This is a genomic window from Hymenobacter aquaticus, from assembly GCF_004765605.1.
GTDB lineage: Bacteria > Bacteroidota > Bacteroidia > Cytophagales > Hymenobacteraceae > Hymenobacter > Hymenobacter aquaticus.
Genome location: NZ_SRLC01000001.1, coordinates 2,463,409 through 2,518,978 on the forward strand (window position 1 = coordinate 2,463,409; position 55,570 = coordinate 2,518,978).

The following is a 55,570-nucleotide window of genomic DNA, read 5'->3' on the forward strand; positions in this document are numbered from 1 at the left end:
AGACGAAACGATGGTTTCGCTGAAGCTGACGGCTTTCCGGGCCGAGCAAGAGCAGGCAAAACTGGAATCGGAGAAATACGAAGCCGTGCAGAAAGCCGCCCAGCCCCTGACAATTGCCCCGCTGGCCGTTGACATCCGGCAGTTGGGCTCCGATACGGTGGAGGTGAACCGCGCTGGCCGCTTCACCAAAAACCTAAAGAGCGACATCACGCTCCGCGAAGCTGTAGCAGTCATCAAAGATCAGCTGTAGCCCTTTCAAAGCCCATTCCATAAGCCTCCGTGTCGGTGACACGGAGGCTTATTTTTTGTCCAAACTTCTTAGCCAACTTAATTAGCAAATCGACTGTAATTCCTGGCTAACTCAAACACCCAAAAGAGTATTTAACAATGTTGATAAAATACTTACTATCAGCAATATAAAAATCATTATTAGTTTGCGAAAAATATTAGCAAATATGCAACTCAAACTAGCACGCTGCTGTTTAACAATCATGACGACGATAACTGAGAACAACATCCTTCCGCTCGTAACGGACGAGCAAAAGCAAGCCGAGGAAACCTGGCGCAAGTCTATTCCAGCGCAGGTGTTTCTCAACTACTTCTTTGCCATCAACTATCACATTCAGGAGAATGATGACGCAACGGGTGGCTTGCAGCACCTCCCCTTCTTCCGGGCTCATCAGGCTGAGCTGACGGAGGCTGACGTTCAGGCTATCAGCAAGCTACTACAGGCTTGCTGGAGCACGGAGTATGCCCTGCGCGCCACCGCCGAGCTGGGCGACGAAGAGTATCTGCGCAATGCTCTGCACTGGACGTTCCCGCAGGCCTACCACACCATTCTCTCCGGCCTGCAAGCCTTTCTTTACACGGCTGGGGTTCGGTCCAACAATCCTTCCTTGATCCGGCGGGAAGTGGGCCGCTTGGTGGTGCGCAATGCGTACCCGCGCCCGGTATCGTTCTACGCCGCCGGTGCTTACGGCGACTTTAGCATTCACCGCCTGCCGCTGGCTGGCTACAAGCCGGGCTTGCACATTGCGGGTAAGGAAATCGAGGCCCAGGCCCAGATCGGGCAGTTCCTGCGCACCACGCGTAAGATGAAGGCCCAGATTACCCGGCAGCAGGTGCAGGCCAACCCGAACACGGCCATCCGCAGCCAGAAAACCGGCAAGGTGCTCGACAAGTGGACGGCCTCGCATTGGCAGCAGATCACTTGGCGCCTGGGCTATACCACCATCTTCGACTTGCTGGGCCGCCTGCGCATTTCCCAGACCAGCCGCGAGATTGAGCGCTACGTGGAAGCCGAGATTGACTTCAAGCTCTTCCACCAGTCGCTGCTCAACATTGTGAGCTACCTCAACGGCGTCCACGAGAGCTACATTGCCAAGGCCGTGGGCTTGGAACGCTACCAGCAATTGGTGCAGGAATTGCCCAAGCACCTACAGAACAGCTTCATAGCCGAGCGCCTGCGCACCCGCATCGAGCCCCTGCTCACGGGTCAGGAGCCGCAGCAGCAGATGGGCATTGCAGCCTAAGCCGCCCCGCGCTTTTTACAGTGTGCCTTACTCCATATAGACCTAAGCGCCATTCCTTTGGGATGGCGCTTTTTGTTTGTGCCTACGGAAGTAGCGCTTCTGCTTTAGCCTGTGAGCTGCCCCGGCAAGTCCGGAATGACGTTCTTTTAGGCAAGCCGGTAGAACAGACTGTTATAATCTCGGTTTCAGACTACCTTTGCAGGCTTATAAACGACCATTCTCATGCAGCACCTCAGCGAACAGGAACAGATACGCCGCCAGAAGCTGGAGGAACTTCAGAAGCTCGGCATTGAGCCGTATCCGTCCGAGCTATTCGATGTCAACTTCTACGCCCAGGAAATCCTCGACAACTACCACCCCGAGCTTAACAACTTCCAAGAAGTAAGCCTGGCGGGCCGGCTGATGTCGATTCGGGTGAAGGGTAAGGCCTCGTTTGCCGAGCTGCAGGACGCCTCAGGTCGTATTCAGCTCTACATCAACCGGGACGAAATCTGCCCCGGCGAAGACAAGGAGCTGTACAACACCGTGTTCAAGAAGCTGCTCGACCTGGGCGACTTTATCGGGGTAAAAGGCCGCGTGTTCGTCACGATGGTAGGCGAAACCTCGATCCACGTAACGGGCCTGACGGTGCTCAGCAAGAGCCTGCGCCCTTTGCCCGTAGTAAAAGAGCGGGTAGACGAAGCTACCGGCGAGAAAATTACCTACGACGCCTTCACCGACCCCGAGGCCCGCTACCGTCAGCGCTATGTGGACCTGGTGGTAAACCCGCACGTGCGCGACGCTTTTATTAAGCGGACCCAGCTGGTGCAGGCCATGCGCAACTACCTCAACGACAAAGGCTACCTCGAAGTCGAAACCCCGATTCTGCAGCCGCTGTACGGGGGTGCGGCGGCCCGGCCCTTCAAGACCCACCACAACACGCTGGACATGACGCTCTACCTGCGCATTGCCAACGAGCTGTACCTCAAGCGCCTCATCGTGGGCGGCTTCGACGGGGTCTACGAATTTTCCAAAGACTTCCGCAACGAGGGCATGTCGCGGTTTCACAACCCGGAGTTCACCCAGATGGAGCTCTACGTGGCCTACAAGGACTACTACTGGATGATGGATCTGGTGGAGGAAATGGTGGAGCGCGTAGCCCTGGCCCTGCACGGCAAAACCGAAGTGCAGGTCGGCGACAACCTCATCAACTTCCAGCGTCCCTGGAAGCGCTTCACGATGGCCGAGTCCATTGAGCACTTCACCGGCTTCAACATCGACGGCAAGAGCGAAGACGAGCTGCGCGCCGCCGCCAAGGAGCTGAAAGTGGGCCTCGACCCAAGCATGGGCAAGGCCAAGATCATCGACGAAATCTTCGGGGAGCACGTGGAGCCCAAGCTAATTCAGCCCACATTCATCACCGACTACCCCGTGGAAATGTCGCCGCTGGCCAAGAAGCACCGCTCGAAGCCGGGTTTGGTGGAGCGCTTCGAGGCGATTTGCAACGGCAAGGAAATCTGCAACGCCTTCAGTGAGCTCAACGACCCCATCGACCAGCGCCAGCGCTTCGAGGACCAATTGGAGCTGGGCAAGCGCGGCGACACCGAGGCTATGGTGCTCGACGAAGACTTCCTACGGGCCCTGGAGTACGGCATGCCGCCCACGGCCGGCCTGGGCATCGGCATCGACCGCCTGAGTATGATTATGACCAACTCCAACTCGATTCAGGACGTGCTGTTCTTTCCGCAGATGAAGCCGGAATACAGCAAGTCGGAAAACGCGCCGCACCCGGAAGGAGGCGAATAACCCGCCGCACCCGCTGCGGGCGGCCCGGAAAACTCCGGATACCCCGCGACAAGTGTCCCGAACCACCCGAAAAACTTCGGGCGGTTCGGGACACTTGTTTTAGGCCACCCAAGAAACTTAGGATGCCCTGCGACAAGTGTCGTGGGCCAGTCGAGAAACTTCGGGTGCCCTACGACACTTGTCGCGGACCGGTCGAGAAACTTAGGGTGGTCTGGGACAAGTGTCGTGGGCCAGTCGAGAAACTTCGGGTGGTCTGGGACAAGTGTCGTGGACGGTCCCAGGTTTCTCGGGCCTCCCAATGCCGGGCACGCGGCACCACCAGAAGGCCCCGGCCTGGGGAATGCGGAGGGCCTAAACGTCGAAAAGCCTCCTGCGTAAGTCGCAGAAGGCTTTTCTTTTGATAACTAACCTATCGTCGTATCATGGGATTCCTGAAAGAAGCTTACCAAGTTGCCGTACGATTTTGCTACCGGAGGGCTTGAATTTCTGGTAGAAGCTCTACAGCGGGCAATTTTGCTTTCAAGACATCCCAACTTCTATAAGTTGGTTATGAGTACTTTAACGCAAGCAAAAAGAGAAGGTTACGGCCTGGCCGAAAAAAATGCAGCCAGCCTAAAAATCGAAAAGCCTCCCGCGTAAAAGTCGCGGGAGGCTTTTCTTTAGTACAACTAGCTTACCCTTCCAATCGGGTACTAGCAGAGAAGTGTGCGATGGACAAGTCTGATTTTGCTGGGGGAACAAAAAACCATTTCCCTCAGAAGCTCCTACCGTCGGCAATTTTACTCTCCTAGCTTCTCCGACCTTCTTTCAAGCTCGTTGTATAGTCTTTAACGCCGGCGTTTCCGAAAGGTTACGCTCCGGCGAAAAAAAATTATAACGACCGGCCGGGTTCGGCGTCGTTGGGGGCAGCGGCCGGGTTGTGGTCGGTGGCGCCCGGCGTGTTGGCGCTGGTTGTGGCGTGGGAGCTGGCGCCCGTGTCCTGGCTCATGGCCCGCAGCACTTCGTCGGCGGCGCTACGGCCTGCCGGGGTGGCATCGGTGGCCGCGTCACCCGTTTTGGGCGTGTTGATGCGGGCTACTGCTTCCTTGAGCAGCCGGCTCAGGTCGTCGCTCCACTTGGAGGCGGAGCTTTTCAGGCCGGCACGGGTTTCCTCGCCGGTTTCGGGGGCCAGCAACAGGCCCGCCACGGCGCCGGCCGTGGCACCGACCAGCAGGGACAGAATTACTTTACCGCTAGTGTCTTTCATCAGAAAAAGGATAAGCTGTGAATTCGTGGTTATAGGAGGGCTCCCGGGGCAGCGCTCCGGGAAAACTAACGCGAATCCGACGTGAAAGTTGTAGAAAAACGGCCTCGCCTCCGGGGGGAAGCGAGGCCGTTTGACAGCGTTGCAGGTCGTTGAGCAGGCCTACAGGTCGTTCAGCATTTTGGTGATTTCGCGCTTGCCTTTGCCCAGCTTGCCCTGCAAGCGGCCAACCAGCTCGTCGCCTTTGCCTTCGGTGTAGTCCAGGTCCTCGTCGGTCAACTGGGCGTACTGCTGCTTCAGCTTGCCTTTCAGCTCGTTCCAGTCGCCTTTTAGGTTCAGGCTGCTGCCTACGCCCGTGACGCCCATATCTTCGAGCTTCTCCACGTAGCCTTTGAACTTGGCGTCCAGCTCCTCGCCATATTTCGAGAGCTGCTCGCCCAAGGTGCCGCTGTATTTGGTAGCGGCGTTGCGCAGGTTTTCGCGGGTAGCTTTGCCCTTATCGGGGGCCATCAGCATACCGGCAATGATACCGGCGCCAGCGCCAGCCAGAGCAGCCAAAAGGATTTTACCGGAGTTGTCTTCTTCGTGATACGACATGGTGTTGAGGGAGAATAGATGAGAAATTGAACAGTGGTCGGTGGGACTCGTTCGGGTGGGTTCGGCCTTCGGCGGAGTTGCATTGCCGGGGGGCAAGCTCAGCCACTGTGGGGCCATTCTGCCTGCCTATACGAAGCCAGCCGGCCGGGGTTATGGCCGCAAGCTAAAAAATAGGCAAAGCAGAATATCTGCGCGGCCGTTACATATTTGCGCCAAGCCCGTTAGGGACTTATTCACCTCTTATTTCGTTTCTCATGTTCCGAACTGGTGCAGCCTTGCTGCTGCTTTCCTCGCTGCTGGCCTGCAACCGGGCCACCCCGCCCACTGCCGCCGGCCCGGCCTGCATCGACCCCACCAAGATCCGGCAGGACGCCATGTGCACCATGGACTACAACCCGGTATGCGGCTGCGACGGCAAAACCTACGGCAATGCCTGCGTGGCCACCAATGCCGGCGTCACGTCCTTCACCAAGGGGGAATGCCCGCCCGCTTCCACCACCAACTAATCCTCTTTGCTATGTCCGAAAAACGGTATTTCCGTCAGCAGAACCCCTTCCGCGTGCCCACCACCGACGGCAAGCTGATTGAAGAGCACATTGGCCTGGCCAGCACCCAGACGTGCGCCTACAGCGTGGCCCACATGGTGGCGCCGCCCCAGTGGAGTGAGCCCCACCAGAACCCGCAGTTCGATGAAATCACCATCGTGGTGCGGGGCCGTAAGCGGTTTGAAGTCGATAGCGACATCATTGAGCTGGGTGCCGGCGAATCGCTGCTGATTAAGGCCGGGGCCCGGGTGCGCTACTCCAACCCCTTCGATGCCGAGTGCGAGTACTGGTCGATCTGCGTGCCCGCCTTCTCGATGGACACGGTGCACCGCGAAGAGTAGCCGCCCCGGGATGCAACCGGCGGACGAAATATAGACTCTTACCGATATACGTTGTCTCACTTGTTGCCAACTCCCGATGAAACGCACGCTACTTCTCGCCGGGGCAGTTTTCGGCCTGCTGACCGCCTGCCAGGACTCCGACTGCTCCCCCACCTCCGACTGCATCGACCCGGCCAAGATCCGGCGGGACGCCATATGCACCGCGGACTACAACCCCGTATGCGGCTGCGATGGTAAAACCTACTCCAACGCGTGTGCGGCAGAAAGCGCGGGCGTGAAATCGTACGCGCAAGGCGGGTGCGCCACCAAGCCTAACTAGCGCCGGAAGCCGGCGCCCAGGAAAAGCTCAACCGCGGGTAGTGGTTGAGCTTTTCCCCTGGTAAATAGGCTCGGCCAGGGCTACCCCAACCGCCGGCTTCTGCCTATATTACCGGTACTTCCCCGGACCTAACGTTTCCTGCATGGACCAGCGCATTATCAACCTGTTTGACGAATACACCCACAAGCCGCTCACGCGCAAGGAGTTTATTGAGCGCCTGGTGAAGCTGACCGGCGGCATGGCGCTGGCTATGTCGGCGCTGTCGGTGCTGGACCCCGGCTACGCCCAGGCCGCTACCATCGAGGAAACCGACAAGGATCTGATAACGGAAGAAGTAAGCTGGCCCGGCGACGAGGCCACGATGAAAGGCTACCTGGCCCGCCCCAAAGGCCGCAAAAAGCGGGGCGCGGTGGTGGTCATTCACGAAAACCGGGGCCTGACGCCCCACATCAAGGACGTGACGCGCCGCGTGGCCAAGGCCGGCTACCTGGCCCTGGGCGTCGATGCCCTGAGCCCACTGGGCGGCACGCCGGCCAACGAAGACGAAGGCCGCACCCTGATTGGCAAGCTCGATGCCGAGCAAAACCTGGGCAACTACCTGCGGGCCCTGAACTACCTGCGCACCCGCCCGGACAGCAACGGCAAAACCGGCGGCGTGGGCTTTTGCTGGGGTGGAGCCCTGGCCAACCAGCTGGCCGTACACGATTCGCGGCTCAACGCGGCCGTGGCCTACTACGGCATGCAGCCCAAGCCCGAAGACGTGGCCATGATCAAAGCCCACGTGCTGCTGCACTACGGCGGGCTGGATGAGCGGGTGAATGCCGGGGCAGCGGCTTACGAAGCAGCCCTGAAGGCCGCGCACGTGCCGTACGAGCAGTTTATCTACCAGGGCGCCAACCACGCCTTCAACAACGACTCCTCCCCCGCCCGCTACAACGCCGAAGCGGCCAAGCTGGCCTGGGAACGAACCCTGCGCCTGTTCCAGGAACAGCTTTCGTAGCTCACAAAAAAGCCCGGCAGGTAATGGCCGGGCTTTTTTGTTGTTGAGCGAGTGGGTTGCTACTGAGGCTTGCCGGCCGGGGGCTGGGGCTTGCGTGGCAGCTTCTGGTCGCGCATGGCAGCGTGGTAGACAAACGTGGCCACTACCACGGAAGCCTGCTTGAGGTCGTCGGCGGGGAGACGCTCGTAGGTGTCCATGTTGGTGTGGTGGGTGCGCGTACCGTAGTCGAGCGGGTCTTGAATAAACTGGAAGCCGGGCAGGCCCACCGCGTCGAACGACAGGTGGTCGGTGCCGCCGGTGTTGCGCAGCGTGACGGTAGTGGCACCCAAGTCGGCCAGGGGTTTTAGCCAGTCCGTGAAAATCGGGGCTACGGCCGCGTTGCCCTGCGCGTAGATACCCCGGATTTTGCCGGCGCCGTTGTCGAGGTTAAAGTACGCGGCCAGCTTGGCGTGGTCGGGCAGCACCTGCATGGTGGCGGGGTCGGCAAAGTGGTTTTTAACGTAGTTTTTCGAGCCGTGCAGGCCCTGCTCCTCCTCCCCCCACAGCGCAATCCGGATGGTGCGGCGGGGCTGCACGCCGGCCGCTTTCAGGATGCGGACGGCTTCCATCATCACGGCACAGCCGGCGGCGTTATCGGTAGCCCCGGTGGCCGCGTGCCAGGAGTCGAGGTGGGCACCCAGCATGACTACTTCGTGCTTCAGCTTCCGGTCGGTGCCCGGAATTTCGGCCACCACGTTGTAGCCCTTCAGATCCTGGGTTTGGAAGAGGGTGCGGGTTTCCAGCTCAATTTCCACCGGAATGCCGGCTTCGGCCAGCCGAATCAGCCGCAGCTGGTCTTCGGGGGCCATTTCCATTTCCGGCAGTACCGGTTTGGCGTCGGCCGCGTAGGGGGCGCCGTTGCTGGTAAAGAACGTGCCGTCGGAGCCGCCCCGGGTGCTGAGCACCGCCGCGGCGCCTTCGCTCAGGTAGAAGTCGGCCATTTTGGCGCGCAGGGCTAGTTGGGCCCGACGGGCTGCCATCCGGTCGGTATCCGGGGCGGTAGTCGGCGCGGCGGGCGTTTCCGTGAGCTTTTTCAGCTCCTCGGCGGTGTAGCGCCGGGCATCGGGCTCGAAGGTAGTTTTGGGCGGATTGGCGACTTCCGTCAGCACGATTTTGTCGCGCAGCTGGCCTTTGTACTTGTCCAGATCCGCCTCGGTAGCGGCTTTTACCACTACCACGCTCTTTTTCAGCGGGCCGCTGGTAGAAGGCGTCCAGGCTTTGGGGGCTCCCAGCAGGGCGTGGTAATACGGGGCCGTCATGGCCACGTACGACTTCTCGATATCCCAGCCCCGGCCAAACGTGCCCCAGGGCTCGACGGCTGCATTGGTCAGGCCCCAGCCGGCCAGCTGGGTTTTGGTCCACTCGTTGGCGCGCTGCAAACCGGCCGAGCCCGCCAGGCGCGGCCCGCACACGTCGGTGAGGTAAAACGCGGTTTCCATTACCCGGGAGCGGTCCATGCCCTCGTCCCGGATTTTGGTGAGCATGAGCGGGTCGGCTTTTTCGGCCTGCTGGGCCACGGCGGCGGCAGGCAGCAGGGAGCAGCCAATAAGGAAGAGAAGAGCGAAAGGGCGCATAGCAAACGGGGCAGCCCATAGCGGCTGGTGCTGCTAAAGTAACGCTTCGCCCCGCTGACGTTGCAGCCGATGACGGTTGAGCCCCACGCCGAAGTGCGGGACGCTACGCGGGCAGCTCGCGGCCAAAGTGCTGCCGCAGGATTTCCTCGACCTTGTCCCGGGTCAGGGGCTTGTTCAGAAAGCCGGCAATGTTGAGCGTCGCCACCCGCTCCACGTCGCGCGGATGCAGGGAAGTCGTCAGCACGATGATGATGCTTTGCTGCTGTCCCACCCCCAGATCCTCGTAGGCCAGCAGGAAATCGAAGCCGTTCATCACGGGCATGTTCACGTCCAGCAGAATCAGGTCCGGGCAATCAGTGGGGCAATGCTCCTCAATCAGAGCAAGGGCTTCTTTGCCGTTGAGAGCTACCAGCAGCTTATCGGCCAGACTAAGCTCGGTGAGCAGACGCTGGTTTAGAAAGTTGGTAATAGGATCGTCGTCGACTAGCAGGATAGAGGAGAGTTTCGACATGCGCAAGGGAAGCTAAAAGCCGCAAGTGCTGCTTTTACGTTCTGTCAATCCCTTTGCTTACGTACGACAGGGCTCATAGTTGGAAAATAACTGGCTACGTGGCCGGGCCCACCAGCTTATCGGGGGTGATGGGCAGCTCCCGCACGCGCCGGCCGGTGGCGTGGTACACGGCATTGGCCACGGCGGCCGTGAAGCCGATCAGGCCGATTTCCCCCATGCCCTTGGCCCCCATCGGGTCGAGGTGCTGGTCGGGCTCGTCGATAAAGACCACGTCGATGGCGGGCACGTCGGCCGAAACCGGCACGTGGTATTCGGCCAGCTGGGGGTTCACGTAGCGGCCGTAGCGGTGGTCCATGCAGGCCTGCTCCTGCAAGGCCATGCCGATGCCCCACACCACCGAGCCGTACACCTGGCTGCGGGCCGTTTTGGCGTTCAGCACCCGGCCCACATCCAGCGCCGACACCACCCGGCTGACCCGCACCACTCCCGTGGCTTCGTGCACCCGCACTTCCACGAAATTGGCGCAGAACGACTTTCCGGAATACGCTTTCTGCTGCTCGCCCGGCTCTACTTCCCGCGTCAGGTCGAGGCCCATCAGGTTGTGCTGGCGCAGAATGTCGGAATAAAGAAGCTGCTTATCGGCGTGCCGCGTCAGGCGGACCGCCCCATTTTCGGCCGTTACTTCGGTGGGTTGCAGGCGGCGCTTCTGCCACTCGGGCGTGCTGCGGGCCAAGGTCAGCAGCTGCTCTTTCAGGGCGGTGCAGGCCGCGTGTACCGCCGTGCCCACCGAGGCCGCCGTGTGAGAGCCAAACTGCCCCGGCGCGGGCGGCAGCGCCGAGTTGCCCAGCTCGAAGCGGATACGCTCGACAGGTACGCCGCTGGCATCGGCCGCAATCTGGCTCATGATGGTGGCGGTGCCGGGGCCGGCGTCGGCGGTGGCGGCCTGCACCAGCAGGCGGCCGTCGGCAAACAGCTGGGCGCGGGCACTGGCTTTGGCCCGCTCGGCCTTGTAAATTCCCATGCTCATGCCCCAGCCCACCAGCCAGTCGCCGGCCCGGGTGGCGCGGGGCTGCGCCGGCCGCCGGCTCCAACCAAACTGCTCGGCCCCCCGCGCGTAGCACTGGCGCAGCTGGTTGCTCGACCACGGTTTACCATCCACCGGATCGGCGTCGGCAAAATTTTTCAGCCGTAAGGCCAGCGGGTCCATGTTCAGGGCGTAGGCCAGTTCATCCACCGCCGATTCGAGGGCAAACGAGCCGCTGGCTTCGCCGGGGCCGCGCGTCCAGGCGGGCGTGCTCAGGTCGAGGGGCACGAGGCGGTAGGTGGCCGTGAGGTTGGGGCACTGGTAGGCCGATTTGGTGGGGTCGAGGATGCGCTCGGCGAATTCCTCGTGGCGGGAAGTTTGCCCGAAGGCCTCGTGGGTGAGGCCCACCAGCTGCCCGTCGGCGGTAGCGCCCAGGCTTACCTGCTGGATGGAACAGGGTCGGTAGCCCACCAGATTGAACATCTGGTCGCGCCGCAGTACCACTTTCACCGGCCGGCCCACCAGCTTGGCCCCGAGGATGGCGGCCACTTCCTGGGGCCAGATGCGGGAGGAGCCGCCAAACGCGCCGCCCACGAACGGCGAATACACCTGCACGCTGGCCTCGGGCAGCTGGAACATGCGCATCAGGTCCTGCTGAGCTACTTTCGGCGCCTGGGTTTTGTTGTACACCGTCAGCTTGCTGCCTTCCCAGTAGGCAATAGCCGCGTGGGGCTCCATCGGGTTGTGCATCTGCACGGCGGTGCGGTATTCCTGCTCGATACGCACCGGAGCCTGCCGCTCAGCGGCGGGCTGGCCCCAGTGGTAGTCGTCGGCTTTCTGGGGCTTCACGGCCCGGCCGCGGTGCCGGGCCAAATCGGTTTCGGGCGGGGCGGCTTCGTACTGCACCCGCACCAGCGTGGCCGCGTGCTGGGCCCGCTCCAGCGTGTCGGCCAGGGCCAGGGCCACGGGCTGGTTGCTGAAGTGGATCTGCTCGTCGTGAAACACCCGGATTTCCTGCCCGGCCAGGCGCGGATTGTTGTTGAGTTTGGCGTCCTGGTAGGCGGGCACGCCGGGCGAGTTGCGGTAGGTGAGGACGGCCAGCACGCCGGGCGCCTTTTCGGCCGCCGTGGTATCCAGCGTCTTGATGCGGCCCCGGGTAATGGTGCTGGTCAGCAGCACGCCGTGTACCAGGCCCGGCACCGGGTGCTCGGCGGCGTAGCGGGCCTGGCCGGTTACTTTCAGCAGGCCGTCGGCGCGGCTCAGGGGCTGGCCAATGATGGGCGGGGTGGCGGGTTGGTTTTCCATAGGGCAGAAACGGGCCGCTAGTGGCAGCGGCGGCGGGAGTTTCTGTACGATACAATCCGCCCGGCGTTTTCTGGCCTATCTTACGGCTAGTTACCGCCCTTCGATATTACCAGCCGCCTATGCCAGACGTGAATGCCCAGTTGCAATCCTTATTCCAGCAGCACGACATTTCCACCATTGCGTTAGACGACAAGGTGCTGCTGTTAACCAAGCAGCCCGCGTTGCTGCAGAGCCGGGTGACGCCCCGGCAGTTTCCCAACGGTGCCACGTCACAGCTCGACGTGCGCCTGTTCATCAAAGACCAAGTGCTGGTGGAAAGCTTCGGCGACATAGGCGAAACCGCAGAGGCGGCCCTGACCAACAACCTGGCAAATTTTGCCCGCAACAGCCTGCACGTGCTCCTGGCCGCCCTGCAGAGCGCGGAGCAGGATGAGCAGGTCAGCGTGGAGGACTGGCACATCAATGGCTCCCGTTGGCAGGCTTACGTTGGAAACTACGGTATAAAAGCAGCTAAAGGGCAGCTCGTGCCCGTGCCGGCAGAACTATTCCCCCGGTTGGAAGGCATCATTCACGGGCTTCCGCTGACGCAGAACTATCATTGGTTTCGATTCTTTGTCTCTAGCAACGACGCGCAGATTTCTAACCTCGAAGTTCTCTTTGACAACCACCCTCTGCCTGCGGCCGAACAAGAGTTTGTTAATTTCAACTGGCCCCTTATTCCCGAATTTTATAGCATCCGGTTGTTCCTAGTGCTGCGAAAAGTCGCCTAGTTATGATTTACTGAAACCCGGGTATTCACCACTTTTCTCCCACCGCCATGACCGTCGAATACATCCGCTACCGGATTGCCGCCGAGCAGCAGCCGGCCTTCGTGCAAGCCATCCGCAGCGCCCACGAGCTGCTCGCCCAGGCCCCCGACTGCCTGCGCGACGAGCTCAGTCACTGCGACGAAGAACCCGAGCTGTTCATCTGGCGCATCGAGTGGACGTCGGTGGACCGCCACCTCAACGGCTTCCGCAAAAGCGCCCAGTTTGGTGCGTTCTTTCAGCTGGTGAAGCCGTTTTACCAGAGCATTCAGGAAATGAACCATTACGCAGTGGTATAAGAGCGGATATTCATTGTCTACTTTCGTATTGTGAAGACTTTCGTATTCATAAGTAGTTTACTTGCCTCGTGGTTTGGTGCACCAAGCGCACCAACTCAACAAGAGCTAACTCCAGAAGTATTAGTTCAGAGAAGAATAGCCGCTGACAAATATGCCTCGTCAAATAAATCTTCACTGACTTATTATGCAAAACAACCCACCAGACTACTGCCATTAGCCGGCAATTCAACCGTACCTGACGGCACTGAAACCGTTTTTACTATTGTCAGAAACAAGCAGAATAAGATACTCTTAATCACCGAAACTCCGACCAGCCAAAGCGGCGACTGGCACATTGAGTACAGTCAATATTTTGACGATAAAGGAAACCGTTTCGCTTTTAAGCGGTCCGCGTCTTTTTTCAATAGCGGCTGTACTCCCGGCGTAGCGCATGAAACCAGGGTAAGGTATTACGACCCGAGCTATAAATCAGTAAAAAGCACGTACACTTTAACTGACGAGCGGAATAAGCCATTAACTAAAGGTAAATGCACCTTTCCTTATAACTATTCTTACACTTTGAGCAACACAGTAAGCGACTATCTAAAGCGTAATAAGCTGCCTGCTACGCTGTAGAGTATTTTCCCCGCCCCCACCCCCAATAACCCCACTGCCCTCCCGCGCGTCTAACCGGACACTATCACCCCGTCCGCGCTGCCGCTGCTTATGAGTCTCTGGGAAATTATCCGCCGCCTCTACCCCTACGTGCTGCCCTACCGCCGCCTGGTTATCAGCACCCTGCTGCTGACGCTGGTGGGCTCGTTGGCGGCCCAGGTCAACCCGTTCGTGCTGCGCTACACCGTGGATACGGTGCAGGGGCTGCTCAACCGGAATCTGGGTTTGGCCCAGGGGCTGGACATGCTGATCTGGGTGAGCGTGCTGCTGCTGGGCAAGGAGGTCATTAACACCTTTATTCAGTTCGGGCAGAAGTTCTACGGGGAGAAAATCCGCATCAACGTGTCGAGCACCCTCTCGCAGGATGCCATTCACAAGCTCTTGAGCTACGAGCTGGGCTTTTACTCCGACAGCGGCAACCAGGCCGGCAAGCTCCAGACCCGCATCGACCGGGGCGTGGAAAGTTTGATGAAGCTGGTGCAAAACTTCTTTATCGACATCCTGCCCCTGTTTGCCAACTCCATCGTGGCCCTGGTGGTCATGTTTATGGCCAACGTGTACGTGGGGCTGGTGGCGGTGTGCATCCTGCCCATCTACTTCTGGATCAGCTACCGGCAGGCTGATAAGCTCAATGGCACCCGCCGGGCCCTGCGCGGCCTGCGGGAGGCCAAAAGCCAGGGTTTGGTGAATCTGATTGACTCGGCGGTGGTCATTAAGAGCTTCGTGCGCGAAGACTACGAGGAGCAGAAGCAGGCCCAGGTGCAGCAGAACCTGCAGGAAGCCCAGCTGGCCACGCGCAAAACCAACTTCCTCTACGACGGCCTCAAAACCTTTGTGGAACAAGTCGGCGTGGTGCTCATCATCATCCTGACCGCCTACCTCGTGCTCGACCGGCAGATCAGCATCGGGACCATTATGTTCCACATTCTGCTCTTCAACAACGTATCGGCCCCCATCCGGCAGCTGCACCGCATCTACGACGAGATGAACGAGGCCCTGACCTACTCCGAAGGCTTCTTCGACATCCTCGACGCCGACGACGCCCGCGAGAAAACCGGCCCCATCCAGCCCAATGAGGTGCGCGGCACCTTCGAGATTTGCAACGTGGACTTCACCTACCCCAGCGGCACCCAGGCCCTGCACGACGTGTGCCTGACCATCGAGGAAGGCAAAACCACCGCCCTGGTGGGCCTCTCGGGGGCCGGCAAAAGCACCATCATCAACCTGCTCTGCAAGTTCTACGAGCCGGACCGGGGCAACATGCTGCTCGACGGCCGCCCCCTCTCCGACTACGACACCCACGCCCTGCGCCAGCGCATCGGGCTGGTGCTCCAGAAAAACCACATTTTCAAGGGCACCATCGAGGAAAACATCCGCTACGGGGTGATGGACGCCACGCTGGAGCACATCCAGGCCGCCGCCAAGCAAGCCTACCTCCACGACCAGATTCTGGAGCTGCCCAAGGGCTACCAGAGCGACGCCCAGCAGCTCAGCGGGGGCCAGCAGCAGCGCATTGCCATTGCCCGGCTGTTCCTGAAAAATCCGCCCATCATCTTCCTCGACGAGCCCACCGCCTCCCTCGACGCCATTGCCACCGAGCAAATCAAAAACTCCCTCGACGCCATCAAAAAGGGCCGCACGGTGGTCATCATCTCCCACAGCCTGGCCCAAATCGTGGACTCCGACTGCATCTACGTCATGAAGCAGGGCCGCATGGTGGAAAGCGGCACCCACGAGCAGCTCTACGACCTAAAAGGCACCTACCGCGAGATTTTCGACGCCTCGGCCCGGAGCCTCAATATCGAGAAGCTGGCCCGGGTGATGGTCGATGATGAGGATGAGGTGGGGGATACGGCGGCGTAGTATTATAAACTTTTCACCTGACGACGTATGCTTTGTCTATTTTGCAAGGTAGGTGACCAATTCAACACCGTTGAACACATCATACCTGAGTCACTTGGTAACGACGACCTGATCTTACAGAATGAAGTATGTGATTCTTGTCAAAAGCATTTTAGCCACATTGAAAACTATATCCTTAATAAAACACCTATTGGGTTTTGGCGAACACTGTTAGGAATAAAATCGAAGCATCGCAAACTACCTAGAATAGACTTTACTAAGCCTAACAATAAGAAAGGCAGATTTACAGATAGCCATCCAGAACACGACAATTTTACACTCGAGGCACAAGATGACTTCACAGCAATAATTGAGATTCCAGAAAAAGAAAAACCTCTGGGTGGTAAGGATCAGCTTAAATATATCATGACTCCAAAAGTACTTAATGAGTTGGGTCGCTTCTTGGGAAAGGTAGGTTTAGAACTTATATGTTTACAAGACCGTGAATCTTCTCGCAAAGCATTATTTGACAAAATAAGAACATACAGTCGATATGGATCCTTAAATGAGCTTTGGCCTATCTTTCATTATTCACAAGGCAACATAGATGACTTGGTGAAATTCAAGAAGGACTCTAAAGATGTTCTAGCAACAGTGCAGTGTTACTCTTATTCTATAGATCAGATCGAAACCTATACTGTTTTTAGATTCAATGTAGGCACAGACAATTGGTGTATATGTCTAAATGATATGTTCCCAACGTCAGTAATCAAACAGTTATTCCTACCCCACGACATCAAGTTATTATGGTATACCCAGGATCAATGGAAGTCAAAATAGGTTTAGATGCAATTACAACCGCTATTGAGTACCCCGCACCGTCGCTCGGCTGTGCCGAGTGACGCCTACGCTTGAGCAGCTATGCTGCGAATTGGACCGCGCCAGCAGAACGACCTAACGGCGCGGGACACTCGCGGCACAGCCGCTCCACATAGTCGTCACTCGGCATAGCCGAGCGACTGCGCCATTAGCCCCGGGCACTTCTGCGTGCAGTTCTGCGTATCTTCCGTAGCTAACCGTTACTACTATGACCCAACTCACGCTCAATCTGCCCGACCAACTGGCCCAGCAGGCCGAAGACTATGCCAAGGCCCAGGGTAAGACTTTGGCGGCACTAGTAGAAGACACCTTGCGAAGTCTGACTACCAAGCCAAGGCTTACCGTGGAAGAGACAAAACCCGATGCAACTGTCGTATTCTTATCGAAGCAGGCTGTCACCACGCCGGCGCTGGAAATATCCCCCGAGATTCTGGCGCTGATGGGGTCGGTGACGCTGCCGGAGGGCATGACCGCCGACGAGGCCCGCGACGAATATCTGACCGCTAAGTATCTGCAATGAAACACTGGTTTCTGGATACGAACGTGCTGATTGATTTTCTGCTGGGTCGCCCTCCTTTCGCGCTCGATGCCGCTGCCCTGCTGGAGTTGGCCCGCCGCCAGCAGTTGCAGCTGTATGCGGCCAGTTTATCCTTCGCTACTGCTTACTACATCACTCGAAAAACAAAGACCCACGAGCAGACGCTAACTGCTTTGAGTAAGCTGACTCACTTGGTGCAAATACTTGCGGTAGATGCCACCACCGTGCAGCAGGCTCTGGCCGCCGGCTTCCCCGACTTCGAAGATGCCTTGCAATACTTCGCCGCTACGGCAGAGCCCTCTATTACGGCCATTGTCACCCGCGACCCGAAAGGCTTCCGCGACGCTACTCTGCCCGTTCTGACACCGGCGCAGGCCGTAGCCCAAGCCATAACAGCTAGCTAAAAAATAAACCCACCCTCCCCGCTTGCCCAATTCCTTGAACTCAATACCTTACGCCCGGTCCGGCCTCGCCGGGTCGGGCTATTTTATTTCCTTATTTACCTTCTTTCTATGTCCGCTTACCAAACGTATTTCGACAATTTCTTCGCGACCCTGCCCATGTCGCGCACCAACTTTAAGGCCCTGGGCGCGGCTACGCACCTGGCCGTGAAGCAGGCCGAGTTGGGCGCCGAGTTCACCCCCCACCTCACGGCCCTGCAAACCGCCCTCGACGGCTTCGACGAGAACCTGACCGAGGCCGACGAGTCGACGAGCGGGGGCACGGAGGCGTTCCGGACGGCCCGCAAGGCGTGGCTCACCTTCGTGGATGACGCCATGAAAGACCACGTGACGCCCAAGCTGCGCAAGCTGCCCGCCTACGCCGACTTTAAGAAGTACACCAAGAGCAAGCTCGGCGGCCTCGACCAGCCCGAGCTGCTCCAGGATTCCAAGCTGCTGCTGGCTCTCTACACTGAGCACGCCGCCGCCCTGGGCCAGCCGGGGTTGCCGGCCGCGGCCCAGGCCGCCTACCAGCAGCTGGCCGCCGCCCACGAAACCCGCGGCACCGCCGGGGCGGCCATTTCCCAGGCCCGCGTGGCCCTCTCCACCGACTGGCTCACGCTGGCCCGCAGCCTGCGCCGCCTCAAGGCCCAACTGGAGCTGCGCTTCGACGAGCCCCAGGAGGTGTACCGGTTCTTTAATTTTGGAAAAACCCGCGTAGCGAAGCGTCCGGCCAAAGCCAAGCAAGTCGCCGTAAAGTGAGTAGTGACCCGGGACTTGTCCCACGGCCCATATTGAGTTGAAGAAGGCCTTCGGGACAAGTCCCGGAGGCCTTTTCTATTTCCTGTAACGCATCGGGACTTGTCCCGGGGGCCTACACCAGTTGTGTACATGCCCCGGGACAAGTCCCGGTGGGGTTTCAGAACCCCAGAAGAGCCCCGGGACTTGTGCTGAGGTGCTTCCGGAGTTCCGAAACCCCATCGGGACTTGTGCTGACAACTTCTAGCTTTTTGCGGAGAAAACAGGATTACGTCCCCTGGCAGTCGCTTGGCTAGGGCCGAGTGACGCCTACGCGTGAGCCGCTGGGCTGCGAATTGGGCCGCGCCGCTCGGTGGGTGTAGGCCCGCAAGGCGCGGGACGCTCGGGGGTTCGTTCAACGATTGAGACGCAAGTATGCGTCTCTACGGCGGGCACGCGCCCCTGCTACTTCTCGTCCAGCAGGTTTTTGGCTTCGCCCTTGTCGTTGAGGGTTTCGATGCGGGGGTTGCCGGCGGCGTCGACGTAGAGCTTGAGCTTGGCCTTGCCGTCGGGGCCGGAGAGGAACAGGCCGGAGTTGTTGGAGCCGGTGCGGCCCAGGAAGACGCGGTTTTTGGAGCCTTCCCGGGCGAAAAGCTCCTCTATTTTCCGGTCCCGCTCGGCTTTGTCCTGGATTTTTTCCAGCTCCTGGAGCTTGCCGTTGCGCACGTCGATGTTGGAGCCCACGGGGTAGTCGTTGATGCTGATGCCGCGGCGGATGCTGGCCTTGCCCCCGGCGTAGGATTCGGCGTTCAGGATCTGGATGACCTGGTCGTCGTGGTACTGGTCCATGGTGAAGGACATGCCCGAGTTGGTTTCGCCCTTCTTGGTTTCGCCGGCGTACACCAGCCCGCCGCACTCGTCGCCCTCGTCGTTGAAGAAAATCAGGCCGGCCTGCCGCTCGCGCTTGGGGTAGTCCTTGCCGTTCATGCGGCCCGGGTGCTGCCGGTCCTTGTTGCTGACGACCAGGCGCAGGCTGCCGTCTTCGCCGATGACGTTGATGCGCTTGACGGTCAGTTCGTCGAGCGTCTGGGTTTTGCTCCCGCCGGTAAAGGAAGCCAGCACCAGCAGGCCCAGCGCGACGGTGCTGCCGATGGCGTAGGCCGTGAGGAAATTCACCCGTTTTTCGAGCGTCGTACTCATACTAATTTGCGTTTAGAAGAAAGGTTGTGGAAAGCTGGGCGTGAAAGTAGCGCCCGCGCCTGTCGCAGCCAAAAACCGCCTCGTCACCCCTACCCGCCCCCCCGCATGACCCTCGACCTGACCGGTATTCAGACCAAAGCCGCCCTGCACCAGCTGTTCAAACAGGCCCTGGGCTTCCCGGAGTGGTACGGCCCCAGCTGGGACGCCTTCTGGGATTCGGCCACGGCCATCGTGGAGATGCCCGCGCAGCTGACCCTGGTCAACTGGCAGGAATTTGCCGCCCACTGCCCCCACGACATGCAGATTCTGCGCCGGGTAGTGCAGGACTACGCCCAGGAAATGGCCCCCAAGCGGATTGTGCTGGCCTAGCGGACCGGCCGCCAAGCCGACATCAGAGTTGCTGGTCGTTGGTTGTTGATCGTTAGTCGTTGGTTGTTCATCGTCTGTCATCCTGAGCCTGCGAAGGACCTTATCGGCTAGGCACGACTGGCCTACCACCGAGCTGGTGCCAGCGGGGGCAGGCCCTGCACGAGCCTCGTGGGGTGGCGAATGAGGCCGGACGACGGCAGCGCTGAAATAAACAGCGGCCCCGCCACACGGCCGGGTTGGGAAGTGGCGTTGGGTATAGCGCATGCGCCCCGTGCGCAAGGTCGTGCTACTTTTCTTCCCATATCCGCTGTCAATGCCTATCCGTTATCCTCTCGCCGCGCTTTGCCTGCTGCTGGGCACGGGCACCTATGGTCAACGCCCAGTACCCGCCCCTGCTACCGACCGGCCTTTCTACCGACTTTACGCGGGGGCCGCTGCCGGTTTTCAGATGTACCAGACGGTGTCGGCCCCGGCTCCCATCCGCTACCTGAACCGGGTGAGCATCCTGCCCGCCTTTGTGTCGGTGGGCTACCAGCTGACGCCCCGCCTGGCCGTACAGGCCGAGTTCGGGCAGCGCGACCCGGCTGATACCAACACCGCCAGCAGCGGCTACACCCCGGATGGCCGCCGGGTAGAAGCCTTTGACCGGCGGCGCGCATATGATGCGGCCGTGCCGCTGCTGCTGCGCTACCGCCTGACGCGCCGGCTGAACCAGGCCTTCCACGCCGATGCGCTGCTGGGGATCAGCACCGTGTTTCACGTGTGGCGGCAGGAAGTATCGGTGACGGTGGACGGGCAGCAAACCAGCTATTATCTGGTTGATGAAACCCGCACCAACCGCTACCTCACCGCCGGGGCAGCACTGGGCGTACTGGTGCGCCGGCGCTATGATGTGGTACTGGGGACAGGCGTCAATCAGAACGTAGAGCTGCTGCGCAGTATCCGTAGGCACACCCTGATGCCAACCCTGACGCTGGGCCTGCGGTACTTCCTGGCGCCCGCCAAGCCAGCTTAGGCCGCCCGGACATGGAGGCGTGGTGGTCAGCATCAGCAGCTGATTTCTGCTATCTTCCTGTGTCACCTTGCTCCTTATCTCGATGAAAACAATCCTGACCCTGCTGTTCGGCTTGTACCTGCTGCCCGCCCGGGCCGCCGACCTGTACGCCAACACCGCCATTATCCGGGACCTGGACGGCTATACCAACGTGCGGGCTACCCCGACGCGGCAGGGCCAGATATTGCTGCGGCTGCGCGAAAACCAGGTGTTTTTCTTCGACCCGGAGGAGTATGAGCAGCACCAGGAATGGATTACAGTGTGGGTAGCTCCGGACCGGTTCAACACGCAGCCAGTGGGTGATGCCGCGGATGCCTCCTACCATACCCAGGGCTACGTGCACCGCAGCCGGCTGCAAACCCTGCTGAGCCTGCCGGCGTACCGGGGCCCCGAGTTTCGGATTCGCTACGAGCTGGTGCCCTTCCGGGCCGCGGCCCACACCGTGGACAGGTCGCAGGGCTGGGTGGAAATCAAGGACGTGCCCTACGCCTGGGGCGTGGATGGACACATGCCGCGCACCGAAATCCGGGCCGTGCGGGCCACCGTGCAGGGGCAGGCCGTGCCGGTGCCGCGCCGGCTGCTGGCGGGCTTGTTTGAAGCGCCCCAGCCCACGGACGTGTTTCGCCGGGGCAACACCTTTTTCGTGGTGCAGCAAAACGGCGACGGGGCCGGGGGCTACACCCTGGTGTGGGTGTTCACCAAAGCCGGGTTGCAGCAGCGCTTGGTGGGCAATTTTACCTAAGCCGCCAGCCGATTCCGGGTTTCGGCGGTTAGTATAGCTTCCGCCGCTTCGTCAGCGGCTTACCGTTGAACCCCCGAATCTAAACTCATGCAGAATATTGCCCTTATCGTAGGTGCCAGCGGCATCATCGGCAGCAACCTGGCCCAGGAGCTGCTGGCCCACGACTGGCCCACCTACGGCCTGGCCCGCTCCCCTCGTACCGACGTGCCCGGCCTGCACCCCGTCGCCGCCGACCTGCTCGACTCCGCCGGCCTGGCCGCCGCCCTCGACGGGCTGGCCCCCACCCACGTGTTTATTACCAGCTGGATGCGGCAGGACACGGAGGCCGAGAACATCCGCGTCAACAGCCTGATGGTGCGCAACCTGCTCGACGCCCTGGCCCCGAAGCAGTCGGTGCGGCACGTGGCCCTGGTGACGGGCCTGAAGCACTACCTCGGGCCGTTTGAGGCCTACGTGAGCGGGGGCGTGGCCCCCCCGACGCCCCTGCGCGAGGAGCAGCCCCGCCTGGCCCTCGACAACTTCTACTACGCCCAGGAAGACGAGGTGTATGCCGCCGCCGCCCGCGACGGGTTTACCTGGAGCATTCACCGGCCCCACACCATCATTGGCAAGGCCGTGGGCAACCTGATGAACCTGGGCACCACCCTGGCCGTGTACGCCAGCATCTGCCAAGCCACCGGCCGCCCCTTCCGCTGGCCCGGCTCGGCAGCGCAGTGGCACGGCCTCTCCGACGTCACCGACGCCCGCATCATTGCCAAGCAGCTGCACTGGGCCGCCACCACCGAGGCCGCCCGCAACGAGGCCTTCAACATCGTGAACGGGGACGTGTTTCGCTGGAGCTGGCTCTGGCCCCGGCTGGCGGCCTGGTTTGGGGTGGAAGCCGTGGGCTTCGACGGCACGATTCACCCGCTGGAAGCCGAGCTGAGCCAGGATGCCGCCGTGTGGCGCGACCTGGCCGGGCGGCACCAGCTGCAAGAGCCCGAGCTGAGCCGCCTGGCCTCGCCCTGGCACACCGACCTGGACCTGGGCCGCCCCATCGAGGTGATGACCGACATGGCCAAAAGCCGCAAGCTGGGCTTCCGGGAGTACCAGTCGACCGAGGACTCGTTCTTCGACCTGTTTGCCCAGCTGCGCCACGACCGGCTGATTCCGTAGGCGCTACCTCCCCTGCCGGTAGCGCCGGGCTACGGCCCACGCTACCGGCCACTGGGCCGGGTCGAAGGAGCAGAATGCCACCCTAAATCCGCAGAAAGTGCGCTGGTGGCCCCAAAAAGCAGTGGGGGCATTCGGCGGCGGTGCCTATCTTGCCGGCTTCACCCGTGTTTGCCGCTCGCGGCTTCTTTCGCTTATGAAGTTTTCTGCTACCCTCCTGCTGACGGGGCTGCTGGCCCTGCCGGCCGCTCCCGTACTGGCCCAAACCACCACGCCCGGCCTCCAGGCCCTCGACGATTCCTACGGCTTCCGCGGGGCCCGCTTCGAGTCCGACACCAGTGCTTTCAAGGACCTGGTGCTGGCCGAAACGGCGGGCCAGACGCGCTACTACCGCCGCACCAGTGAGCCCAAGAAGCTGGGCGAGGCCGACGTGGCCGACATCACCTACGGCTTTTACCAGGGCAAGCTCAGCGTGGTGCTGCTCAAAACCCGGGGTGCGGCCAATAGCCGGGCGGCCCTGCAGGCGTTGCAGCAGAAAGCTGGTCCCGGCCGGCAAAACAGCCCGTTCAGCCAGCGCTACGCCTGGAACGGCAAGCGCGTGCACCTGAGCTACGACGAAAATGCGCTCAGCAACGACGCCGTCATCATCCTGACCTGCAAGAAAATCAAGCAGCAGGAAATCAAGCGCGACCTGCGCACCCGCCCGACCACGCCCCCGCCCACGGGCGCGTAGCCACAAGGAGCACGCGATACGCGCGGCACCGGCTCCGCAGGGCCTTTCCAGCAGCTGCTTCCTGAGGCTGGGAACAGGTAGCGCCGGCGCTGGGGCGGCCTGAACATCGGGCGGGCAAAGGAAACATTCTCTTAACACGACGTTCACATTCAGGCAATATGTAATGCCGCACTTTGTGCCAGCATTATCATTCCATGAACAAACTGTTAACGCTGCTCCTGTTCCTGGCCGCCGGGGCTGCCCACGCCCAGGGCCCCGACTCGGTGAAACAGGCCTCGCCGGCCGCCCGCAAGTGGTCTGAAGCCGTCAGTATCCGGGGCTATGTGCAGGGCCGCTACAACCGCCTGCTCGAAACCAACCCCGATCTGCAGTGCGAGCAGTGCGACAAGTCGTGGGGCGACAAGGGCGGCTTCTCGCTGCGCCGGATCCGGCTCATCTTCTACGGGCAGCTGCACGAGCGGATCTACTTCTACATTCAGCCCGACTTTGCCAGTACGCTCAGCGGCAGCACGTCGCAGCACATTGCCCAGCTCCGGGATGCGTACCTGGATGTGGGCCTGGACAAAGCCAGTCAGTTTCGGGTGCGGATCGGGCAGAGCAAGATTCCCTACGGCTTCGAGAATATGCAGTCGAGCCAGAACCGGCTGGCCCTGGACCGCAACGACGCGCTCAACAGCGCCCTTTCCAACGAGCGGGACCTGGGCGCCATGCTGTACTGGGCCCCCACGGCCCTGCGCCAGCGCTTCACTAAGCTGGTGAAGGACGGGCTGAAAGGCTCAGGCGACTACGGCATCGTGGGCCTGGGCGTCTTCAACGGGCAGACCGCCAACCGCCCGGAGCTCAACAACCAGCGGCACGTAGTAGCCCGCCTCACCTATCCCCTGGCCCTGGGCCGGCAACTCATTGAGCCCTCGGTGCAGGCCTACAGCGGCAATTTCGTACTAGCCAAAGACCAGCTTTCGGCCGGCGTGAAGCACCGCCCCGACCTGAGCTACCCCGACCAGCGCATGGCTGCTTCCCTGGTGGTGTACCCGCAGCCCTTCGGCCTGCAGGCGGAGTACAACGTGGGCCGGGGACCGGAATTCAACCCCGGCACCGACAGTATCGAAACCAGGCGCCTGCACGGCGGCTACGTGCTGCTCAACTACCGCCTGCAACGGGGCGGCCAGCAGTTTTACCCCTTCGTGCGGGTGCAGTACTACGACGGCGGCAAAAAGCACGAGCGGGATGCCCGCAGCTACAGCGTCCGGGAAGCCGAATTCGGCCTGGAGTGGCAGCCTCTGCCCAGCTTCGAGCTCGTGACGATGTACACCCTGTCGGCGCGCCGCTTCGAAGACTTCCAGAAACCCGACAACCGCCAGCGGGGCAGGTTGCTGCGCTTGCAGGCTCAGCTTAATTTCTAGCGCTGCCTGAAAGCCAGTACATTGGAGCATGAAACGCTCCCGACTACTCATGCTCTGGCTGCTGGCGCTGGGCCGGCTGGCGCTGGGCCAGGCCGCGCCCTATGGCAATAACTCCCAGGCCGGCCACTACGCCACGGTGCGCGGCGTCAAGCTCTATTACGAAACCTATGGCAGCGGGCCACCCCTGCTGCTGCTGCACGGCAACGGGGGCAGCATCCGGGACTTCCTGCCCACGATTCCCTACTTCGCCAAGCGCTACCGCGTCATTGCCCTCGACAGCCGGGCCCACGGCAAGTCGGTGGATGCGGGCGACTCGCTGAGCTTCGAGATGCTGGCCGACGACTGCGCGGCCCTGCTCACGCAGCTGCGCCTGGACTCGGCCTACGTGCTGGGCTGGAGCGACGGGGGCATTACGGCCCTGGTGCTGGCGTTGCGCCACCCGGGCAAGGTGAAGCGCCTGGCCGCCACCGGGGCCAACCTCTGGCCCGACTCCACGGCCCTCGCGCCGGCCCTTTGGCAGCAAATGCGGCGCGGCTACCAGGAAGGCCGCTTCCAGACCTTTACCGACCCCAAGCGCCGCAACGACTGGAAAGTGTTTCTGCTCGACTGGCGGGAGCCCCACCTTGCCCTGGCCACGCTGGCGCGCATCAAGGCCCCGGCCTTTATTATTGCCGGCGACCAGGACGTGATTCGGGCCGAGCACACGGTGGCCATCTACCAGAGCCTGCCCCGCGCCTGGCTCTGGATTGTGCCCAACAGCGGCCACGCCACCCTGCTGGATCATGCCGAGGAGTTTAACCGCAAAACCGAGGCCTTCTTCCGGGCGCCCAGCATTCCGCTAACGTCGCTTCGCTAACTGGCAGCGCTTGAAAACGCGTTGTCTTAGCTCGCCCGACAGTAAACAGGCTACAAAAAACGGCGGCTGCGCCGAGGAAAGGGCTATTCAACCACCTCAGGCTGCCCGTCGGTGGCGGCAATGACGAGCAGGGCCACCAGCAGCAGGGCGCTGTACTCGATGCCACCGGTGCCATGCTCGCCCACAAACCAGCCGTTTTCGGCGTGAATCAGGACGATGCCGGTGCCGATAATCAGGCCGAAGACCAGGGCTACCCAGCGCGTGAGAATGCCCAGTGCCATGAGCACGCCACCCAGTAGCTCGGCCGCCGTAATCAGCCAGACCAGCGCCAGGCCGAAGGGCAGCCCTTTGGCCGTGAGGAAGTCGGCGAAGCGGGGCACGGTGCCGCCCACCACCCGCACCACGGCGTGGGCCAGCAGCAGCCCCGCCACCGTCACGCGGAGCAGCAGCAAGGACTGGGCAGGGCGCAAAAAGGGAAACCCGGGCATACAAGCGCTACATCAGATGGAAGGCCAAAATATAGATTATTGCATGTAAATACCGTAATCCGCGTGGCGGGCCGGAAAAACCCGTTTTCCCGCTACCTTGCTGTCATGCTCAGCCCCTTCACCCCGCCAGCCGCCCTGGCCACCCAGATTGATCCGCTGCTGACCTTCGTGCGCGCCATTGGCCTGGAGGTGCGCGAGGCCTCGCTCGAAGGCCAGAAAACCTTTCTGCCCGGTCTGCTCATCGACCGGGGCGCGCTGGTCGTGGACCGGCAGCGGCTGCTCTACCCCGGCGACATTCTGCACGAGGCCGGCCACATTGCCGTAACTCCCGCCGCCGAGCGGCCCCGGCTGCTGGACAACGTCACCGAAAACCACCCCGAAAAGGAAGGCGACGAAATGGCCGTGCTGTGCTGGTCGTATGCCGCCAGCCGGGCCCTGGACCTGCCGCCGGAGGTCGTGTTTCACCCCCACGGCTACAAAAACGAAAGCCAGTGGCTGATTGACAACTTCCAGAGCGGGCAGAATATCGGCCTGCCCCTGCTGGTTTGGATGGGCCTGACCACCACCGACGCCTTTCCGCGCATGACGCGTTGGCTGCGCCAGTAAGCACCGGCCGAACACGAAAAAGCCCGCTCCAACCTGGTTGGAGCGGGCTTTTGTAGTTACCTCGGAAGGCCGTTACAGCTGATCCTCGATGACGGATACGGCCTCGCGCAGGGTCAGGTCTTTGCGCAGGGGCTGCACGAAGCGGGCGGCGCGGCTGCCGGCGGTGCTGGTGCTGTCGGTGGGCGTGGTCGTGGCGGCGGCCAGCAGCGGGGCCACGTCCAGGGTCGGCGCGGCCTGCTGGGCCTGCTTGAACTTCTCGGCGGCGGCGCGGGCCTGCTGCTGCTCGGTGCGGTAAGCCGTCAGGTTCAACGAGACTTCCGTGATTTTCTGGCGCTTCTCCATCCCGGTCACGGCCTCCGTCAGGAGCTGGAACGAGGCGTTGGAGGCCACGCGCTGCTTGCTGGCCGCGGCGAGCTTATCCACGGCCGGGGCAGCGGCCCAGGGCTGGTACTTGGCCGAGGCAATTTCGTCCCAGGGCAGCGGGTAGTCGGTGTCCTGCTCGCCGTCGGCCAGGGTGCTGTAGGCGTCGGGCACCATGATGTCGGGCGTGACGCCCTTGAACTGCGTGGACGAGCCCGTGACGCGGTAGTATTTCTGAATGGTCATCTTTAGCGAGCCAAACGGCTTGAGGCTGGCCAGCTGCGGGTTCATAATGTCGTCGAACTCGAAGATGCGCTGCACCGTGCCTTTGCCGTAAGTGGTGTTGCCCACAATCACGCCGCGCTTGTAGTCCTGAATGGCGCCGGCCAGGATTTCGGAGGCCGAGGCGCTGTACTTGTTCACCAGCACGGCCAGGGGCCCGTCGTACTGCACCTGCGGGTCGGGGTCACCGACGAGCTGGGCGGCACCCTGCCGGCTTTTCACCTGCACCATCGGGCCGCTGGCCACAAACAGGCCGGCCATTTCGGCCGCGTCCTGCAACGAGCCGCCGCCGTTGAAGCGCAGATCCAGCACCACGCCCTGCACGTTCTGGGCCTTGAGCTTTTCCAGCTCCTTCTTCACGTCGTCGGACGAGTTGCGGCCCCCGTTGTGGTTGAAGTCGGCGTAGAAGCTGGGCAGCAGAATGTAGCCGATTTTCTTGCCCCCGTCGTTGATAATGGCCGACTGGGCGTAGGTTTCCTCCAGCACCACGATGTCGCGGATGATGGAAATGACCTTGGTGCTGGCGTCGGGCTTTTTCACCGTCAGGCGCACCTCCGTGCCTTTTTTACCCCGAATCATCTGCACCACCTTGTCCAGGCGCATGCCTTCCACCGACACGGGCTCGGCCGCGCCCTGGGCCACGCGCAGCACCACGTCGCCGGCCTTTAGCTCGCCCTGGCGGTAGGAGGCCGAGCCGGGCACGATGTAAGCCACCACGATCTGGCCGTCCTTCTCGCTCATCTGGGCGCCGGTGCCTTCGAGGCGGCCGGTGAGGGCAATGTCGAAGTTGGTTTTGTCCTTGGGCGCGAAGTACTCGGAGTGCGGGTCAAAGGTGTTGGCAATGGTATTGGCAAACTCGGCCAGCCGGTCGGCCTCGTCGGTCTGGCGCAGGTCGCTGAAGGCTTCGTCGTAGTACTTGAGCACCTGCTTGCGGGCCTCGGCTTCGAGCTGGGCCGGCGTGCGCACGGGGGCCGATAGGGTGGCCGCCGACGGCTTGGCCTTGGCGGCGGCCAACGACTTGGTTTGCTGCCGGCTCTGCTCATCCATCAGCTCGGAGAGGCGCACCATCGTCTGGTACTTGAGCAGGCGGCGCCACCGGTCGCGGCGGGCAGCGGCATCCGCCGGGAAGCTCAGCTTATCCACGTCGGTTTCGAAGGTTTCCGGGGCCGCAAACTCGAAGGGCTTCTGCAGCAGCTCGCGGTACAGGGCCTGGGCCTCCTGCACCCGCTGGGCAGTGAGCTTGGCGCTTAGGTCCAGAAATTCGTGCTTGCCCTGCTTGAGCTCATCGTCGATGCTGGTTTCGTAGCGTTGCAGCTGCTTCACATCGGGCTGGAGCAAAAACCGCTTGCTGGCGTCGAGGCGCTTGAGGTAGAGGGCAAACACCCGGCGCGAGAAGTCGTCGTCGAGCTGCTCGGGCTGCACGTGGGCCACACCCAGGCCCTGGGCGACGGTGGCCAGCAGCACCTGCTTTTTCTGGGCCGACACCTCCTTGGGCTGCTGGGCGAACCCGCCGAGCGGCAAGAGCAGAAACAAACCGGGCAGCAGGGCCGAAAAGCGGCGGGAAGCACGAAATGACGTCATACGATACAGGTAAAAAAGATAAAACGGCGTTGGTGTCGGCGCTGGCGCGGCGGGCCCTACCCTGGAGGTGGCAGGCCGTAGCCGACGGCACAGAATACGTAGCTAGTAAGACACTACTTTGCTACCCTAGTTGCACAACGAAGACTGGCCGGCCCGGAGTTCAGTAGTACGCTCGGCCTGCCCCTATTTGGGCATATTTCCCCCAGCAGCCAGTAATTACGCATCTTTGAACTGAACAAGACTCGTGCGGCCAAAGGGCCGGTAGCACAGCGGCATAACTATGATAACATCACTTTATCGGGGCGACGGTACAGTATACCTCCTCGTCGAGCGTAATCAGAAGGAAAACTGGATTCATGCCCGGTGGCAGGGCCGCCAAACGATGGGCACTATCATGGATGGCGGCCTGACGTACGTGGAGATGCTGCGCGCGCACCCCTGCCCAAAGCTGCTGAACGACCACCGGGAGCTAATCGGCACCTTCACGGAAGCCAACGACTGGATTCAGCAGGTCTGGACGCCGCTGATTATGGCCGCCGGGCTGCGCTACTTTGCCCAGGTCATTTCGCCCGACGTGTTTGGGCAGCTTTCCATCGAAGACTTGCAGCACCGCATCGGGGAAGTGCTGCACATCCAGCTGTTCGACCAGCTGGAAACGGCCCAACGCTGGCTGCGGGCCCAGCCGTAGCGGCCCGCCAACCGCCCGGCGGCCCTTCCCTTCCGGCCGTTGCTGAGCAATGATCTGGCCGGCACGCGCTACCGCCGATGCGTGCGCCGGGCAGTTCTGCGTATACGCCAGCGGTTCATTCCTTTGTTCTTATGCAGCTTTACGTTTATTCGGCCCTCAGCGCCGCGGCCCGCGCGCTGTTGCTTCAGCGCCTGCCCACCGATATTCAGCCCGTTTTCGCCTCCGACCTGGCCCCCGACCAGCAGCTGCCGGCCTTTCAGCAAGCCGCCGTGCTGCTGGGCAACGTGCCGCCGGCCTGGCTGACCGAGCACCAACCCGCCGGCCTGCGGTTCTGGCAAATCGACTCGGCCGGCTTCGACCAGTACGCGGGCCTGCGGGTGCCGTTTCCGGTGGCCAATATGGGCGACTATTTTGCCTGGCCCTGCGCCGAAACCATCGTGGCGGGCATTCTGAGCTTCTACCGCCGCATTCCGGAGCTGGCCGTGCTGCAACAGCGCCGCGAATGGGTGGGCCCGCCGGTCCGGACGCGGGTGGGGCTGCTGCGCGGCAAGCGGGTCATTATTCTGGGCGCCGGCGGCATCGGGCTGGCTGTGCGCGAGCAGCTGGCGGGCTTTCGGTGCCAGGTACGGCTGCTGGCCCGCACCAATCCCGAGGCCCAGCTGCACTCGGCCGCCGAGCTGGCCGCCGATCTGCCCACTACCGATCTGGTCATCAACTGCCTGCCCGGCAGCGCCGACGGCTTTTTCTCGGCCGAGCTGGTGGCCGCCATGGCCCCCGGCAGCCTCTACGCCAGCGTGGGCCGGGGCAATACCACCGACGAGCCGGCCCTGCTGGCCGCCTTGCAGGCCGGCAAAATCAGCGCGGTGCTCGACGTGACGGCCCAGGAGCCCCTGCCCGCCGACAGCCCGCTCTGGACCTTGCCCAACGTACTGCTGACCCAGCACAGCGGCGGCGGCCAGCCCCACGAAGACGAAGGCAAAGTAGAGCTGCTGCTGCGCAACCTGGGGCACCTGCGCCACGGCCAGCCCCTGGAGAATCTGGTGGAGCCGGGGCGCGGGTATTAGCCGAATTAGCGGCCTGTTATTGAGGCAGTGTGAGCTGTCAGCTGAACCGCATGCTGCACTTACCGAAGCAGAATTATTCGATCAAAGCTCAGTGACTTTAGCACCCGCTTCCCTTTTTTTTACTTTGCTCCATGGCATATCCCAGCACCGCTTTTCTGCAGCAAAACTTTCCGGGGCTACAGCGGCTCTGTGCCGGTTTGTTCTATCGGTGGCCCATTGGTATTCGCTTCGATTTGCAGGGTGAGCATCCTATTTATCTGGACGCTAACCATCATTCGTACGACGAGCGGTATTTCCAGGAAGTTATTCAGCGGGCATCTGATTTATTTAAAGCGGCTTTTCAGCCTACCGATGAGGTGCTGGTAATTTATCAGAAACCAACTGCTAAACGGCAACGCATCAGGAACACAGAGTATCTGCTGCGCCAGCTGGGCATTGCGGCTTCTGCTATAGCTTTTCAACGGATCGACAGCCACTACCTGTATGGTAATTACGGCTCAAGCTGGATAAGAATGTACCATGCTACCACTGCCGCCGCTATTCCATATCCGAAGCTAGCCACCGCCATTGCCAACCAGGATTTTGGGCATAGAACTCCCCGAACTGACGGTGACGTGTTCTTCTTAAATCTAAGCCGGGACCTGATTTTCCATATGTACGACGACCGTGGGCTTGATATAGTAGCAGCGGATAAATCGATTCTCCGGCCGCTGTTCGAAACCTATAACAGCTGGATAATGACTTTCGACCGGGAGCAAGTAGAGGCAACTTTCTCCGAAGTTTGAATGCGAAACAAACTCGTTTCAGGCAGTGCTTGGCAATTAGCGGTTTTTCTTACGCTCCGAGTGTGGAATGGGCGGTGCGCGGGCATCACCTGAATGTCCCTTACGCCCCCACATGAAACTACCCTTACTACTCGGCTTATTATTGCTGGCTCCCTGGCTGGCTACGGCTCAAACCATTACGGTTTCGGGTCAGGTAATTGACGCCAAAAGCAATCAGGCGCTGCCGGGCGTGACCATTTTGCAGCTCAATACATCCAATGGAGCTAGCTCTAATCTGGACGGCAGCTTTTCGCTGATTGTGCCCGGCCAGTCAGACAGCGTCACCATTAGCGTAAGCGCCATTGGCTACGTGAAGCAGCAGCGCCGGGTAGCGGCCGGCAGCACTGCCATGCTCAAGATGGAGTCCGATCCGCGCACTATTGATTCGGATGATATGATAGTATACTACCGCTACAAAGTGGGCCTTACTTCCGGTCTGCGCTATGCTCCGTACGGGCTTTATGCCCAGGTATTTGGTCAGCGCTTCATTCACAAGCCCCTCAACATTTTGGGTAGCTACCACACCAACTTTAAACGCAACTACGCGGCCACAGCCTCGGTAAACCTGCCCGCGCTACCGAAGCTCGGCCGGCTCCACTTCTCCGAGCAGCTGGACTACCAGCACCTGCGGGCCGAAGCGGCCAATGCCCAGTTCAGCAGCTATTCCGCCACGCTGGGCCTGACACTCTACCCAAAGGCGACCAGCCAGTCTGAGCTACTACTCAGCGCTGGCTATGCCCGTTACCAACCGCTGCACCCCACCGAAACCACTACCTCCGCCGGTTACGGCTACGGACTGGGATTTCGCTACAGCCTCCCCTATCCGTTCGAGGTCAATCTGCAGGCCCAAGCCACCCGCTGGCCAACGTACTGGCAATATCAAGGCAGCCTTTCGCGCTTTATTGGTAATCAGCTGCAACTTGGCGTGGCGGCCAACCAGTTTCGCAATTACACGGAAGTCAGCGTAAGTCTGAGCCGGTCCTTTTTTTGATTTCCGCGCCAGCAACAAAAAAGCCCGACCAAGCGGCCGGGCTTTTCTGTTGAACTTGAGCCTGCTGAAACTACGCGCCGGCCTGGGTAATCACCTCCACGATTTCCTCGGAAATACCGGTGGTGCTGAAGCCGCCGTCGTGCATCAGGTTCTGCATGGTCACGTAGCGGGTCAAGTCCGAAAACAGCGAGATGCAGTAGTCGGCGCAGGCTTCGGCCGGGGCGTTGCCCAGGGGCGAGAGTTTGTCGGCGTAGTCGTAAAACGCGTTGAAGCCGCTGATGCCGGTGCCGGCCGTGGTCTTGGTCGGCGACTGGGAAATGGTGTTCACGCGCACTTTCTTGAGCTTGCCCAGGCGCTGGCCGTAGCTGCGGGCAATGCTTTCGAGCATGGCCTTGGCCTGCGACATGTCGGTGTAGTCGAGGAAGGCGCGCTGGGCGGCAATGTAGGAAAGGGCCACGGCCGAGCCCCACTCGTTGAAGGCGTCCTGCTTTTCGGCCACGGCCAGCATCTTGTGAAACGACAGCGCCGACACGTCCAGCGTTTTCTGGAACCACTCGTAGTTCAGCTCGCCGTAGTGCTTGCCCTTACGAATGTTGGCGCTCATCCCGATGCTGTGCAGCACGAAGTCGAGCTTGCCGCCCAAATGCTCCTGCGCGCCCGAAAACAGCTTTTCCAGGTCTTCCATCGACGTGGCATCGGCCGGAATGATGGGCGCGTTGCACTGTTCCGAGAGCTTGTTGATTTCGCCCATGCGCATGGCCAGCGGGGCGTTGGTCAGCACGAAGCGCGCCCCCTGCTCGTGGGCTTTCAAAGCTACTTTCCAGGCAATGGATTCTTCGTTGAGCGCCCCGGAGATGATGCCGACCTTGCCGGCGAGGAGGTTATTGGACATGCTGTCTGTGAGTTAGTGATTCAGTGATTTAGTGAGTGTGGTTAGCTCAGCTCTTCCGGCAGCACGCGCCAGAGGCGGCAAGTTAAATAATCAATACCTCACTCAGTCACTCATTCACTAAATCACTGCTTCGGCCCCCCGCATGGCCAGCAGCTCGCGGGCACTCTGGAAGGCATTTTCGCTGGGCTTGGCCCCGGCAATCATGTGGGCAATTTCGCGCACCCGCTCCTCGGGCGTCAACTCCCGGATGCGGCTCACGGTGCGGTCGGCGCGGTCTTCCTTGTAGACGAAGTAGTGCGCGTCGCCGGCGGCGGCCATCTGGGGCAAATGGCTGATGGCTACCAGCTGGTGCTTTTTGGCCATCTGCTGCATCATCCGGCCCACTTTCACCGCAATTTCGCCCGAAATACCGGTGTCAATTTCGTCGAACACTATCGTCGGCAGGGCGGTTTTGTCGGCCAGCATGTATTTGATGCACAGCATCAGGCGGGAAAACTCCCCGCCCGAGGCAGCCTTGCTCAGCGTCTGGGGCTGGGCACCCTTGTTGGCCGTAAACAGGATGCTGATAATGTCGATGCCGCTGGCGGCGGGCTGCCCGGTGCTGTGCTGCACCACGATGCGGGAGTGCGGCATACCCAGTTCCGAGAGCAGGCCGGCCAGCTCCTTCTCGAACTTGGGAAAGCCCTTTTTCCGACTCTCCGAAAGCTTGCTGCCCTGCCGCGTCACGGTGGCCAGGGCGCCGTCGGTGTCTTTGCGCAGGCGGCTCAGCTCCTTGTCCAGGTTCAGCACCGAGCCTACTTTCTGGCGCAGGTCGTCACGCACGGCAATGAGCTCGGGCACGTCGCGCACCTGGTGTTTGCGCTGCAGGTTATAGAGCACGTTGAGGCGGCTTTGCAGCTCGTCGATGCGGGCCGGGTCGCCCTCGGTGCGCCGCTCGGTGGCTTCTACTTCGTCGGCAATGTCGTGGAGCTCAATCAGGCAGCTGTCGAGGCGCTCCTTGAGCACCCTGAACGAGTCGGCGTAGCTGGAAATCTGGCCCAGCAAAGTGGCCGCTTCCTTCATGGAGCCGGCGGCGCAGTACTCACTTTCGCTCAGGCTGTGCAGGGCCTGGGTCAGCTTGTACTTGATTTCCTCGGCGTGCTCCAGCTGCTTTATTTCCTGCTCCAGGGCTTCCTGATCCTCGTTATCGAGGTGGGCTTCCTCCAGTTCATGGAGCAGAAAGCTGTGGTAGTCGAGCTCCTTGTTGGCCTGGGCAATCTGGTCTTCCACCATTTTCAGGTCGGCCTCCAGCTTGCGGTACTGCCGGTAAGCGTTGCTGTACTGCCCGCGCGTGGGCACCAGGCCGGCGTACAGGTCGAGCAGGTTGAGCTGAAACACCGCGTCGCCGAGCAGCAGCGTGTCGTGCTGGGAATGAATGTCCATCAGGTTGGCCCCGATGTTGCGCAGCGTCTCCAGCGTCACGGGCGTGTCGTTCACGAAGGCCCGCGACTTACCCGACGGGCTGATTTCGCGCCGCAGAATGCACTGGGCGTCGTAGTCGAGGTCTTCGGAGTCGAAGATATCCTGGAGCTGGTAGCTGGAAATATTGAACTGCCCCTCAATCACGCACTTACGCTGCGTATCGAAGAGCATCTTGGAGTCGGCGCGGTTGCCGAGCAGCAGCCCGATGGCGCCCAGCATGATGGACTTGCCGGCCCCGGTTTCACCCGTAATGATGTTGAGCAAGGCCGAAGGCCGCAGCTCCAGCTGCTCAATCAGAGCGTAGTTCTGTATGCGAAGATCTACCAGCACGGTTGTACGATTAGTTGGCGGAAGGAAGTAGCAGGCTTTTCCAGCGGCTCGTATTCCCGGCAGCAGAGTTGGAATATCAAAAGCTTGAAACCAGCCTTAGAAGGCACTATTGCCTTGTTTCAACTAATAAAATTAGCCAATTTTAATTACACAACAAGTTAAGTCCAACTTATTTAGCAATATCAAAACCCTAATATTCGCCTTTCAGCATTAGCATTTGGCTGAATTGTAGCAAACTTTTGAAAGTATGGCAATAGAAAACAGAAAGATACTTATACCTGTCTAGACAGGCTAGGAATGTTCCTTATAATACTTACAGCTACTTGCTGATGACTATGTTATTCTGAAAAATAATAAATACAGAGCGTATATATTTTATTGTGCGGTAACTTCCCTTCAATTCCTCCACGTTCTCAAGATTATTTTTAGCATTATCAAAAATTATCTTCACCTCATTATATAAATGGGGACTTTGCTCCCAAATTGTTTTTGGCAATCCAAGCACACTTGTCAATAACCCTCCTGGATAATTAGCACTAACAAACGGGTTACTTTTTAATATACCTATTGCTAATGGGAGAACGTATTTAAGGCCCGATTCCTGAGTTATCATAAAGCCCAAGTCTTCCGGAGTGTACTCATTCACAGGCTTTTTATGAAGAACATAAAAATTATATTCTTCATACGAAGAGTTGTCCTCATCTGGAATAGGTTGATTCCATGACCATCCTTCCAGTTGACTGATGCTTTTATTATTCAACTACGTTTTCCAATTTAATCCCCGTATTTTTTACACTGTCCGTTAATATTGCAAGCTTTATCTACTATAGTAACTAATACATTATCTTAAGGTTACATATTAGGTTTTAAAGCCGAGCTACATTATACAGTCAGTACTATACTTTAGGGCTGGCGCATGATGGTCTGATACTTGGCCGAGTTCGTCGGGTCTACTTCCGAGAGCATGCTCACCACCTGCTGCTTCTGCTGCTGATCCTGGGCCGTGCGGAAAATGTTGGAAATTTCGTCCGACTTGGTGTCGAAAAACGCGCGGGCCAGCAGCGTGCCGGGCCGGCGAATGGCGGCGGCCTGCACCCCCTGCAAGGCCGTAAACAGGCTGCTGCGGGCCTCATCGGGCTTCTGAATAAAGATGTCGAGGCCCTGGCGGTAGTAGGCGTAGATGCCCGTGCGCATGGCTTCCAGCTGCGGGTCCTGCAGGTTGTTGAGCAGCCAGTAGCGGTTCCGCGTTTCCCCATCCTGCCAAGCCGGGTCGGTTTCGTTGGTCACCGACTGGTTGGCCGCGTTGTTGAGGATGTTGCGGGCCCGGTCGTAGTAGGGCGAGCCGCCGAGCTTGGCGAAGCTGTCCTGGTCCATGCCGATGATGATGTAGGCGTAAAAGCTCAGCAGCGACGACAGGTTGGAAACGAAGGTGTTTTCCGAATAGTCAATCGGGTTCTGGGGCGAGTAGTTGAACACCCAGGCCTTGTCGGCAAACGACAGCAGGTTGGTTTCGTAGCTGGTGCCGTACACCGGCCGCGACGATACGATGCGGGCCGTAGCCTGATAGGTACCGGCCTGCGGTACGGCCGTAATGCCCACGAAGATGCGGCACCGGATGCGCTCCTCGGGCCGGTACGTCTGGTTGGTCCAGGCCCGCGTATTCAAAAACGACTGCATGTCGTTTTTCATCTGCTGAATCAGCTGCCGGTCCGAAATGTTGACGTTTTCCGCCGTAATCTGCACTTCGGCCAACAGTTCCTGGGCCTGCCCGGCCGAGGGAGCCAGCAGCGTGAGCACAAACAGCAGCGGAAGCAGGATTTTACGCATTGCGAAGGGAAAGGCAGGCAAAAACGGTTCGGACAATATCGTGGGCCACGGCAGACTTAGGCTTCAGCTCAAAGATAGTCTTTTGGCCGGCCGCGTCCAGCAGCGTCACTTTGTTGGTATCGTGGCGGAAGCCCGCGCCCGGGTCGCGCAGGGAGTTGAGCACAATCAGGTCGAAATTCTTGCGCCGCAGCTTGCCCTGGGCGTGGGCTTCCTCGTCATTGGTTTCTAACGCAAAACCCACCGAAAATTGTTCAGCGCGCTTGGTTTGTCCCAGCGCGGCGGCAATGTCCACGTTCTTGACCAGCTCCAGGGTCAGCGTGTCGCCATCCTTTTTGATCTTGTTCGGCGCCACGTCGCGCGGGCGGTAGTCGGCCACGGCGGCGGCAAACACCCACACGTCGGCCGTGGGGGCGGCGGCGGCGGCGGCGGCGTACATCTGGGCGGCCGTTTCCACCCGCGTCGTCCGGATCTGGGGGTTGGCCGGGTCGGGCAGGTTGGTGGGGCCGCTGATGAGCGTGACCTGGGCCCCGTTCTCGGCAAACACTTCGGCCAGAGCGTAGCCCATTTTGCCGGTGCTGTGGTTGCCGATAAACCGCACCGGGTCAATCGGCTCGTAAGTCGGCCCAGCCGTGATTAGAACGCGCATTATGTCGAATTGCTTGGCGGGTAAAAATAAAGCAGAACGTCATGCTGAGCGAAGCGCAGCATCTCTACCGCAATAGTATCTGATTACCATTGCCCGCGAGATGCTGCGCTTCGCTCAGCATGACGTTCCGGGGTTGTTCATGCGCTAAAAAACCGCTCCAGCTCCGCCACGATATCCTCAGGCTCGAGCATGCGGCCGGGGCCCGACAGCCCGCTGGCCAGCTCCCCCACCGGCGACTCCAGCACGTGGTTGCCGAAGCTGCGCAGCCGCTCGAAGTTCTGGATCACGGCCGGATGCACGTACATGTCCAGGTCCATAGCCGGGGCCAGAAACACCGGGCAGCGGGCCGACAAATACACGGCCGCCAGCAGGTTGGGGCAGTGCCCGTTGGCCAGCTGGGCCACGGTGTTGGCGCTGGCCGGGGCCACAACCAGCGCGTCGGCCCAGAGGCCCAGCTCCACGTGGTTGTGCCAAAGGCCGGCGGCTTCGTCGCGCAGAAAGCTGGTCAGCACCGGCTTTTTGGAGAGCGTGCCCAGGGTCAGGGGCGTGACAAAGGCCGAGGCCGAGGCAGTCAGAATGACTTGCACCTCAGCCCCGGCCTTGATCAGAAGCCGTACCAGCGTGGCAGCTTTGTAGGCGGCAATGCTGCCGCACACGCCCAGAATAATCTTACGGCCTTGCAGCGGCATTGCCCAGCGTCAGCTACTTATTCGGTAGGACGAGCAACGGGCAGCGCCTCTTCCTCGAGGGTGCGGAACGTTACTTTGCCTTCCAGGAACTCCTCAATGGCGAGGTTGGTGGGCTTGGGCAACCGCTCGTAGTGCTTCGAAATCTCGATTTGCTCGCGGTTTTCGAATACTTCCTCCAGGTTGTCGACCGTGGTAGCAAACTCGGCCAGCTTGCCGTTCAGCTCTTCCTTCAGCTTCACCGAAATCTGGTTGGCGCGCTTCGAGATGATGGCAATCGACTCGTACACGTTGCCGGTTTCGTGGGTGAAGTCCGACATGTTGCGGGTCACGATGGAAGCAGAGACGTTGTTCGGAGTTTTCATATGAGGCTTCTTATTAATGTGCTGATGTGAGGGTAATGTGCTGATGTGCTACTGTATGGTATGTGGAAAATAAATTGATTCATTTCTCACATTCAACCACATTAGCACATCAGCACATTATTTGGCTGCCGTGTCGGCGGGCTTGATTTTGGCAATTTCCTCGCGGGCCGTGGTGTACATGGTTTCCGCGGCTTTCAGGTTGCGGCTCTGCGGGTAGTTGTCGATGAACTGCTGATAGAACGACAGCACTTCCAGATACCGCTCCCGCTGCTTTTCCGGTACGCTTTCCTTGGCTAGGTCGTACTGGGCGTTCAGCTTCAGGAACGAGGCTTCCTCGTTGAAGGCTGAAGCCGGATACTGCTGCTGAAACGAGCTGAAGGCCGTAACGGCAGCCTGGTAGTAGCGCACGTTGTAGTAGAGCTTGGCGCTTTGGAAAGCTTTGTTTTCCAGCTTCTTCTGCAGCTCCTGCGACATATTCTCGGCTTCGGGCCGGAACTGGCTGCTGGGGTAGCGGTTCAGAAACTCCTGAATGGATTCGAGGGCGGAAAAGGTGTTGGTCTGGTCCAGCTCGAACTCCGGCGAGTCGCGAAACAGCGACTTGGCGTGCAGGAAGTTGGCTTCCTCGGCGTAGGTCGAGTTGGGGTAGGTGTCGGCAAACGACTTGAAGTAGTAGGCGCTCAGCACGTAGTTGCGCTGCCGGTAGTTGGTATTGGCGAAGTAGAACTGGGCTTTTTCAGCCTCCGGACGGCCTTTCAGCAGCGGAATCAGGTCTTCGAGCAGGGTACCGGCCTTGAAAAAGTCGCCTTTCTCGTAGTACTGCACTGCGGCCTCGTACTTCTTGTTGACGTCGCTGCTTTTGAGCAGCTTTTGGTAGCCGGTGCACGAGCCAAGCAGCAACGTACTCAGGAACAGAACAAAGAAGGCAGGGCGAAAAGACAGCATAAGGGGGACAAAGGTAGCGGATTACGGGGCCGAATCAAAGGTGGCTCCGGGAAGGTCTATTTACGGGCCCGCACGGGGGCTTTTAGCGTGGCAGCTGGTTTGGGCGCGGGCTTCGCGGCCGGCTTGGCCGGAGCGGCTTTCACTGGCGCGGCTTTAGTTTTAGCCGGCGCCGTTTTGGCCTTGGTTTTTACGGTTGTTTTGGGTTTGGCTTTTACCTTGGGCTTGGCCTTAGCCTTCACGGGCGCGGCGAAGTGCTTGCCCAACACCAGCTTGCGGGTGGGCCGTTCCGGGGCCCGCCAGATAAAGCCCTTGAGCTTTTCGTCTTCCGCTTTCAGCTCGTGGGGCGGAATAAAGCTGGCATCGGGGTTGGTCAGAAACGTAATGGTTTGGAGCTTGTTGTCGGCGAAGCGCAGGGCCATGTTGGCACTCACGGCCTTGTTGAGGCCCGTCACGGCCGTGTCGGCTTCAAGAGCGTAGTAGAGGCTCTCGGCGTTGCCAAGCACGTCCACTTTTTTTATTTTGTTGTCGACGAAGTAGGCCACCATGTTGCGCCCCTTCACCTGGTTGTAGTTCAGAATCGTGTCCTGCCCGATGATAAACGAGTTGGCGTACAGGCGCATCTGGTCAATTTTGCCCTTGCGCTGCCGGATTTCCATGCTGTCGGCCGTGAGCTGGTTCTGCTCCGACCACAGCACCGGCCGCTTGTTCAGGTAGATGATGGAGTCCTGCCGGTCGTAGGTCAGCGAGTCGCAGCGGCCCTGCAAGTCCTTGCGGAAAATCTTCACCCGGGGGTAGGCATACAGCACGCCGGCCGCGTTTTTGGGTGGGCGGCCCTCCACGCTCACCAGCGTGTCGGCGGCCAGGTAGAGCGTGTCGTTGTCGGAGATGTTGCGCATCACCGGGCTGCTGCCGTACACCTTGGCCCGGCCCTGGGCCCGCCAGTAGCGGCCCACGTCGCCGCGCAGCACGATGTTATCCTTCTTCGAAGTCATCGAGACGTGGCCGGTGGCCACGCCGTACTGCCGGGCTTCGTCGTACACCAGCTTGTCGCCGCCGAGCAGGTAGTTCGGGGTTTCGATCTTGGCGTTGCGCTGGAAGTTGGAAACCTTGGTGCGGGTGTTGTAGGTGCCATTTTCGGCGTAGAGGTTGCCCTGCTTGCCCGTGATGCGCGTGGGCCCGAAGAAGTAGGCAATCTTCGACACGGTATTGTACTGCAGCGTGTCGGTGTCGATGTTGTTTTCCTTGGTCACCAGCTTCACGTTGCGCTTGAAGCTGAACACCTTAGAGGTGGTGTTGTAGTAGCCAAACTGGCTGTCGAGCGTGTTTTCGGGGTCGACGAGGTGGCCGCCGGTGCTGTAGTAGGCCAGGTTTTTATTCAGGTCGTAGTCGAGCAGGCTGGTAGTCAGCGTCATGCGCGGGTCGCGCATCACCACGTTGCCGGTCATGCGGGCCTTGCGGGTGTCGCCGTCGTAGGTGGCATGGTCGCCGGTGATGGTCACGGTATCGTTCTGCACGATGCGCACGTTGCTGAAGGCTTCCAGCGCGTTTTTCTCCAGGTACTGGTAGGCCGAGTCGCAGTAGAGCAAGGTGGTGCCCTGCTTAAAGCTCACGTTGCCAATCAGCTTGCGGATTTCTACGCCGTTGAAGGTGCCGCCCACCAGCTTCTCGGTGCCGGGCAGCAGCTCGATGCGCTGCCCTTTCGGCGGCGTGGGCTGGGCCGCGGCCGGCCGGCCGGGGCGCTGCTGGGCCGGGCTGAGCAGGGGGAGCCCGGCGAGAAGAAACAGAAAAAGAAACTTTATAAACCGCATTTCGGGGGCAAAGGTACGGAAGGCCCGCTGGTAACGCCCATCTTTGCAGGCTAGTGCCCACCGTTGCCTTCCTTGAATCAGTTTTTCTATGCTTGAGCGTGTCCGTCAGTTTATTACAGAGCAGGAGCTTTTCGACCCCGCCACCGCCTACATTCTGGTAGCCGTCAGCGGCGGCATGGACTCGGTGGTGCTGGCCGACGTGCTGCACCGCCTGGAAATCAAGTTTGCCATTGCCCACTGCCACTTCGGCCTGCGCGGCGAAGAAGCCGACGCCGACGAGGAATTTGTGCGCAAGCTGGCTAAAAAGTACGACGTGCCCTACTTCGCCGAGTTCTTCCAGACCAAGGAGTTTGCCGCCCAGGAAGGAATTTCGACCCAGATGGCGGCCCGCACCCTGCGCTACGCCTGGTTTGAGCGGATCCGTGAGACCCAGCAGTTCGACTACGTGGCCACGGCCCACCACCAGCGCGACGCGGCCGAAACCATGCTGCTTAACCTGACCCACGGCACCGGCCTGGCGGGTTTGCACGGCATCCGGGCCAAAAATGGCCGCATCGTCCGGCCCCTGCTGGGCATGGGAAAGGAGGATCTGTACGACTACCTGGTGGAAAACCGGCTGATTTGGCGCGAGGATGCCTCCAACGACAGCACCCTCTACCAGCGCAACCGCCTGCGCCACGACGTGCTGCCCGTGCTGCGCGCCATCAACCCCAACCTCGATCAGACCCTGCAGATTACGGCCGAGCGGGTGGGCGGAGCCGAGGAAATCCTGCGCCGCTACGTGGAAGAAACCCAGGCCGCCACGCGCCGCGACGAAGCCGACGTGACCTACCTCAACATCCCGACCTTGCAGCGCACGGCCGCCACCACCCTGGTGCTGCACGAGCTGCTCAAGCCCTTCGGCTTCTCCTACCTGGTCGTGAAAGACATCGTGGCGGCCTTCGGGGCTGAGTCGGGCCGCCGGTTCGAGTCGCCGACGCACCTGCTGGTGAAAGACCGGGAGCAGCTGGTCATCAAGCCCCGTAGCCTGACCAAGTTCGGCACCTACCAGCTACAGGCCGGCCAGACTGAGCTGAAAGCTGAGGGCCTGAACCTGCGGGCCGAGCTGAGCGAAGCGGCGGGCCTGGGCGAGATTCCGCGCAGCAAACAGGTGGCCGCGCTGGATGCCGACAAGCTGAGCTTTCCGCTCACGGTGCGGCGCTGGCAGGAAGGCGACTGGTTTATGCCCATCGGCATGAAGGGCAAAAAGCTGCTGTCCGACTTCCTGATCGACCAGAAAGTGCCGCTCAACCTCAAGGACGACGTGCGCGTGCTCGTCACGGCCGACCAGAAGATTGCCTGGGTTATCGGCTTCCGGCCCGACGAGCGGTTTAAGCTCACGGAGGAAACCCAGCGCGTGCTGACCCTGCGGCGCATGTAACGGCCTTCCGGCAACGTTGCCGTAACTTGTTCTAGGCCGCTCCGGCTTTTCGCTTACTTTTACGGCCGCGAACTAAATTCTCAACACCCAACCCATTACCGATGAAAGTTACCGTAGTTGGAGCTGGCAACGTAGGCGCTACTTGCGCCGACGTTTTGGCCACCCGCGAAATCGCCAACGAAGTTGTTCTGGTTGATATTAAGGAAGGCTTCGCCGAAGGCAAAGCCCTGGATATCTGGCAAAAGGCCCCCATTATCGGTTACGACACCCGCACCGTTGGCGTAACGAACGACTACAGCCGCACCGCTGACTCGGACGTGGTGGTCATCACCTCGGGCCTGCCCCGCAAGCCCGGCATGACCCGCGACGACCTGATTTCGACCAACGCCGGCATCGTGAAATCGGTAACGGAGCAGGTGGTGAAATACTCGCCCAACGCTATTATCATCATCGTGTCGAACCCCCTCGACGTGATGACCTACCAGGCCCACCTCACCTCGGGCCTGCCCCGCGAGAAGGTGTTCGGCATGGCCGGCATCCTCGACACGGCCCGTTACCGTGCCTTCCTGGCCGAGGCCCTCAACGTTAGCCCCAAAGACATCCAGGCGGTGCTGATGGGTGGCCACGGCGACACGATGGTGCCCCTGCCCCGCTACACCACCGTGGGCGGCATTCCCGTAACCGAGCTGATCGGCAAGGAAGAACTCGACGCCATCGTGCAGCGCACCGCCGTGGGTGGTGGCGAGCTGGTGAAGCTGATGGGCACTTCGGCCTGGTATGCGCCCGGCGCCGCCGCGGCTCAGATGGTAGAAGCCATCCTGCGCGACCAGCGCCGCGTGTTCCCCGTCTGCATCAAGCTGGAAGGTGAGTACGGCATCGACGGCGTGTACTTGGGCGCTCCGGTTATCCTGGGCAAAAACGGCATCGAGAAAGTTATTGAGCTTCAGCTCAACGACGAGGAAAAAGCCCTGCTCGAAACCTCGCGTGGCCACGTGAAAGAAGTAATGGACGCGCTGGACAACATGAGCAAGGCTACCGCCTAACTCTGCCTGACCTCGCGCTTACCATAGAAGCGGCCGTTCTGCCAAGGCAGGGCGGCCGCTTTTTTTATCTTCGCTCCCGTCCACTCCTGCCCTCGCCGCCATGACTGCCGCTACGCTCGAAAAAACCCTGCACACTCTCTCCGACCCCGCCCGGGCCATACTGCTGCAACGCTTTTTCAAGACCGGCCCGGGCGAATACGGCGCCGGGGACCAGTTTCTGGGCCTGACCCTGCCCCAGCAGCGCGAAGTAGCCCGCCAGTTTCGGGAGCTGCCTTTGGCCGAGGCCGAGCAGCTGCTGGCCAGCCCCTGGCACGAGGTGCGCCAAACGGCGCTGATTATCTGGACGCTGCAGTTTCAGAAAGCCGGGCCGGCCGGGCGGCAGGCCATTCACGCGGCCTACCTGCGCAGCCGGGCGCGCGTCAACAACTGGGACCTGGTGGATATCACCTGTCCGCTGCTCATCGGCACCTACCTGCTCGATAAGGACCGTACGCTGCTCTACGAGTTAGCCGCTGAAAACCACCTTTGGAGCCAGCGCATGAGCATTGTCTCGACCTTGGCTCTGATTCGCAAGGGGCAGTTTCAGGATACGTTCGGCGTGGCTGAATTACTCCTCTCCCACCCCCACGACCTGATTCACAAAGCCACGGGCTGGATGCTGCGCGAAGTGGGCAAGCGCAACGAGCCGGCCCTGGAAGAGTTCCTGACCGACCACCACGGCCAGCTGCCGCGCACGGCCCTGCGCTACGCCATTGAGAAATTCACCCCGGCGCAGCGCCAGCACTACATGCGGAAATAGCACCGGTTTGAACAGTCAACTAACAGAACGTCATTCCGAACGCAGTGAGGAATCTCGCGTGCTGAGGTTGAATTACTAACTCAACTAAACACGCGAGATTCCTCGCGGGGCTCGGAATGACGTTCTGTTGGTTGACTGATTTCTCGGATGCTACTTCTGGCTGGCTTTAAACAGCTTCTGCTTTTCCTCCTTCGACAGGCTTTCGTAGCCGGAGCGGGAAATCTTGTCCAGAATCAGGTCTATTTCCTCCTGCTCGGGGCGGGCCAGGGTGCTTTTCTTGGCGGCCGGGGCCTCGGCTGCGCGGCTGCGGTGCGTCACGCTCATGCGCGGCCTGCCCGACACGATATTGGCCACGAAGTCGCCGACGGCCTGCACGGGGCGGCCCAGGTCGCGGCCGGCCTGTAGCTGCTTGATGAAGATGAAGCCCAGCAGCGCCCCGCCGATGTGGGCCAGCTCGCCGCCCGGGTTGCCCCCGTTGATGCCGGCAATAGAAACCAACACCACCACGGCCGCTATGTATTTGATTTTCACCGGCCCGACCAGAATCAGGTTGAAGGTGTAGTCGGGCAGCAGGGTGGCGGCGGCCACGATAATGGCCGTAACGGCGGCCGAGGCACCCACGATGGGAATGCCCAGCCGAACCTGAAACACGGGCAGCAGGTTGAAGCTCAGCAGGAAAAAGACGGCCCCGACCAGCGCGCCGAGAATGTAGAGGCTCACCAGCTTGCGGTTGCCCAGGTATTCCCGGATCAGCATGCCAAACCAGTAGAGGTTCAGCATGTTGAAGATAATGTGCAGGAAGCCTTCGTGGGTGAAGGCGTAGGTCAGGATGGTCCAGGGGTGGCGCAGCAGGCTGGGCAAATCGGAGGGCATGGCCAGCTGGCGCATCACCACGTCGTAGGCGCCGCTGGCTCCGCCGATGTAGAGAATGGCTTTCAGCACGATCAGGACGGCAAACACCAGCACGTTGAGCAGCAGCAACTGGTTCAACGCGTTGTCGCGCCGACTGAAGGCCGTGCGGATATCATTGACAATACTCATGGTTGAGCGGAGAGGCTAGTAGAAACGGGAGCGGCCCCGCTCCCAGAATTTTAACACAATAAACCCAATCAACAATCCGCCCAAGTGGGCAAAGTGCGCCACATTGTCGCCCGGCACCCGGTGCACGCCGCTGTAGAGCTCATACAGCGCGTAGAGGCCCACAAAGTACTTGGCCTTAATGGGAAAGGGAAAGAAGAGCAGCATGAGCTCCGTGTTCGGAAACAAGTAGGCAAAGGCGAACAGCAACCCAAACAAAGCCCCGGAAGCCCCCAGCATCGGCGAGTTCAGGCCGGCGGCAAACACTTCCCGCATCGAAGTCAGCGCGCCCTGAATCAGCTGCTGGTCGTCGGGAGTTCGGTGCAGCTGCTGCACCACGGGCTTAAAGGCGTCTTTGTAGTTGGGCAGGTTCTGATCCACGAAATCCTGCAGGTTCACGTCCGTGGGGTTTTGCTGGAACGCCTCGATTCCCTGCCGCATCTGGTTCAGCTCGTAATAGCGCACCCCGGAGTAGAGCACTCCCGCCCCGATGCCGCAGATCATCCAGAAGGTCAGAAACCGGTTGCCGCCCCAGCGCTGCTCCAGCAGCGGCCCGAAGGAAATCAAACCGAACATGTTGGAAAACAAGTGACCCAGGCCGCCATGCATAAACATGTAGGTCACGAACTGCCAGGGCTGGAAGAACTCGGAGGTAACCGGAAACAGGGCCAGCATATTCATCTGGTGCGGCAGCTGCGTCTGGAGCAGGTACACGCCGATGTTGATGAAAAGCAGGACGCGTACCGTCGGGGTAAGATTGAACATGCCGGGGGGGTCGGGGCGAAATCAGGGTTTACGGAAAAGGTCCTGGAGCTGGCTAAGCTCCATCAGCACCAGGGTCCGGCGGCCGTCGGGGGTGTAGCTGGGCACCGAGCAGGCAAAGAGCCGGTCGACCAGGGCCGTCATTTCCAGATCCGATAACCGCGCATTGTCGCTGTTGGTTGCCAGGCGGCGGGCCAGGGCCCGCACCAGCTGCTCGCGCCGGTCGAGGCGCACGGGCCCGGCGTGGGTCCGAAACTGCTCAATGAGCCCTTCCAGCAGCTCCCGCTCGTCGCGGTTGGCCACGTCGGCCGGAATGCCTTCCACGGCAATGGTGTTGGGCCCAAACTCCTGGAAGCGGAAGCCCAAATCGTGCAAGGGGGCCGACACCTCGCGCAGAATGGCGAAATCCTGGGGCGTGAAGGTGACGGTGCGCGGAAACAGCAGCGTCTGGGAGCTGCCGCTCTGCCTCTCCAGGGCCTGGGCGTACTGCTCGTAAAGGATTCGTTCCCGGGCCGCCACCTGGTCAATCAGCATCATACCCGACTTCACCGGCACCACCAGGTACTGCTGGTTGATCTGCACGACGCGGTTGCCGGGGCCGGTGGTTTGCTCGGGTAAGGGCAGTTCGGGCGCCGCCTCCCGGGCCGGCACGGGGTTCGAAACGACCAGCGGATTAGTCGCCTTTTCGAATTTCTCGACCGTTTCGGGCGCTTCCGCCTCCGGCAGATCTGGCACGATGGTTTGGCCCAGCGACTTGTAGAAAGCCTCCAGCTCGCGCTTGGCCTGCTCGGTGGGGCGCGGGGGCAGCACACGTTCCGAGCCGCCACCGCTCTTGCTGCCTTCCTTCGGGGCCGGGGCCGCCGCCCGGGCCGCCGCCGAGGCCAGGGCATCGGGCCGGTAGTCGTCGCCGAATGGGTTGGCGTTGGGCGACGCCCGCAGCGGCTGAATGGGCGCGAAGTTCACGTCGCCCTCGAAGTCCAGGGACGGGGCCATGTTGTGCAGGCCCAGGCTTTGCTTCACGGCGGCCCGCACAATGGCGTACACGGTTTTCTCGTCCTCGAACTTGATTTCCGTCTTGGTGGGGTGCACGTTGATGTCGATGGCCTTGGGGTCGAGCTCCAGAAACAGCACGTAGAAGGGGTGCGTGTCTTTGGGCAGCAGGCCTTCGTAGGCGGCCAGCACGGCGTGGTTGAGGTAGGCCGAGCGGATAAAGCGGTTGTTGACGAAGAAAAACTGGTCGCCCCGGCTTTTCTTGGCCGACTCGGGCTTGCCGATGTAGCCTTTCACCGAAATAAAGGGCGTCACTTCCTCGCACTGGGCTAGCTGCTCCTTGTAGCCGTTGCCGAGCAGGGCCACGATGCGCTGGCTGAGGCGGCCAGCCGGCAGGTTGAAGACTTCCAGATCGTTCTGGTAGAGCGAAAAGGCAATCTGGGGATTCGATAGGGCCACGTGCTGGAACTCATCCAGGATGTGACGCATCTCCACCGCGTTGGTTTTCAAGAAATTGCGCCGGGCCGGCACGTTGTAGAACAGGTTCTTGACGCTGATGCTGGTGCCGTCGGGGCAGGCCACGGGCTGCTGGCTCATCACCTGCGAGCCTTCGATGAGCAAGAGTGTGCCCGTGTCCTGGTCGCGCTGCTTGGTGCGCAACTCCACCTGGGCCACGGCCGCAATGGAGGCCAGGGCTTCCCCGCGGAAGCCCAGGGTCCGGATTTTAAACAAATCTTCGGTGGTGCGAATCTTACTGGTGGCGTGCCGCTCCAGGCTCATGCGCGCATCCGTAGGGCTCATGCCCGCGCCGTTGTCGACGACCTGCACGAGCTGCTTGCCGGCTTCTTTCACAATAAGCTGCACCTGGGTAGCCTTGGCGTCGACGGCGTTTTCGAGTAGCTCTTTCACTACCGACGCCGGACGCTGGACCACCTCCCCTGCCGCAATCTGGTTGGCAAGGTATTCGGGGAGCAACTGAATTACATCCGCCATCGACCGGGAACTGAAGGTGATACTGAACTGGTTAGCAACGCTACTTACGGAAGCCGCGGGTCGAAAAACGTCCGACCTCGGGATTTTCTCCGTAAGTTTGCGGCCAACTTTTGTGTGCGCCGCGCCATACGGTTCTCCGTTTTGGCGCGTTAGAAGAAAGGAAAACAGGGAGCAGAAAGCCACGCGTGGCGGCCAAATCCCTGGCACGGTTTTCCTTTCGGAAGAACACAAAAGTAGGGCTATTTCCGCTCAGATTCAACTTTACGACGCTACCACGGGAGTCAATGCTCAAGGAATTTCGGATCAGTCTCTTACTGGTACTACTGGCTGTTACGGGTCTGATCGTCTCGTCGTCGGCACCCAAGGATAAGGACGTGCGGCCGATTTCGGCCGCCGAGCAAACCTGGGTCGACAGCGTCTTTGCCACCCTTACTCCCGACCAGCGCCTGGGGCAGCTGTTCATGGTGGCCGCGTATTCCAACAAGGATAAAAAGCACGTGCAGCGCCTCGACGAGCTGGTCAAAGCCTATGGCATCGGCGGCGTGATGTTTCTGCAGGGCGGCCCCAAGCGGCAGGCCCTGCTGACCAACCGCTACCAGGCCGAGGCCAAAGTGCCGCTGCTGGTAGCCATGGACGCCGAGTGGGGCCTCGACATGCGCCTGGACTCCTCGATGCACTTTGCCAAGCAGATGACGCTGGGCGCCATGGACGACGACCAGTACGTGTACCAGATGGGCCGCGAAATTGCCCTCAAGCTCAAGACCCTGGGCGTGCACGTGAGCTTTTCGCCCGTTATCGACGTCAACTCCAACCCCGACAACCCGGTTATCGGCAACCGCTCGTTTGGCGAAAACAAGGAGCAGGTGGCCAAGCGCGGCGTGGCCTACATCCGGGGCCTGCAAGACCACGGCGTGATGGCCGTGGTGAAGCACTTCCCCGGCCACGGCGACACCGACGTGGACTCGCACGTGGCCCTGCCGGTTATCAACTCCGACCTGGCCCGGCTGACCAACGTAGACCTGTATCCGTTTCAGCAGGCGTTTCAGTCGGGGGTGATGGGCGTGATGGTGGGCCACCTCTACATGCCGCTGTTCGACACGGTGCAGTCGGTGTCGGCCACCATTTCCCGCAACCTGGTGACGGGCATGCTCAAGGAGAAAATGGGCTACAAGGGCCTGGTTTTCACCGATGCGCTCAACATGAAGAGCGTGGCTAACCTGTATAAGCCCGGCGAGCTGGACGCCCTGGCGCTGCTGGCCGGCAACGACGTACTGCTGTTTTCGGAAGACGTGCCGATGGCCCTGCAACGCATCCGCGAGGACGTAGCCGCCGGCAAAATCAAGCAGGAAGACATCGACCAGCGGGTTCGGAAGATTCTGCGGGCCAAGTACTGGGCCGGGCTGAACCGCTACCAGCCCATCGACGTGCCCAACCTGTCGGAAAACCTGAGCCGGCCCGCGAGCCGCACCGTGCAGCAGCAGATTTATGAGCATGCCGTGACGGTGGTAAAAAACGAGGACGACATCCTGCCCTTCCACCGCCTCGACACCCTGCGCATTGCCACCGTTACCATCGGCACCGGCGCGGGCAGCACCCTGGGCACCATCATGAACAAGTACCAGAACGGCACCGTGTACTCGGTGCCAAACCGGTACGCCGTCGACTCGACCTTCGCCCGGATTCAGACCCGCCTCGCGCCCTACAACGTGGTGGTGGTGAGCCTGCACGGCATGAACAATACGCCCGCCCACAACTACGGCATTGGCGAAGGGGCCCTGAAATTCCTGAAAGAGCTGCAGGCCAACCCCAAGCTGAAAACGGTGGTGGTGGTGATGGGCAACGCCTACGCGCTGAAATACGTGGAGGAGATGCGCAACGTGGTGTGCGGCTACGAAGACAACTACGCCTCCCAGTTGGTCGTGCCCCAGGTGCTGTTTGGGGCCCTGCCCGCCAAGGGCCGCCTGCCCGTCACGGTGTCGCCGACGCTGAAAGCCGGCCTGGGCCTTCCCACGCCTGATTTCCGCCGCCTGCGCTACGCTACGCCCGAAAGTGAAGGGCTCGACTCCAAAATCCTGAGCCAGATCGACAACATTGCCCTCGAATCGGTGGCGTACGCGGCGGCCCCGGGCTGCCAGGTGCTGGTGGCCAAGGATGGAGCCGTGGTATTTGACCGCAGCTACGGCTACTGCACCTACGACAAAACCCGGCCGGTGGAAAGCACCACGCTCTACGACCTGGCCTCGGTAACGAAAGTAGCCGGCACGCTACAGGCCGTGATGTACCTCAAGGACCAGGGCAAAATTGACCTCGACGCGAAAGTAGCCGACTACCTGCCCGAGCTGAAGAACTCGAACAAGAAGGACATGACGGTGCGCGACGTGCTGCTGCACCAGGCCGGCCTCAAGCCCGGCATCCCGACCTGGGAGCGGACCGTGGGGAAAAACGGCCTCAAGCCGACCTTCTACGCCAGCACCCGCTCCGACGACTTCCCCAACGAAGTAGCCCCCGGCACGTTCAGCACTAAGGCCGTCGACGACTCGGTCTGGACCTGGATTGTGCACAGCGGCATGCTGCCCAAAGTGAAAGGCAAGTACCCCATCGAGTACAGCGACCTGAGCTTCATGGTGCTGAAACGCTTAAGTGAGAAAGTCCTGAACGAGCCCATCGACGCTTTCCTGGAGCGGACGTTTTACAAGCCCCTAGGCCTGGCGTCGATGACGTACAACCCGCTGGAGCGCTTCCCCAAATCGTGCATCGCGCCCACCGAAAACGACACGTACTTCCGCAAAACCCAGCTCCAGGGCACCGTGCACGACCAGGCCGCGGCCCTGCTGGGCGGCGTAGCCGGGCACGCGGGCCTGTTTGCCAATGCTAACGACCTAGCCGTGCTCATGCAGATGGATTTGCAGAACGGCCGCTACGGCGGGCAGCGCTACTTCCAGACGCCGGTCGTGACCGAGTTTGCGCGGCCCCAGGTGGCGGGCAACAAGCGCGGCATGGGCTGGGACCACGGCAACCCCGAGAAGCCCGAAGGCCCCACCTCCAACCTGTCGCCGGCCAGCACCTTTGGCCACACCGGCTTCACGGGCACCTGCGTGTGGATGGACCCCGAAAACAAAATCCTCTACATTTTTCTTTCCAACAGAGTGTACCCCGACGGCGGCAACAACAAATTGCGCCAGTACAACATCCGCACGCGCATCCACGACGTTATTTACAAGTCTTTACAAAAGACATGATCTGTTGCCCAGCATTTCTGTTTCTTTGACTCCGCAATCGGCGGTGAGGCGCTTTCCTGAGCGACTTGCCGCCGATGTTGTTTTCCAGCTCTCCCCCCTGCCCCATGAATATCGGAATTGTCTGTTACCCTACTTTTGGCGGCTCCGGCGTAGTAGCCACGGAGCTGGGTAAAGCTCTGGCGTTGAAAGGCCACCGCGTGCACTTCATCACCTACAGCCAGCCCGTCCGGCTCGACTTCTTCAACGAGAACCTGTTTTACCACGAGGTCTACATTCCGCCCTACCCGCTGTTCCAGTTTCCGCCCTACGAGTTGGCCCTGGCTTCCAAGATGGTCGACATTGTGCAGAATGAGAAGCTCGACGTGCTGCACGTGCACTACGCCATTCCGCACGCCTCGGCGGCCTACATGGCCAAGCAGATTCTGCGCACCAAGGGCATTACCATCCCGGTCATCACCACCCTGCACGGCACCGACATTACCCTCGTGGGCAAGGATGCCAGCTACGAGCCGGTCGTCACGTTCAGCATCAACCAATCGGACGGGGTAACGGCCGTGTCGGCCGATCTGCGCAAGGAAACCTACGAGTACTTCGCCATCGAGAAGGACATCGAGGTGATTCCCAACTTCATTAACCTGGAGCGGTTTAAAAAGCAGAACAAGGGCCACTTCAAGGCCGCCATTGCCCCCGAGGGCGAAAAGCTGCTGGTGCACACCTCCAACTTCCGCTCCGTGAAGCGCGTCGACGACGTGGTGCACATCTTTGCCGGCGTCCGGAAGCAGATTCCGGCCAAGCTGCTGCTCGTGGGCGACGGGCCCGACCGGCCCCGCATTGAAAAGCTGTGCCGCGACATCGGCTACTGCAACGACATCCGCTTCCTGGGCAAGCTCGAAGCCGTGGAGGAGGTGCTCAGCATCGCCGACCTGTTCTTGATGCCTTCCGAAAAGGAAAGCTTCGGTCTGGCCGCCCTGGAAGCTATGGCCTGCGAAGTGCCGGTCATCAGCACCAATGCCGGCGGCATTCCCGAGTTGAACGTGCACGGCGTGACGGGCATGATCAGTGAAATCGGCGACGTGGAGGACATGGTCCAAAATGCCCTCTACGTGCTGGAAGACGAGAATCTACCGCGCTTCAAGCAAGCCGCCCGGGCCCGGGCCGAGGAGTTTGCCGTCGAAAACATCGTGCCTCTCTACGAAGCCTGCTACCAGCGCGCCATCGACGCCCAGCTAGCGGCGGTGTGATTTAGTTGTTAGTTGTTAGTTGTCAGTTGTTAGTTTTTTCTGATCCTGACAAACACAGAAAAAAGCCTGCTCGAAAAATCGAGCAGGCTTTTTTGTTAGGCCGATTATTCAAACGACCTAACAACTGACAACGAGCAACTAAACTCAGAACAACCCCGCGGCCTCGCGCTTCACGGCCAGCAGGGCCTGGGTGGTGGGGTCTACTTCGTCGGCAATGAGGGTTTCGAGGATGCGCTTGGCCAGCTCGGTACCGCGGGCCTGCTGGGGCGTGGCCAGGGCGTGGTAGGCCTTGTTGATCATCGTCAGGATGTTTTCCTTGGCCTGCTTCACCTGCTCCCAGGTTTCGGGGCTCATGTAAAGCTGCTGGCTGAGGTTGTGCTCAAACTCGGCCCGGATTTCGGTGAGCAGCACCCGATGGTACTCCGAGGCCGTCTGGCCCGAGCTGCTCAGGCGCACCAGCAGGTTGTTGGGCGTGATGCGCTCCAGCAGCAAGGTTACCCGCTCATAGGCTTGCAGGCGCAGGGGCAGCGTGGTTTTGGAGTTCTCCAGGCGCAACTCAATCAGGCGGCGCTGCTGCTCCTTTTCCAGGTAGTTCTGAATCAGGTAAAACAGGGAGCCAGCCACGATAAGAGCCGGCAGGATGATCTTGAGCAAATCGAAAATGTACGCGGTGGTGTCCATGCGGAAAGGAAAACTGCTATTTTAGAGGCAACAAGGTCGGGAAATATTCGGTGAACCGGATACGCGCCCTTGCTGTTCTATACGCGCCGGAGCCAATGGCGTCTGCCGAAGGCTTCGTATCTTTGCGCCTACTCTTCTAACAACGAATGCACTATGGCAACGGCCGTTTCAACTAAAACTGCTCCCATCACCCTCACTCCCGGGGCCTTGGTTGAGGTACGAAATATCATCGAGGACAAGAAAGTGCCGACCGAGTACGGGCTGCGCATCGGGGTGCAGGGCGGCGGCTGTTCGGGCATGAGCTACCTGCTCGGCTTCGACAAGCCCAAGGACAACGACGAGGTCTACGACCTCGACGGCCTGAAGCTCATCATGGATAAAAAGCACGCCATGTACGTGCTGGGCATGGAAGTCGACTTCCAGGACGGCCTCAACGCCCGGGGTTTCGTGTTCAACAACCCCCAGGCCAAAAGCACCTGCGGCTGCGGCTCGTCGTTTTCGGCGTAGCGGCACGGCTCTTCTTCGCCACAAAAAAAGCCCGGACTCCGTCGAGTCCGGGCTTTTTTTGTGGCTTATTGGTTTTTACCCGGCCAAAAAAGCCTCAATGGCGTTCAGGGTGTGGCCGGGGGCGCTCAGCTGCGGGCAGTGGCCGGCAATGGGCAGGGTAACCAGCGTCGCCCCCGGAATGGCGGCCTGCAGGTAAGCCCCGACCTCGGGCGGGGCAATCAGGTCCTGCTCGCACTGCACCAGCAGGCAGGGGTGGCGCACGCCGATTACGTCCTGCCGGTTGTCGGACAAAAACGTGACGCGGGCAAACTGCCGGGCAATGGCGGGGTTGGTCTGGCACAGGCTGTGGGTCAGTTCGGCGGCGAGGGACGGACGGTCGGGGGCACCCATGATAAACGGCCCGAAGGTATCGGCCCAGCCGACGTAATCGGTTTCCATGAAGGTGAGCATGGCTTCCAGGTCGGCGCGCTCGAAGCCCCCGTGGTAGTCCGGCTCATTCAGATAACAGGGCGACGGGCACAGCAACAGCAGCTGTTCGAACAGCTCGGGCTCGGCAATGGCTGCCAGCGCGGCTATCATACCGCCCACCGAGTGCCCAATGGCGGTTACCCGGCTTAGTTGCAGCTCGTGGCAGATGTCGAGCAGGTCCTGGGCGTAGCCCTGCAACGAGTTGTAGCGGCTGGGCTCGTAGGCCGCCGCTACCGACTGGCCCGCCCCGACGTGGTCGTAGAGCACGAGGGTGAAATGCCGGGAGTCGGAAAAGGCCGGAATAAGGTAGCGCCACATGTTCTGGTCGCACCCAAACCCATTGACAAACACGATGACCCGGGGCCCCTGACCGAGCAGCCGGACGTTGTTTCGTTGCTGGATAGTCATAGCGTAATCGGCTGACGAAATAGATAAGCTGAATTATTTACTAATTAAAGTGCAATAAAACAAATATATACATCTATAAATATCCTGTCGGAGCCGGCGGCGCCTACCCGCTACCGGCCTTTACCGTACTTTGCCGGCGCAAACAACAGGTTGGCCCTTCGCTTTTACGATTCGACTATGATACGGTTTCTGGTAGCGTTTTTTCTGCTCGGCTTCGGCGTTACGACCGGCTGGGCCCAGACTTTTACCCCGGCCGAAATTGCCCGCTGGCGGCAGCAGGCCCGGCAGGTCACCATCGTGCGCGACACCTGGGGCGTGCCGCACGTGACGGGCAAAACCGACGCCGACGCGGTATTTGGCCTGCTCTACGCCCAGTGCGAGGACGATTTTGCCCGCGTCGAGGAAAACTACATCGTCAATATTGGGCGACTGGCCGAGGTGGAGGGCGAGGCGGCCATCTACCAGGACTTGCGGGCCCGGCTGTTTCTGGACAGCACCCAGGCCATCAGCATCTACCAGAAAAGCCCGCTGTGGATGAAGCAGCTGCTCCAGGCCTTTGCCGACGGCACCAACTTCTACCT

Annotated in this window: 56 protein-coding genes (2 of these 56 running past the window's edge); 34 read left to right on the forward strand and 22 right to left on the reverse strand. The window is 60.6% G+C overall.

Translation table 11 applies throughout. The features are described from left to right. The 3 genes from E5K00_RS10195 to lysS form a co-directional block, all read left to right on the forward strand. Positions 1–250 carry the final stretch of a carboxy terminal-processing peptidase gene (locus tag E5K00_RS10195; RefSeq protein WP_135463111.1) on the forward strand. 1,895 nt of this gene lie to the left of the window's left edge, so the window shows 250 of its 2,145 coding nt (coding positions 1,896–2,145); its start codon lies beyond the left edge, outside the window; it ends in the stop codon at positions 248–250. Between the two features lie 241 nt (positions 251–491). Then, positions 492–1,532 (forward strand): hypothetical protein, encoded by a 1,041-nt coding sequence (locus E5K00_RS10200; protein ID WP_135463112.1) that lies wholly within the window; start codon positions 492–494, stop codon positions 1,530–1,532. Between the two features lie 222 nt (positions 1,533–1,754). Further along, positions 1,755–3,317 (forward strand): lysine--tRNA ligase, encoded by a 1,563-nt coding sequence (gene lysS / locus E5K00_RS10205; protein ID WP_135463113.1) that lies wholly within the window; start codon positions 1,755–1,757, stop codon positions 3,315–3,317. A gap of 871 nt (positions 3,318–4,188) precedes the next feature. Here lysS and E5K00_RS10215 read toward each other — a convergent pair. Next, on the reverse strand, positions 4,189–4,563 hold the full coding sequence (locus tag E5K00_RS10215) for a YtxH domain-containing protein (protein WP_135463115.1): 375 nt from the start codon (positions 4,561–4,563) through the stop codon (positions 4,189–4,191). A 159-nt stretch (positions 4,564–4,722) separates the two neighbouring features. Beyond that, positions 4,723–5,157, reverse strand: a complete 435-nt coding sequence (locus E5K00_RS23340; protein ID WP_135463116.1) for a YtxH domain-containing protein — start codon at positions 5,155–5,157, stop codon at positions 4,723–4,725. A gap of 254 nt (positions 5,158–5,411) precedes the next feature. On the opposite strand from E5K00_RS23340, the gene E5K00_RS10225 reads away from it, so the two are divergent. From E5K00_RS10225 to E5K00_RS10240, 4 genes are all read left to right on the forward strand, one after another. Further along, positions 5,412–5,663, forward strand: a complete 252-nt coding sequence (locus tag E5K00_RS10225) for a Kazal-type serine protease inhibitor family protein (RefSeq protein WP_135463117.1) — start codon at positions 5,412–5,414, stop codon at positions 5,661–5,663. Positions 5,664–5,674: 11 nt separating this feature from the next. Continuing rightward, entirely contained in the window at positions 5,675–6,043 is a 369-nt protein-coding gene (locus tag E5K00_RS10230) for a cupin domain-containing protein (RefSeq protein WP_135463118.1), read from the forward strand. Positions 6,044–6,119: 76 nt separating this feature from the next. Further along, complete coding sequence (locus E5K00_RS10235; protein ID WP_135463119.1) at positions 6,120–6,362, forward strand: Kazal-type serine protease inhibitor domain-containing protein; 243 nt, start codon at positions 6,120–6,122, stop codon at positions 6,360–6,362. 142 nt (positions 6,363–6,504) lie between these two features. Next, positions 6,505–7,362 (forward strand): dienelactone hydrolase family protein, encoded by an 858-nt coding sequence (locus tag E5K00_RS10240; RefSeq protein ID WP_135463120.1) that lies wholly within the window; start codon positions 6,505–6,507, stop codon positions 7,360–7,362. A 59-nt stretch (positions 7,363–7,421) separates the two neighbouring features. On the opposite strand, the gene E5K00_RS10245 is transcribed toward E5K00_RS10240, so the two are convergent. From E5K00_RS10245 to E5K00_RS10255, 3 genes are all read right to left on the reverse strand, one after another. Further along, positions 7,422–8,975 carry a M28 family metallopeptidase gene (locus tag E5K00_RS10245; RefSeq protein WP_135463121.1) on the reverse strand — a complete coding sequence of 518 codons (1,554 nt, stop codon included), beginning with the start codon at positions 8,973–8,975 and terminating at the stop codon, positions 7,422–7,424. Positions 8,976–9,078: 103 nt separating this feature from the next. Beyond that, positions 9,079–9,486, reverse strand: coding sequence for a response regulator (locus E5K00_RS10250; RefSeq protein WP_135463122.1), 408 nt, complete (start codon positions 9,484–9,486; stop codon positions 9,079–9,081). 94 nt (positions 9,487–9,580) lie between these two features. Next, on the reverse strand, positions 9,581–11,815 hold the full coding sequence (locus tag E5K00_RS10255; RefSeq protein WP_135463123.1) for a xanthine dehydrogenase family protein molybdopterin-binding subunit: 2,235 nt from the start codon (positions 11,813–11,815) through the stop codon (positions 9,581–9,583). Between the two features lie 119 nt (positions 11,816–11,934). On the opposite strand from E5K00_RS10255, the gene E5K00_RS10260 reads away from it, so the two are divergent. The 8 genes from E5K00_RS10260 (at position 11,935) to E5K00_RS10295 (ending at position 18,035) form a co-directional block, all read left to right on the forward strand. After that, positions 11,935–12,585: a DUF6348 family protein gene (locus tag E5K00_RS10260; RefSeq protein WP_135463124.1), complete on the forward strand. Its 651-nt coding sequence runs from the start codon at positions 11,935–11,937 to the stop codon at positions 12,583–12,585. 47 nt (positions 12,586–12,632) lie between these two features. Beyond that, positions 12,633–12,920 (forward strand): putative quinol monooxygenase, encoded by a 288-nt coding sequence (locus E5K00_RS10265; RefSeq protein WP_135463125.1) that lies wholly within the window; start codon positions 12,633–12,635, stop codon positions 12,918–12,920. A gap of 30 nt (positions 12,921–12,950) precedes the next feature. Further along, positions 12,951–13,535 carry a hypothetical protein gene (locus tag E5K00_RS10270; RefSeq protein ID WP_135463126.1) on the forward strand — a complete coding sequence of 195 codons (585 nt, stop codon included), beginning with the start codon at positions 12,951–12,953 and terminating at the stop codon, positions 13,533–13,535. Between the two features lie 90 nt (positions 13,536–13,625). Next, positions 13,626–15,437, forward strand: coding sequence for an ABC transporter ATP-binding protein (locus E5K00_RS10275; RefSeq protein WP_135463127.1), 1,812 nt, complete (start codon positions 13,626–13,628; stop codon positions 15,435–15,437). Positions 15,438–15,464: 27 nt separating this feature from the next. Further along, positions 15,465–16,256 carry a hypothetical protein gene (locus E5K00_RS10280; protein ID WP_135463128.1) on the forward strand — a complete coding sequence of 264 codons (792 nt, stop codon included), beginning with the start codon at positions 15,465–15,467 and terminating at the stop codon, positions 16,254–16,256. Between the two features lie 247 nt (positions 16,257–16,503). Further along, the gene (locus E5K00_RS10285; protein WP_135463129.1) at positions 16,504–16,815 is read left to right on the forward strand and encodes a DUF6364 family protein; all 312 of its coding nucleotides are present in this window, start codon (positions 16,504–16,506) and stop codon (positions 16,813–16,815) included. Further along, a complete protein-coding gene (locus tag E5K00_RS10290) occupies positions 16,812–17,237 on the forward strand; it encodes a type II toxin-antitoxin system VapC family toxin (protein WP_135463130.1) in 426 nt (141 codons plus the stop codon). The genes E5K00_RS10285 and E5K00_RS10290 overlap by 4 nt, the downstream gene beginning before the upstream one ends. Before the next feature lie 108 nt (positions 17,238–17,345). Further along, a complete protein-coding gene (locus tag E5K00_RS10295) occupies positions 17,346–18,035 on the forward strand; it encodes a hypothetical protein (protein ID WP_135463131.1) in 690 nt (229 codons plus the stop codon). 441 nt (positions 18,036–18,476) lie between these two features. Here E5K00_RS10295 and E5K00_RS10300 read toward each other — a convergent pair whose 3' ends face one another. Next, positions 18,477–19,211 carry a hypothetical protein gene (locus E5K00_RS10300; protein WP_135463132.1) on the reverse strand — a complete coding sequence of 245 codons (735 nt, stop codon included), beginning with the start codon at positions 19,209–19,211 and terminating at the stop codon, positions 18,477–18,479. A gap of 105 nt (positions 19,212–19,316) precedes the next feature. Between E5K00_RS10300 and E5K00_RS10305 the strand changes: the two genes are divergently transcribed. From E5K00_RS10305 to E5K00_RS10335, 7 genes are all read left to right on the forward strand, one after another. After that, entirely contained in the window at positions 19,317–19,580 is a 264-nt protein-coding gene (locus E5K00_RS10305; protein WP_135463133.1) for a barstar family protein, read from the forward strand. Between the two features lie 313 nt (positions 19,581–19,893). Continuing rightward, positions 19,894–20,595 (forward strand): hypothetical protein, encoded by a 702-nt coding sequence (locus E5K00_RS10310; RefSeq protein WP_135463134.1) that lies wholly within the window; start codon positions 19,894–19,896, stop codon positions 20,593–20,595. An 82-nt stretch (positions 20,596–20,677) separates the two neighbouring features. Then, complete coding sequence (locus E5K00_RS10315; protein ID WP_135463135.1) at positions 20,678–21,376, forward strand: hypothetical protein; 699 nt, start codon at positions 20,678–20,680, stop codon at positions 21,374–21,376. 87 nt (positions 21,377–21,463) lie between these two features. Next, the gene (locus E5K00_RS10320) at positions 21,464–22,531 is read left to right on the forward strand and encodes an SDR family oxidoreductase (RefSeq protein WP_135463136.1); all 1,068 of its coding nucleotides are present in this window, start codon (positions 21,464–21,466) and stop codon (positions 22,529–22,531) included. 193 nt (positions 22,532–22,724) lie between these two features. After that, entirely contained in the window at positions 22,725–23,261 is a 537-nt protein-coding gene (locus tag E5K00_RS10325) for a hypothetical protein (protein ID WP_135463137.1), read from the forward strand. 194 nt (positions 23,262–23,455) lie between these two features. Beyond that, the gene (locus E5K00_RS10330) at positions 23,456–24,664 is read left to right on the forward strand and encodes a porin (protein ID WP_135463138.1); all 1,209 of its coding nucleotides are present in this window, start codon (positions 23,456–23,458) and stop codon (positions 24,662–24,664) included. A gap of 28 nt (positions 24,665–24,692) precedes the next feature. Then, complete coding sequence (locus tag E5K00_RS10335; protein WP_135463139.1) at positions 24,693–25,520, forward strand: alpha/beta fold hydrolase; 828 nt, start codon at positions 24,693–24,695, stop codon at positions 25,518–25,520. A gap of 83 nt (positions 25,521–25,603) precedes the next feature. On the opposite strand, the gene E5K00_RS10340 is transcribed toward E5K00_RS10335, so the two are convergent. Next, positions 25,604–25,990, reverse strand: coding sequence for a DoxX family protein (locus tag E5K00_RS10340; protein WP_167856828.1), 387 nt, complete (start codon positions 25,988–25,990; stop codon positions 25,604–25,606). Between the two features lie 123 nt (positions 25,991–26,113). Here E5K00_RS10340 and E5K00_RS10345 point away from each other — a divergent pair, with 123 nt between their 5' ends. Continuing rightward, complete coding sequence (locus E5K00_RS10345) at positions 26,114–26,614, forward strand: hypothetical protein (RefSeq protein WP_135463141.1); 501 nt, start codon at positions 26,114–26,116, stop codon at positions 26,612–26,614. Positions 26,615–26,686: 72 nt separating this feature from the next. Here E5K00_RS10345 and E5K00_RS10350 read toward each other — a convergent pair whose 3' ends face one another. After that, on the reverse strand, positions 26,687–28,837 hold the full coding sequence (locus E5K00_RS10350; RefSeq protein WP_135463142.1) for a carboxy terminal-processing peptidase: 2,151 nt from the start codon (positions 28,835–28,837) through the stop codon (positions 26,687–26,689). A gap of 280 nt (positions 28,838–29,117) precedes the next feature. Here E5K00_RS10350 and E5K00_RS10355 point away from each other — a divergent pair, with 280 nt between their 5' ends. The 4 genes from E5K00_RS10355 (at position 29,118) to E5K00_RS10370 (ending at position 32,404) form a co-directional block, all read left to right on the forward strand. Then, positions 29,118–29,525 (forward strand): hypothetical protein, encoded by a 408-nt coding sequence (locus E5K00_RS10355; RefSeq protein WP_135463143.1) that lies wholly within the window; start codon positions 29,118–29,120, stop codon positions 29,523–29,525. A gap of 131 nt (positions 29,526–29,656) precedes the next feature. Continuing rightward, complete coding sequence (locus E5K00_RS10360) at positions 29,657–30,589, forward strand: D-2-hydroxyacid dehydrogenase (protein WP_135463144.1); 933 nt, start codon at positions 29,657–29,659, stop codon at positions 30,587–30,589. Positions 30,590–30,720: 131 nt separating this feature from the next. After that, positions 30,721–31,374, forward strand: coding sequence for a DUF3885 domain-containing protein (locus E5K00_RS10365; RefSeq protein WP_135463145.1), 654 nt, complete (start codon positions 30,721–30,723; stop codon positions 31,372–31,374). A gap of 112 nt (positions 31,375–31,486) precedes the next feature. Further along, positions 31,487–32,404, forward strand: coding sequence for a carboxypeptidase-like regulatory domain-containing protein (locus E5K00_RS10370; protein ID WP_167856829.1), 918 nt, complete (start codon positions 31,487–31,489; stop codon positions 32,402–32,404). A 70-nt stretch (positions 32,405–32,474) separates the two neighbouring features. On the opposite strand, the gene E5K00_RS10375 is transcribed toward E5K00_RS10370, so the two are convergent. The 9 genes from E5K00_RS10375 to E5K00_RS10415 form a co-directional block, all read right to left on the reverse strand. Then, positions 32,475–33,296, reverse strand: coding sequence for an enoyl-ACP reductase FabI (locus E5K00_RS10375; protein ID WP_135463147.1), 822 nt, complete (start codon positions 33,294–33,296; stop codon positions 32,475–32,477). Positions 33,297–33,413: 117 nt separating this feature from the next. After that, positions 33,414–35,087 (reverse strand): DNA repair protein RecN, encoded by a 1,674-nt coding sequence (gene recN / locus E5K00_RS10380; RefSeq protein WP_135463148.1) that lies wholly within the window; start codon positions 35,085–35,087, stop codon positions 33,414–33,416. Positions 35,088–35,406: 319 nt separating this feature from the next. Beyond that, positions 35,407–35,847 (reverse strand): contact-dependent growth inhibition system immunity protein, encoded by a 441-nt coding sequence (locus tag E5K00_RS10385; protein ID WP_135463149.1) that lies wholly within the window; start codon positions 35,845–35,847, stop codon positions 35,407–35,409. A 143-nt stretch (positions 35,848–35,990) separates the two neighbouring features. Beyond that, entirely contained in the window at positions 35,991–36,914 is a 924-nt protein-coding gene (gene porD, locus E5K00_RS10390) for a type IX secretion system protein PorD (RefSeq protein WP_135463150.1), read from the reverse strand. Continuing rightward, entirely contained in the window at positions 36,907–37,560 is a 654-nt protein-coding gene (locus tag E5K00_RS10395) for a phosphopantothenoylcysteine decarboxylase domain-containing protein (RefSeq protein ID WP_135463151.1), read from the reverse strand. The genes porD and E5K00_RS10395 overlap by 8 nt, the downstream gene beginning before the upstream one ends. Positions 37,561–37,697: 137 nt before the next feature. Next, entirely contained in the window at positions 37,698–38,249 is a 552-nt protein-coding gene (locus E5K00_RS10400) for a flavoprotein (RefSeq protein WP_135463152.1), read from the reverse strand. A gap of 17 nt (positions 38,250–38,266) precedes the next feature. Further along, positions 38,267–38,611, reverse strand: a complete 345-nt coding sequence (locus tag E5K00_RS10405) for a DNA-directed RNA polymerase subunit omega (RefSeq protein ID WP_135463153.1) — start codon at positions 38,609–38,611, stop codon at positions 38,267–38,269. A gap of 117 nt (positions 38,612–38,728) precedes the next feature. Then, positions 38,729–39,553, reverse strand: a complete 825-nt coding sequence (locus E5K00_RS10410; protein ID WP_135463154.1) for an outer membrane protein assembly factor BamD — start codon at positions 39,551–39,553, stop codon at positions 38,729–38,731. Positions 39,554–39,609: 56 nt separating this feature from the next. Then, positions 39,610–41,361 carry an OstA-like protein gene (locus E5K00_RS10415; RefSeq protein WP_135463155.1) on the reverse strand — a complete coding sequence of 584 codons (1,752 nt, stop codon included), beginning with the start codon at positions 41,359–41,361 and terminating at the stop codon, positions 39,610–39,612. An 88-nt stretch (positions 41,362–41,449) separates the two neighbouring features. Here E5K00_RS10415 and tilS point away from each other — a divergent pair, with 88 nt between their 5' ends. The 3 genes from tilS (at position 41,450) to E5K00_RS10430 (ending at position 44,623) form a co-directional block, all read left to right on the forward strand. Beyond that, a complete protein-coding gene (gene tilS, locus E5K00_RS10420) occupies positions 41,450–42,781 on the forward strand; it encodes a tRNA lysidine(34) synthetase TilS (RefSeq protein WP_135463156.1) in 1,332 nt (443 codons plus the stop codon). 101 nt (positions 42,782–42,882) lie between these two features. Next, positions 42,883–43,824 (forward strand): malate dehydrogenase, encoded by a 942-nt coding sequence (gene mdh, locus E5K00_RS10425; RefSeq protein ID WP_135463157.1) that lies wholly within the window; start codon positions 42,883–42,885, stop codon positions 43,822–43,824. A 100-nt stretch (positions 43,825–43,924) separates the two neighbouring features. Beyond that, positions 43,925–44,623: a DNA alkylation repair protein gene (locus E5K00_RS10430; RefSeq protein ID WP_135463158.1), complete on the forward strand. Its 699-nt coding sequence runs from the start codon at positions 43,925–43,927 to the stop codon at positions 44,621–44,623. 150 nt (positions 44,624–44,773) lie between these two features. Here the strand turns inward: E5K00_RS10430 and E5K00_RS10435 are convergent, their stop codons facing one another. From E5K00_RS10435 to mutL, 3 genes are read right to left on the reverse strand one after another with little or no spacing between them, the layout of a single operon-like run. After that, positions 44,774–45,664 carry a rhomboid family intramembrane serine protease gene (locus E5K00_RS10435; RefSeq protein WP_135463159.1) on the reverse strand — a complete coding sequence of 297 codons (891 nt, stop codon included), beginning with the start codon at positions 45,662–45,664 and terminating at the stop codon, positions 44,774–44,776. A gap of 15 nt (positions 45,665–45,679) precedes the next feature. Continuing rightward, positions 45,680–46,465 carry a rhomboid family intramembrane serine protease gene (locus tag E5K00_RS10440; protein WP_135463160.1) on the reverse strand — a complete coding sequence of 262 codons (786 nt, stop codon included), beginning with the start codon at positions 46,463–46,465 and terminating at the stop codon, positions 45,680–45,682. Positions 46,466–46,486: 21 nt separating this feature from the next. Continuing rightward, positions 46,487–48,445, reverse strand: a complete 1,959-nt coding sequence (mutL, locus tag E5K00_RS10445; RefSeq protein ID WP_135463161.1) for a DNA mismatch repair endonuclease MutL — start codon at positions 48,443–48,445, stop codon at positions 46,487–46,489. A 284-nt stretch (positions 48,446–48,729) separates the two neighbouring features. Between mutL and E5K00_RS10450 the strand changes: the two genes are divergently transcribed. Together E5K00_RS10450 and bshA are read left to right on the forward strand one after the other, a co-directional pair. Beyond that, positions 48,730–51,684 carry a glycoside hydrolase family 3 N-terminal domain-containing protein gene (locus E5K00_RS10450; RefSeq protein WP_135463162.1) on the forward strand — a complete coding sequence of 985 codons (2,955 nt, stop codon included), beginning with the start codon at positions 48,730–48,732 and terminating at the stop codon, positions 51,682–51,684. A 104-nt stretch (positions 51,685–51,788) separates the two neighbouring features. Beyond that, a complete protein-coding gene (bshA, locus tag E5K00_RS10455; RefSeq protein WP_210114293.1) occupies positions 51,789–52,925 on the forward strand; it encodes an N-acetyl-alpha-D-glucosaminyl L-malate synthase BshA in 1,137 nt (378 codons plus the stop codon). Between the two features lie 144 nt (positions 52,926–53,069). On the opposite strand, the gene E5K00_RS10460 is transcribed toward bshA, so the two are convergent. Beyond that, entirely contained in the window at positions 53,070–53,606 is a 537-nt protein-coding gene (locus E5K00_RS10460) for a DUF7935 family protein (protein WP_135463164.1), read from the reverse strand. A gap of 153 nt (positions 53,607–53,759) precedes the next feature. On the opposite strand from E5K00_RS10460, the gene E5K00_RS10465 reads away from it, so the two are divergent. Continuing rightward, positions 53,760–54,113, forward strand: a complete 354-nt coding sequence (locus E5K00_RS10465; protein ID WP_135463165.1) for a HesB/IscA family protein — start codon at positions 53,760–53,762, stop codon at positions 54,111–54,113. A gap of 75 nt (positions 54,114–54,188) precedes the next feature. On the opposite strand, the gene E5K00_RS10470 is transcribed toward E5K00_RS10465, so the two are convergent. After that, complete coding sequence (locus E5K00_RS10470; RefSeq protein ID WP_135463166.1) at positions 54,189–54,989, reverse strand: alpha/beta fold hydrolase; 801 nt, start codon at positions 54,987–54,989, stop codon at positions 54,189–54,191. A gap of 177 nt (positions 54,990–55,166) precedes the next feature. On the opposite strand from E5K00_RS10470, the gene E5K00_RS10475 reads away from it, so the two are divergent. Continuing rightward, positions 55,167–55,570 carry the beginning of a penicillin acylase family protein gene (locus E5K00_RS10475; protein WP_135463167.1) on the forward strand. 1,801 nt of this gene lie beyond the right edge of the window, so the window shows 404 of its 2,205 coding nt (coding positions 1–404); the start codon lies at positions 55,167–55,169; its stop codon lies off the right edge, out of view.

Excerpts from the sequence above, each read along its gene's own strand:
- E5K00_RS10200 (WP_135463112.1), top strand. The coding sequence starts at position 492 with ATGACGACGATAACTGAGAACAACATCCTTCCGCTCGTAACGGACGAG.
- lysS (WP_135463113.1), top strand. The coding sequence starts at position 1,755 with ATGCAGCACCTCAGCGAACAGGAACAGATACGCCGCCAGAAGCTGGAG.
- E5K00_RS10215 (WP_135463115.1), bottom strand. The coding sequence starts at position 4,563 with ATGAAAGACACTAGCGGTAAAGTAATTCTGTCCCTGCTGGTCGGTGCC.
- E5K00_RS23340 (WP_135463116.1), bottom strand. The coding sequence starts at position 5,157 with ATGTCGTATCACGAAGAAGACAACTCCGGTAAAATCCTTTTGGCTGCT.
- E5K00_RS10225 (WP_135463117.1), top strand. The coding sequence starts at position 5,412 with ATGTTCCGAACTGGTGCAGCCTTGCTGCTGCTTTCCTCGCTGCTGGCC.
- E5K00_RS10230 (WP_135463118.1), top strand. The coding sequence starts at position 5,675 with ATGTCCGAAAAACGGTATTTCCGTCAGCAGAACCCCTTCCGCGTGCCC.
- E5K00_RS10235 (WP_135463119.1), top strand. The coding sequence starts at position 6,120 with ATGAAACGCACGCTACTTCTCGCCGGGGCAGTTTTCGGCCTGCTGACC.
- E5K00_RS10240 (WP_135463120.1), top strand. The coding sequence starts at position 6,505 with ATGGACCAGCGCATTATCAACCTGTTTGACGAATACACCCACAAGCCG.
- E5K00_RS10245 (WP_135463121.1), bottom strand. The coding sequence starts at position 8,975 with ATGCGCCCTTTCGCTCTTCTCTTCCTTATTGGCTGCTCCCTGCTGCCT.
- E5K00_RS10250 (WP_135463122.1), bottom strand. The coding sequence starts at position 9,486 with ATGTCGAAACTCTCCTCTATCCTGCTAGTCGACGACGATCCTATTACC.
- E5K00_RS10255 (WP_135463123.1), bottom strand. The coding sequence starts at position 11,815 with ATGGAAAACCAACCCGCCACCCCGCCCATCATTGGCCAGCCCCTGAGC.
- E5K00_RS10260 (WP_135463124.1), top strand. The coding sequence starts at position 11,935 with ATGCCAGACGTGAATGCCCAGTTGCAATCCTTATTCCAGCAGCACGAC.
- E5K00_RS10265 (WP_135463125.1), top strand. The coding sequence starts at position 12,633 with ATGACCGTCGAATACATCCGCTACCGGATTGCCGCCGAGCAGCAGCCG.
- E5K00_RS10275 (WP_135463127.1), top strand. The coding sequence starts at position 13,626 with ATGAGTCTCTGGGAAATTATCCGCCGCCTCTACCCCTACGTGCTGCCC.
- E5K00_RS10280 (WP_135463128.1), top strand. The coding sequence starts at position 15,465 with ATGCTTTGTCTATTTTGCAAGGTAGGTGACCAATTCAACACCGTTGAA.
- E5K00_RS10285 (WP_135463129.1), top strand. The coding sequence starts at position 16,504 with ATGACCCAACTCACGCTCAATCTGCCCGACCAACTGGCCCAGCAGGCC.
- E5K00_RS10290 (WP_135463130.1), top strand. The coding sequence starts at position 16,812 with ATGAAACACTGGTTTCTGGATACGAACGTGCTGATTGATTTTCTGCTG.
- E5K00_RS10295 (WP_135463131.1), top strand. The coding sequence starts at position 17,346 with ATGTCCGCTTACCAAACGTATTTCGACAATTTCTTCGCGACCCTGCCC.
- E5K00_RS10300 (WP_135463132.1), bottom strand. The coding sequence starts at position 19,211 with ATGAGTACGACGCTCGAAAAACGGGTGAATTTCCTCACGGCCTACGCC.
- E5K00_RS10305 (WP_135463133.1), top strand. The coding sequence starts at position 19,317 with ATGACCCTCGACCTGACCGGTATTCAGACCAAAGCCGCCCTGCACCAG.
- E5K00_RS10310 (WP_135463134.1), top strand. The coding sequence starts at position 19,894 with ATGCCTATCCGTTATCCTCTCGCCGCGCTTTGCCTGCTGCTGGGCACG.
- E5K00_RS10315 (WP_135463135.1), top strand. The coding sequence starts at position 20,678 with ATGAAAACAATCCTGACCCTGCTGTTCGGCTTGTACCTGCTGCCCGCC.
- E5K00_RS10320 (WP_135463136.1), top strand. The coding sequence starts at position 21,464 with ATGCAGAATATTGCCCTTATCGTAGGTGCCAGCGGCATCATCGGCAGC.
- E5K00_RS10325 (WP_135463137.1), top strand. The coding sequence starts at position 22,725 with ATGAAGTTTTCTGCTACCCTCCTGCTGACGGGGCTGCTGGCCCTGCCG.
- E5K00_RS10330 (WP_135463138.1), top strand. The coding sequence starts at position 23,456 with ATGAACAAACTGTTAACGCTGCTCCTGTTCCTGGCCGCCGGGGCTGCC.
- E5K00_RS10335 (WP_135463139.1), top strand. The coding sequence starts at position 24,693 with ATGAAACGCTCCCGACTACTCATGCTCTGGCTGCTGGCGCTGGGCCGG.
- E5K00_RS10345 (WP_135463141.1), top strand. The coding sequence starts at position 26,114 with ATGCTCAGCCCCTTCACCCCGCCAGCCGCCCTGGCCACCCAGATTGAT.
- E5K00_RS10350 (WP_135463142.1), bottom strand. The coding sequence starts at position 28,837 with ATGACGTCATTTCGTGCTTCCCGCCGCTTTTCGGCCCTGCTGCCCGGT.
- E5K00_RS10355 (WP_135463143.1), top strand. The coding sequence starts at position 29,118 with ATGATAACATCACTTTATCGGGGCGACGGTACAGTATACCTCCTCGTC.
- E5K00_RS10360 (WP_135463144.1), top strand. The coding sequence starts at position 29,657 with ATGCAGCTTTACGTTTATTCGGCCCTCAGCGCCGCGGCCCGCGCGCTG.
- E5K00_RS10365 (WP_135463145.1), top strand. The coding sequence starts at position 30,721 with ATGGCATATCCCAGCACCGCTTTTCTGCAGCAAAACTTTCCGGGGCTA.
- E5K00_RS10370 (WP_167856829.1), top strand. The coding sequence starts at position 31,487 with ATGAAACTACCCTTACTACTCGGCTTATTATTGCTGGCTCCCTGGCTG.
- E5K00_RS10375 (WP_135463147.1), bottom strand. The coding sequence starts at position 33,296 with ATGTCCAATAACCTCCTCGCCGGCAAGGTCGGCATCATCTCCGGGGCG.
- porD (WP_135463150.1), bottom strand. The coding sequence starts at position 36,914 with ATGCGTAAAATCCTGCTTCCGCTGCTGTTTGTGCTCACGCTGCTGGCT.
- E5K00_RS10395 (WP_135463151.1), bottom strand. The coding sequence starts at position 37,560 with ATGCGCGTTCTAATCACGGCTGGGCCGACTTACGAGCCGATTGACCCG.
- E5K00_RS10400 (WP_135463152.1), bottom strand. The coding sequence starts at position 38,249 with ATGCCGCTGCAAGGCCGTAAGATTATTCTGGGCGTGTGCGGCAGCATT.
- E5K00_RS10405 (WP_135463153.1), bottom strand. The coding sequence starts at position 38,611 with ATGAAAACTCCGAACAACGTCTCTGCTTCCATCGTGACCCGCAACATG.
- E5K00_RS10410 (WP_135463154.1), bottom strand. The coding sequence starts at position 39,553 with ATGCTGTCTTTTCGCCCTGCCTTCTTTGTTCTGTTCCTGAGTACGTTG.
- E5K00_RS10415 (WP_135463155.1), bottom strand. The coding sequence starts at position 41,361 with ATGCGGTTTATAAAGTTTCTTTTTCTGTTTCTTCTCGCCGGGCTCCCC.
- tilS (WP_135463156.1), top strand. The coding sequence starts at position 41,450 with ATGCTTGAGCGTGTCCGTCAGTTTATTACAGAGCAGGAGCTTTTCGAC.
- mdh (WP_135463157.1), top strand. The coding sequence starts at position 42,883 with ATGAAAGTTACCGTAGTTGGAGCTGGCAACGTAGGCGCTACTTGCGCC.
- E5K00_RS10430 (WP_135463158.1), top strand. The coding sequence starts at position 43,925 with ATGACTGCCGCTACGCTCGAAAAAACCCTGCACACTCTCTCCGACCCC.
- E5K00_RS10435 (WP_135463159.1), bottom strand. The coding sequence starts at position 45,664 with ATGAGTATTGTCAATGATATCCGCACGGCCTTCAGTCGGCGCGACAAC.
- E5K00_RS10440 (WP_135463160.1), bottom strand. The coding sequence starts at position 46,465 with ATGTTCAATCTTACCCCGACGGTACGCGTCCTGCTTTTCATCAACATC.
- mutL (WP_135463161.1), bottom strand. The coding sequence starts at position 48,445 with ATGGCGGATGTAATTCAGTTGCTCCCCGAATACCTTGCCAACCAGATT.
- E5K00_RS10450 (WP_135463162.1), top strand. The coding sequence starts at position 48,730 with ATGCTCAAGGAATTTCGGATCAGTCTCTTACTGGTACTACTGGCTGTT.
- bshA (WP_210114293.1), top strand. The coding sequence starts at position 51,789 with ATGAATATCGGAATTGTCTGTTACCCTACTTTTGGCGGCTCCGGCGTA.
- E5K00_RS10460 (WP_135463164.1), bottom strand. The coding sequence starts at position 53,606 with ATGGACACCACCGCGTACATTTTCGATTTGCTCAAGATCATCCTGCCG.
- E5K00_RS10465 (WP_135463165.1), top strand. The coding sequence starts at position 53,760 with ATGGCAACGGCCGTTTCAACTAAAACTGCTCCCATCACCCTCACTCCC.
- E5K00_RS10470 (WP_135463166.1), bottom strand. The coding sequence starts at position 54,989 with ATGACTATCCAGCAACGAAACAACGTCCGGCTGCTCGGTCAGGGGCCC.